We start from the raw sequence: 57,671 nt of genomic DNA, 5'->3' as shown, positions 1-57,671 counted from the left end.
TGTGATGAATGGGTGATGTTTCTGTCGTTACCTCATCGGGAGAAATAAAATCTAAACCGACTGATTTTACTTTTAATTCAACTAGTTCTTCAGCTAATTCTTCGGAAAGATAAAATGCTTCTTTCTCATAAGCTTCTGTATTCCATTTATTAGATAGATTAGAATGGAAAATGACAATATCGTCTTTTTTTATGTCGGCATTATGCAATACTTCTTTAGGGAGTTTTCTCTCTTGAACATGAGTGACATCGATGAGAACTGCTTCACCTACAAACTGATCAAGGGGCAATTGATCAATCGTTGTTGCACCAGAAATAAAATGCGCAGGAGCGTCGCAATGTGTACCGACATGAACGACCGAATGGAAATCTGTAACTTGATATCCCGTTTCTTCAACGCTTGTAATGGTTTCTAGTTGGATTGTTGGTGTTCCGGGAAATTGAGACATATTATTTTCAAACGTTTGTGATAGATCAATTACTTTCATTTTAAATACCTCCAATATATGTTTTTCAAATAATAAAAAGCCCATCTTTCATGATCAAGAAAGATGGGCTTTACATACTAGTTGCGTTTTATCTTCCAAAATGTAATGCATTTTGCAGGAATTAGCACCTATTCAGTTCTTATAAACTGAGGTTGCTGGGCTTCAAAGGGCCGGTCCCTCTGCCTCTCTTGATAAAGGTTTATTTAGTTTTGAAATTCGGAATATTCATGATATTTAAATTGTAATTCATTTCCTTTTTTCACGCAATACAAATTAGGTGTTCACCCAAATAAAGTTGCTCGCATATTGTAGCTTATGTAAGTAGACTGTTGCGAAGGAGTGAGTGCAGTGACAGGGAATGTGTTAAATTATTATGCTGGTGGTAATACAGCTAGAGGATTTCATAATTTATACGAAGAGAATTTAAAAGGGCTAGATAGGTTGTTTATTTTAAAGGGTGGTCCAGGAACGGGAAAATCTTCTTTAATTAAGGCAATAGGTCGTGAATGGGTTGAAAAAGGATATGATATTGAGCTTTTGCATTGTTCTTCTGATAATAAGTCGGTTGATGGGGTGATTATTCCAAAATTAAAAGTAGGAATTGTTGATGGAACATCACCGCATGTTATTGAGCCGAAAATGCCAGGAGTTATTGAAGAGTATATAAATTTAGGAGTTGCTTGGGACTCAGGTAAATTAAGAAAGCAGAAGGTAGAAATTGAACGGTTTGTATCAGAAGCGAGCAAGGCTTTCAAATCTGCTTACGGATGTTTTAAAGAGGCATTAGTTATACATGATGAGTGGGAGAAAATATATATTAATAACATTGATTTTAATAAAGCAAATGAACTAACAGATCAGCTAATTCAGAAATTATTTGCAGATAAAAAGGGGCAACAATCGATTGTGAAACATCGTTTTTTAGGAGCTGCTACACCGAAAGGAGCAGTTGATTTTGTTCCTAATTTAACAGAAGGATTGCCACATCGTTATTTTATAAAAGGACGCCCGGGCTCTGGAAAATCAACAATGCTCAAAAAGTTATCGAAGGCAGCAGAAGAAAAAGGTTTTGACGTTGAAGTATATCATTGCGGATTTGACCCGAATAGTCTTGATATGGTTATTGTAAGAGAATTAGGATTTGCAATTTTTGATAGTACCGCACCACATGAATATTTTCCAAGTCGCGTGGGTGATGAGATTATAGATATGTATGCTCTTATTGTTAAACCGGGGACGGATGAGAAGTATGCTACAGAAATTCGTGACGTTTCCATTCAATATAAAGCAAAAATGAATGAGGCGATGTCTTTCTTAGCAAAAGCAAAATCAGTTCGTGATAAATTAGAACGAATTTATATTGCTGCCATGGATTTTTCAAAAGTGGATGCATATAAAGAGGAAATTCAAAAAGAGTTTGAACGAATTACCGCTACTGTAATTGAAAAGAAAAAATAGTCTTTGTTAAACTGTCAGAAAAATTCTGGCAGTTATTTTAGTGTGTAGTAAAATTAATAGTATATTTGTCGAATTTCCAAGGAAATAATCAAAAAATGGGGATGGTATGAAATGAGAGAAAAAATTGAATTAGAGTTAGAAAGAATTGAAGAAGAGAATGATGTGAAAATTTTATTTGCAGTGGAATCGGGGAGTCGTGCTTGGGGATTTCCATCGAAAGATAGCGATTATGATGTTAGGTTTGTTTATATACATCCGGTAGAATGGTATTTATCAATTCATGATAAACGTGATGTAATTGAATATCCAATTAGTGATGACTTAGATATAAGTGGCTGGGATATTAAAAAGGCATTACAACTGTTTGCGAAGTCAAATCCAGCTTTACTTGAGTGGATTCGATCACCAATTTTTTATTCGAAAAACTCTAACTTTCCAGAGCAGCTTCAGCAAATGAGTGAAAAGAATTTTGATCCAAAAGCAACGATATATCATTACTTACATATGGCTTCAAAAAATTATCGTGAATTTTTGCAAGGCGAGAATGTAAAGTTGAAAAAGTACTTTTATGTATTACGTCCTATTTTAGCTTGTCAGTGGCTAGAAGAGAAAGGGACATTACCTCCAGTAGAATTTAATCGATTGATTACAGAACTATCTATAGAACGTAGTGTATTGAATGAGATTGAGAAGTTGTTAATAAAGAAAAAAGCGGGTACGGAATTAGATGTTGGATTGAAAATTCAAGTGTTAAATCAATTTTTAGAAGAACAAATTGATTATTATCAGCAATACGTGAAAGGGATTGAAAAGGGATTAGGGATTGATATTGAGAGTTTGAATACACTATTTAGAAATATGTTGTTTGAAGTAAATAAAAAAGAGCACAAGTAAATTTGTGCTCTTTTTTTATCCCGCTATTTGTGGGAGCCTTACTGCCCGTAAACGCCTGATTGGTGTGGACTAATAATCAGCTGGGGATGCACCTCAACACTGATTAAAGTTTCACTTTATTTTGTAGGAATAAAGAAAACAGATATAGCTGCGATAAGACCTGCAAAAGAGAATAAGTAAAAATTCCATGCTAAGTCATATTGCATTGTCATAATAATACCGACAAGAATAGGTCCAGCAATTGCACCAACTCGGCCAAGTCCAAGTCCCCAGCCTAAGGAGGTAGCTCGTATATGTGATGGGAAGTATTGTGTTACATAAGCATTTAATATTTGAGTAATACCAACTGATCCAATTCCAGCAAGACCAATTAAAAGATAAATGATTGTAACAGATGGTTTAATTGTTAGTAGTCCAATACATATGGCTGCCATAAGATAGGAGATGCTAATAACAATTTTTGCTCCTATACGATCGGCAATCGCCCCGGCAAATAATGCGCCGATAGCTGCAGTAATATTTAGCATAAGTAGAAATGATAAACTAGATCCAAGAGGATATCCTGCCTGACGCATCATCTGTGGTAACCAAGTATTTAAACCGTATATTAAAAACATTCCCATTATATAAGTGATCCAAAAAAGTAGCGTTGCTTTTATGTATTCTTTTGAGAATAACGTAAGAAATCCATTTTTCTTTTGTATATTAGATGGTGCTTCAGAAATTTCATCTTTTACATGGAATTCAATTTGAAAGCGATTAAGAATTTTGTTCACTTCTTCTTGTCGATTCCGCGATAATAAAAATTGAATGGACTCAGGTAAATAAAGAATAATGAAAGGAATGAGGAGTAGCGGAATCATTCCGATGCCAAACATAATTCTCCATCCGAAATCTTCTAACATAAACATGGATAAAATAGCACCTAACACGATACCTAAAGGATAGCCGGTAAACATAAGAGCATAAATAAAAGATTGCCGTTTTTTTGATGAATATTCAACAGTAAGTGCGGAAGCCGTTGGGATAACACCGCCTAATCCGATTCCTCCGATAAATCGAGATAGCCCAAATAATTCAGGAGAAGGAGCAATTGCAGCTAAGCCCATTGTGATAGAAAAAAGAGCTAAACAGCATATAAGTGTCCACTTTCGTCCAATTAAATCTGTAATGGTTCCGATTAGAATAGCGCCAATAAACATCCCAAATAGAGCATAGCTGGCAATTGTTCCAGCTTGAGCTGGTGATAGTGCCCAGCTGTTGTCTTCTAAAAGCTTTGGCAGAACGGCACCGTAAATACCTAAATCATATCCGTCAGCTAGAATGGCGAGCCAACAAATAAAAACAACAAGTTTTGTAATAGAGCTTGAAAAGATAGTTTCTGTAGATTCTAGATGAGGTGGAGCAGAAGGTTGCATAGTATTCACCCCTTTTATTTGTAGATGAATATATTATTTTATTTACTGTTAATATTCCCCTTCTTATGTCGAAATTTATATGAAAAGGTGTCATGAAAAACAAAGAAGTTCAACAGGATTCTTGTTGAACTTCTTTGTTTTTTTATTCGTTATCAACTCGTTTTAATGGTTGATCTGCTGGCCCTTCCATAACATCGCCATCAATTGAAAAACGAGAACCGTGGCAAGGACAATCCCAAGTACAATCACCGTTATTCCATTCAACTTCACAGCCGAGGTGTGTACAAGTCGTATCGACGATATGTAGTTTTCCTTCTTTATCTTTATAAGCACCTGCTCGTTTACCGTTGACATGTACAACGGATCCTTCGCCAACTTCAAGATCCTCTGGTTTACGTAATGCAGTTTCAAGTTTCCCTTCAATTAAATGTTTAGCAACATCAATGTTTTGAGAAAGGAATGTTTTTATATCTGGATTTGCATGAAAGCGTGATGGTGCAAACAGCTCTTTATATGGGCTGTGGACTTTTAGAATGGAATCCTTCAGTAAATGAGCTGCAGCAGTTCCTGTTGTCATTCCCCATTTGCGATATCCAGTTGCAACAAATATATTTGGATTGCTTTCGTTAATATGTCCGATATAAGGGAGCTTGTCTAGCGTAATCAAATCTTGCGCTGACCATCTATAGGGAACTTCATCTACTCCAAAAGTTGCTTCAGCAAAAGAATAGAGTGCTTCATAATGAAGCATCGTATTTATTCCCTGTCCCGTTTTATGGCTCTCTCCGCCAATCAAAATCAACTTTTCTCCATTGTTTGTTATATAGCGTAAGGAGCGTTTTGGATCATCAATACTTAAATACATGCCACCTGGATAATCTGTTTTTGCTTTTATTGCAAGAGCATAGGAGCGTTCTGCGTACATTCGCGTAAAGAAAAAGCTATTCGCATCATAAAAAGGAAAGTGAGAACAAGAGACGACATATTCACAAGTGATGCGATGCCCCTCTTTTGTAATTACTTGTGGATAATCTCCTTTTTCCACATCCATAGCTGTTGTTTGTTCATAGACCTTTCCTCCCATCTCCACAAACTTTTCTAAAAGTGTTTTCAAATAAAGGAGGGGGTGGAATTGCGCTTGATTTTTCATTACAAGTGCAGATTGTACTGGAATAGGAATCGATAGAGATTGAACATAGTCACAAGGTATATTTAATTTTTGATAAGCTTCATATTCTTTCGATAAATTTCTTAAACCGTTATCAGTAGTTGTATACAAGTATGAATCTTCATTTGAAAAATTACAGTCGATTTTATATGTTTGCACAGTGTCATTTATGAATTGTAGAGCATGATTATTTGATTCATAGTAAAGCCTGGCTTTTTCCACACCGAAATGATTTATTAATTCGTCGTAAATAAGATCATGTTGTGCTGTTACTTTTGCTGTTGTATGCCCAGTTGTTCCATTTAAAATAAGACCAGAATCAATTAAAACAACGTCGATGCCTTCTTTTGCAAGTAAATAGGCAGTAGTAATACCCGTAATACCAGCACCGATAACAGCAACTTTCGTCTTTATATTTTCGGATAAACGAGGAAAAGTAGGGAACGGAGTAGATTCAATCCAATAAGATAAGGGCAGTTGTGGAAATGTATCATTTGTCATTGTGGAAACCTCCTAATTTTAGAACAATTTTCCTTTTAATATTTCCATATTATATGAAATTCATGTGCGTTATTTTAGAAGGAGTCTATTTTTATTAAAAGAGGGATTAAATTATTTTAATATAATTAATTTGATAGGGCATTATGAAGAAGTAGCATGTATATAAAACTAAATTTAAGTGATTCCATTTATTGATTACATAGAGGATTCTTGAATGAGATAGAGTCCATGGTATTTAAGTATATGTATATATATAGTGGATAAATCCGTATGAAATCTATACTTTTTTTTTAGTGAAATAAAGTATGATTATAAAAATATAACCAACTTTTATTACTAGGTCATAAAAGTTGTTGACAATATAGAAATTCTATTGTTATGATTCATCATGTGGAAAGGTTGATAGAGAGTAAAAAGAGAAATGTTTTTCATTGATAATAAAAGCGAAAAATAAGTGACGATAGAGTGAGTATATTTTCCTTATAATAAATGCTTTTTGGATCACCTAGTAAAATCAATCTGGAAGCAAGAATTAATATATGCAAGTTGCGCAGGGCGCGGCATAAGAAAGGGGCAAAAGGATGAAGGAGCTTCATACGTTTGGGTGGTATGCAGCACGTGTATCACCACATTTGCCAAAAAAAGCATTTAAACCAGTTCCTACTCGTTTATTTGGTGGACTGGCTTATTTACTTGTGGCATTAGCGGGGTTAATAGCGATTGGTGTATTTGAATTGAATGTGTGGGCAAATCTAGGAATTGCGATTGTTCTCGGACTATGTTTTGCTTCACTTGGGTTTTTAGGGCATGAAATTTTACATGGGACAGTTGTAAGAAAGGCATGGCTTCGTGATTTCTTAGGCGCGATTGCATTTATGCCATTATCAACAGGACCAAAACTTTGGAGAAAGTGGCATAATGCAACTCATCATGTTCATACACAGCATGAAGAGAATGATCCAGATGCATGGCCGACACTTGAGAAGCTTAAAAAAAGTAAGTTTTTAAGTTGGGTATATCGTATGCCTCTTCATGTACGTTCATTCTTTAGTTTCCTGTCACTAACAATTCAATTTACATTGCATTCAACTCGAATGTTCTTTCATTTTATAAAAGAATTTAAGTCATCGAATCAAAAATCTGTATGGCTTCAACTTCTTTTGCCTTGGACAGTTTGGATTAGTTTATTATTTATTATGGGACCTGGAAAATGGTTATTTGCATATGTGATTCCGTTGTTAATTGCTAACTTTATTGTAATGGCATATATCGCAACAAATCACCGCTTAAATCCAATTGTTCCAGTAAATGATCCGTTAGCAAACTGTTTATCAGTAACAGTGCCGCGCTGGGTAGACGTTTTACATTTCAATTTCTCGTATCATACAGAACATCATCTGTTCCCTGCTATGAGCTCTAAATACTATCCGTTAGTAAAAGAGAAGATTAAAGAAATGTGGCCGGAACGCTATCACGAAATGCCGATGACAAAAGCATTGGCAGCACTTTGGAATACACCACGTGTGTATTATCACGGAAGTGAATTAGTTGATCCGCATAGAGAACATTTCTACGGTTCTTTAGGAAATGGATTAGACCCTCATAATATTTCATATCGTGAGGAACATATAGAAGAAAAAGAGAGTATTAAAAAAGTAAATCAGTAAAAGTTGATATATTTTGCAGTGAAAAAGCAAGCCATCTCAGGCTTGCTTTTTTTTATAAAGAAACTTCTTTTTTATTCTTTGTATGGACTTGGATAGAGTTTGTCTCTTTGCGCTGTAATCGTTTTTCTAAAAGGTTAACAAAATAAGTAAATAGGAGAACGAGTACGAGATAATATAAACCAACGATTACATATGTATCTAATTGTTGGAAGTTACTTGCGGCAATTGATAAACCCGATCCCCATAATTCGGACAGTCCTACGTAAGCAACAAGTGAGGAATCTTTCAATCCAATAATAAATTGATTACCTAGAGGAGGAAGAGATAGACGAAATGCTTGTGGTAATATAATTCGGCGCATCGCCAAAGGGTAAGGCATGCCTAAAGAGCGAGCAGCTTCTAATTGTCCACGGTCAACGGATTGAATGGATCCACGGAAAATTTCGGTAATATATGCACCGTTATGAATTGCTAAAGCAATTGCTCCTGCCCAAAAAGGGGTGAACACAACAACAGATGTAATACCAAAATAGAGAATTGCGATTTGAACAATTAAAGGTGTACCACGAATAATGGCGATGTAGACATGAGCGATACTATTTAGAACTTTATTGTTAGAGATTCGAAAGAAAGCGAATAGTAATCCAATTAATGAGCCGAGTACTAGGGAAGTTAATGTTAATTGTAATGTGACAATAGTAGCTTTTAAGAGTGTGGGGTAGGTAGAGATAAAAATTTCAAACATGCGTTTCACCTCATAGTGTATAGATTTTAGTAGGGAATGAAATACCCCACATAAAAAGTGGGGCATGATTTATGGAATCTTTGAATAGTTAACTTACTTCGTTTTTGCCTCTTCTCCAAGAATATTACGACCAAACCATTTTTTACTAATCTTTTCGTACGTACCATCTTTAATGATTTCATCTAAAGCTTTATTTACTTTTTTAACCATTTCTTTATCATCTTTGCGAATAGCAATTCCCATTTCATCAAGATTTAATGGTTTTCCAGCTTCTTTTATATTTGATTTACCTTCTTTAATCATTCGAAGACCAACCATTTGATCAGTGATTACTGCGTCCACACGCCCAGGCTCTAAGTCCATAAGAGCGGTAATATCACTATCGTATTCTGTAATTTGATCTGTATGTTTTGAAACAAGAGTTTTAAAGGTACTAGCTTTTACAACACCAATTTTCTTTCCTTTCAAATCTTCTGGAGAAGAGATAGACGTATTCTTTTTAGCTACGAAAATCTGGGCACCAGAGCGATAATATGGGTTTGAGAAACTAACAGCTTTTAATCGTTCTTCTGTAATGGCCATACTTCCTAATATCGCATCATATTTTTTTGATTGTAGACCTTGAATTAGCGTTTCCCACGGATTTGTAATAGGAGCGGGTTTCATTCCCATCTTTTTCGCGAGCGCCTCACCTATTTCTACATCAAATCCGGCAAGTTTTCCGTCATTTTCTTTATAGTTAAAAGGTTTGTATAATCCACTCATCGCATAACGAAATTCCTTTTCACCATTTGATGAAGTAGTCGAGCTTTCCTTACTACAGGCTCCTAGTATGAAGGATGTACATAGTGTAATACTCGCAACAATGGTTAATAGTTTTCTTTTCATAAAACCCCTCCTATATATTGATCATACGGATGGTTTTAAGTATGTTATCGAGATATTTTATTTGGACAATTAGTTGTGCACCGTATGAATGTATTTCTTTACGTTTGAAATAGAAGTTACATTATAAAACGTTACGTAAAAATTGTTTTGCTCGTTCATGTGATGGAGCTGAAAAGAATTGCGCTGGTGGAGCATCCTCTACAATTTTTCCGTCATCCATAAAGATGACGCGATCAGCTACATCTCTTGCGAAATTCATTTCATGAGTAACAATAACCATTGTCATTCCTTCTTCAGCAAGTTCTTTCATAACTTGCAATACTTCTCCAACGAGTTCAGGGTCTAAGGCTGAGGTAGGTTCATCAAATAGCATAATTTTAGGATTCATAGCAAGAGCTCGTGCAATCGCAACGCGTTGTTTTTGACCACCTGAAAGTAGGTGAGGAGTTACATCCGCCTTATCTTGTAGGCCGACTTTTTGTAGGAGTTGATTCCCAACGTCCTTCGCGTCTGCTGTTTCCAATTTTTTTACGTGAATAGGTGCTTCTATGATGTTTTCTAGTGAGGTCATATGAGGAAAGAGGTTAAAGTGTTGAAAAACCATACCGACATTTTCACGGACTTTGTTTAAATTTGAATGCTTTGGATCAATTCGTTCACCTTGTAAGTGAATTTCACCTTCATCGTACATTTCTAAAAAGTTAAGACAACGAAGTAATGTACTTTTGCCGGAACCACTGGCACCGATTAAAACAACAACTTCTTTTTCTTTTACTTCTAAATCAATTCCTTTTAAAACATCAAGTGAGCCAAATGATTTTACTAGATTTCGAACTTGAATCATACAAAACCCCCAGTCAAAAATATATTTTACAAATGTTGCCCCTTATTTCTGTTATTAGTCATAAATTGTCAGAATCCTTTATTTTTTTCAGGGGGATTTAATATTCAAAGAAATAATGATTTTTAAAATCCCTATATCTTTCTATAACGAAAATATGGATAATAATATATAGGTAGTACTTATATTGCTTATAAGAAGGGGGAAAGAAGAGATGGGAAAAGAAAGAAAAACATTTTCCTTTGGCTTGCGTATACAGCTTATGTTATTTACTACAATTTTAGCTTTCATTACATATTCAACAAGTTTAATTTTCATTTACGTTATATATGATTATTTTCAAAGTTATGTAAGTCAAACTGTTTATAATATTATCGTTATGTTATTAGGTGTAGTATGGTCTGGAATTTTAGCGTATGGGGCAGCAATATTTTTAATTAAACCACTTCGAAAGTTGGAAGAAGCAGCAAGGAAAGCGGCTGAAGGTGATATTCGTGAAGATGTCCCATTGCCAAAGACCGATGATGAGATTAAATCTTTAAGTGTTGCATTTAATATGATGCTAGGGAACTTAAGGGGCATGGTAAAAAATATCGATACTACATTTTCGTATACAAATAATCAAGTTCAGCAAATTAGAAAACAAACAGGTGAAGCGACAAAGCAAGCACAAGGTGTGTCTGAAACCCTTGCGGAGATTTCTTCCGGTGCCGAGCAATCAGCAGCATCGATTCAAGCGATTGTTTCTACTGTTGATACAACGACTTCTATTGCAAATGAAGTAGAAGGAAAAGCAAAACAGTCTGACGAGTTGTCTTCAGAAATGGTTCAAGCTTTAGGACAAAGTACACGTGTCTTTACTTCTTTAATTCAAGGTATTCAAACATTGGCGAGAGAAAATGAAGATTCGATGGAAAATGTACAGAAATTAGAAGAGCGAATGAAACAAGTTGAACACATTGTTTCTGTTGTGAGTGAGATTGCTAGCCAAACAAATTTATTAGCACTCAACGCTTCTATTGAGGCAGCTCGTGCAGGGGAGCATGGAAGGGGCTTTGCGGTTGTAGCAGAAGAAGTACGTAAACTTGCTGATGAAAGTGATCATTCTGCAAGAAACATATCGCAGTTATTACGGAATATGCAAGATGAAGTACAGCAAGTCGCATTGAAAATGACAGAGCAGGTGAAGACAGCTAAAGAAGAGGCAAAACGCGGAGAAGCTACAGAATTAATTTTAAAAGAAATGTCATCAAGTGTTATGGAAGTAGCCGATGCAACTAAGCAAATTAGTAGTTATATGAATGAACAAGTGAATCACATTCATCAAACAGGAGCACAAACAAAGGCTGTAGCAGCAATTGCGGAAGAAACGTCAGCTGGCTCACAAGAAGTGGCACGTGTGACGTTGCAGCAGTCTAAAAATATGATAGCAATCGATCAATTATTAAAAGACTTAGAGAAGCAATCAGCGGATTTAAAACAAACAATTGAACGGTTTTCAATGTAAAAGAGAAGAACAGAATGTTGTTCTTCTCTTTTTTTAGCTAGATTTAATATCTACAGTTAAAAAGTATAAACTATGAACGTTTCCGCAACATTCTTTTCTGTCCCTTTCGGATGAAAATTATAGCGAGCTATAATATTAAAAGGGGTGTCTTTTATGAAAAAAGAAAAAAGACAACGATTAATTAAACAATTTGTAAAGGAGTATGAAATAGAGAAGCAAGAAAGATTAGTAGAATTGTTAGCAAAAAAAGATGTATTAGTAACACAAGCTACAGTTTCTCGAGATATTCGTGAGTTAAATTTAACGAAGGTACCTTCTCAAGAAGGATTAATGATATATAAATTTTTCTCAGAAGAGCATTTACAAACTGATATAAAGTTAAAGAAAAAATTACGAGAGGTTGTTGTAAAAATTGATTGTGTAGATCAATTAATGGTTATTAAAACATTACCCGGTAATGCACATGTTATTGGTGTTTTGTTTGATGAGCTAGATTGGAAAGAAAAAATAGGATGTGTATGTGGAAATGATACATGCCTTATCATTTCTCAGTCAAAATCAGATAGGGAGATTTTAGAAGAAAGGTTAAATTTAATTATTTAGATGCAAAATCCTGTTTTTAATAAAAATTAAAAACAGGATTTTTGTTTAAATACGGAAGTTAAATATTCAACATATATGCGTAAAATATGTATTTTTTTATTGGAAAATCGGGATGAAGTGTTATAAAAATACAAATTCATATGATATTAAAAAAATAACTTGTTTAATATTTCACAATGATAATGTGGATGCTTTCACAAAGATGAAGGCGCGTAGCATTTATTATGTACTTGTAAGACATCAAACATATTTAAAAGGAGGTACAACAAATGAAGCATCCGATACATGTTACTTCAGAGATTGGGGAATTACAAACAGTTTTATTAAAACGACCTGGTAAAGAAGTGGAAAACTTAACGCCAGATTATTTGCAACAATTATTATTTGACGATATTCCATACTTACCAATTATTCAAAAAGAGCATGATTATTTTGCACAAACATTACGCAATCGGGGTGTTGAAGTTCTTTATTTAGAAAAACTAGCTGCTGAGGCATTAGTAGATAAAAAACTTCGAGAAGAATTTGTTGATCGTATTTTAGAAGAAGGACAGGCTGACGTAAATGTTGCACATCAAACTTTAAAAGAATATTTACTTTCCTTTTCAAATGAAGAATTAATTCAAAAAATTATGGGTGGTGTACGGAAAAACGAGATTGAAACAAGTAAGAAGACACATTTATATGAATTAATGGAAGATCATTATCCGTTTTACTTAGACCCAATGCCTAATTTATATTTTACTCGTGATCCAGCAGCTAGCGTGGGCGATGGATTAACGATAAATAAGATGAGAGAACCGGCGCGTAGACGTGAATCATTATTCATGGAGTACATCATTAAATATCATCCAAGATTTGTAAATCACAATGTGCCAATTTGGCTAGATCGTGATTATAAGTTTCCAATTGAAGGTGGCGATGAGCTAATTTTAAATGAAGAAACAATTGCAATTGGAGTATCTGCCCGTACGTCAGCTAAAGCAATTGAACGTTTAGCTAAAAATCTTTTTAGCCGACAAAATAAAATTAAGAAAGTGTTAGCAATAGAAATTCCAAAATGCCGAGCATTTATGCATTTAGATACAGTGTTTACAATGGTTGATTATGACAAGTTTACAATTCACCCAGCCATTCAGGGGCCAAAAGGAAATATGAATATTTATATTTTAGAAAAAGGTCCAGATGTGGAAACTCTTAAAATTACACATCGTACTTCTTTAATGGAAGCATTAAAAGAGGTATTAGGTTTAAGTGAATTAGTTCTTATTCCTTGTGGAGGAGGAGATGCAATTGCTTCTGCTCGTGAACAATGGAATGACGGTTCTAATACATTAGCAATTGCGCCAGGTGTAGTTGTTACATATGATCGCAACTATGTATCCAATACGTTATTAAGGGAACATGGTATAGAAGTCATTGAGGTGCTAAGTTCGGAATTATCTCGTGGTCGTGGGGGTCCACGTTGCATGAGTATGCCAATTGTTCGTAAAGATATTTAGTATAAATAACGGAGAAAGTAGGGATGAAGTATGTTAATGACTAGAACAAATTTAAAAGGAAGAAGTTTTCTAGCTGAAAAAGATTTTACACAAGAGGAATTATTATATTTTCTAGATTTAGCAGCAGAATTAAAAGAGAAAAAGAAAAACGGTGTCCCACATCATTATTTAGAAGGTAAAAATGTAGCGCTATTATTTGAAAAAACCTCTACTCGTACGCGATGTGCATTTACAGTAGCATGTACAGATTTGGGGGCGAACCCTGAATATTTAGGGAAAGGTGATATTCAGCTTGGGAAAAAAGAATCCGTAGAGGATACAGCAAAAGTGTTAGGACGCATGTTTGACGGAATTGAGTTTCGTGGATTTAATCATGAAACCGTAGAATCTTTAGCACAAAATTCTGGTGTGCCGGTTTGGAATGGATTAACAGATATGTGGCATCCAACACAAACACTTGCAGATTTATTAACAATTAGAGAACATGTAGGGAAATTAAAAAATGTGAAGCTCGTTTACGTTGGAGATGGACGAAATAATGTTGCTAATAGCTTACTAGTTGGTGGAGCGATCGTTGGAATGGATGTACGTATTTGTACACCGGAATCTTTATGGCCAGAGCAAGAAGTAATTGATTTAGCAAAAAAATATAATGAACAGGTAATGATAACAAGTAATGTGGAAGAAGCTGTTGCGAATGCAGATGTAATTTATACAGATGTATGGGTGTCTATGGGGGAAGAAGAAAAATTTGCTGAACGTGTTGAGTTATTGAAACCTTATCAAGTAAATATGAAAATGATTAAAGAAACAGGGAATGAAAACGTGATTTTCTTACATTGTTTACCCGCATTCCATGATGTGGAAACGATGTATGGTGAGGAAGTTTATGAGAAATATGGGCTGAGAGAAATGGAGGTAACTGACGAAGTATTCCGCAGTAAACATTCAAAAGTATTTGATCAGGCTGAAAATAGAATGCATACAATTAAAGCGGTTATGGCAGCTACTTTAGGAAACATGGAGTAAAGAAGAAAGGGAGTCTTCCTTTCTTCTTTCTCCTCCTTTAGACACTATCATTCACTATTGCTTTCGTATTGTTATTGCAATTAAAGAGAGGTGAGTGGAATGGGTGAAGATAAGAAATTAGGGTTGTTTACATTAACGGCGCTTGTAGTGGGGTCTATGATTGGCGGTGGAGCATTTAATTTAGCAAGTGATATGGCAAAAGATGCTGGTGCTGGAGCCATTGTTATTGGTTGGGTTATAACAGGAATTGGGATGATTGCGCTTGGATTATCTTTTCAAAATCTAACTGTAAAGCGGCCAGATTTAGATGGTGGTATTTTTAGTTATGCAAAAGCAGGATTTGGTAATTTTATGGGGTTTAATAGTGCGTGGGGATATTGGCTATCTGCCTGGCTTGGTAATGTAGCTTACGGCACATTATTGTTTTCTTCATTAGGTTATTTCTTCCCAATCTTTGAAGGCGGTCAAAATGTAGCATCCATTATTGGTGCAAGCGTATTATTATGGTGTGTTCACATGTTAATTTTACGTGGAGTTCAATCAGCAGCACTTGTGAATTTAGTAACTACAATCGCAAAATTAGTACCTGTATTTGTATTTATTGTCATAGGAATCTTCGCATTTCATATTGATACGTTCCTAGATGGATTTTGGGGACAAACTGGTTCTTTTTCATGGGGAGCAGTTGGCAGCCAAGTTAAAAGTACAATGCTTGTAACTTTATGGGTGTTCATTGGGGTAGAAGGGGCTGTTGTTTTATCTAGTCGAGCAAAAAATAGAAGTGATGTAGGGAAAGCAACTGTTATTGGCTTAATTGGTACACTCATCATTTACATTTTAATTACATTACTGTCTCTTGGACTTATGCAGCAAGCAGATATTGCTAATTTAAAAAATCCGTCTATGGCTTATTTATTTGAAAGTGTTGTTGGAAAATGGGGTGCTATCTTTATTAATTTAGGTTTAGTTATCTCTGTATTAGGTGCTTGGTTAGGTTGGACTTTACTCGCATCTGAAATTCCGTATTTGGCGGCTAAAGACGGAGTATTTCCAAAATGGTTTGCAAAAGAAAATAAAAATAAAGCTCCAATAAATTCATTATGGATAACAAATGGCTTAATTCAAATGTTCTTATTAACATTCGTCGTTTCCGATCAGGCGTATAACTTTGCATTCTCGTTAGCATCTTCAGCTATTTTAATCCCATATGCTTTTTCAGCATTTTATCAACTGAAGCATAGCTTAAAGTCTGAAGAAGCGGATCGGAATAAAAATATAATAATTGGTTTGATAGCAAGTATGTACGGTGTGTGGTTAGTTTATGCAGCTGGTTTAGAGTATTTATTATTAACAATGACTTTATATGCGCCAGGTATTTTTATTTTTTACAATGTTCAAAGGCAAAAGAGTTCGAAGCAAATATTTACTCGAGTGGAATTAGCATCATCGGTAGCAATTGGTGCTTTAGCATTCTTTGCGATTTATGGATTAATTACAGGCAGTATTACTTTATAAAACGTTGTGAAATCGAAATCAACTGGAGGGCTGAAATATGGTACGAAGAAAAATTGTAGTTGCACTAGGGGGAAATGCGATACAGTCTGGAAAAGCTACTGCAGGGGCACAGCAAGAAGCGTTAGAAAAAACAGCGGAACAACTTGTGAAAATAATGGAAAATGATGTAGATATAGTAATTGCGCATGGAAATGGCCCACAAGTGGGGAATATTTTATTACAGCAAAAAGCTGCAGAAACGGAAAAGACACCTGCAATGCCATTAGATACTTGTGGTGCAATGAGCCAAGGGATGATTGGATATTGGATGGAAAATGCGATTGAAAAGGCATTGAAAAAGCGGAATATAAAAAAAGACGTAGCGACGGTTATAACACGCGTTGTCGTGGATGAAAAAGATGAGGCATTTAAAAATCCAACTAAACCAATTGGTCCTTTTTATACAGAAGAAGAGGCCAGAAGATTAATGGAAGAAACAAAAGCAGTGTTTAAAGAGGATGCTGGCAGAGGGTGGAGACGTGTTGTTCCATCACCGAAGCCTGTAAGCATTCATGAACATAAAGTAATTAATTCTTTAGTTGAGGATGGAAATATAGTGATAGCTGTTGGTGGTGGTGGAATTCCAGTAATTGATTCCGAAGAAGGGTTAAAAGGAACTGAAGCGGTTATCGATAAAGATTTCGCTGCGCAGAAATTAGCTGAATTAGTAGATGCCGATACGCTTGTAATTTTAACTGCAGTTGATCATGTGTATGTAAATTATAATCAACTGAATCAAAAGAAATTAGAGCATGTCACAGTGAATCAATTAGAAGAATACATGGAAGAACAACAATTTGCTGCGGGAAGTATGCTTCCAAAAATTGAAGCTGCTATTAATTTTGTTAATACAAATCCAAAAAGAAAAACAATTATTACGTCTTTAGAAAAAGTATATGAAGCACTAGAAGAAAAAGCTGGTACTATTATTTCTAAACAGAATGTATGCATGTATGTTTAAATAATTATGTACGCTATTTATTAGTAAAAAAAGAATGGAGTTAGTAACTTCATTCTTTTTATGTATTAATATTTTTTGTACTCATTGTTCATAAAGTTTTCATGATGAAATCTGAATATATAAGTTAGTTATGATAAAATTTAATTTGAATACGCTTTCTTGATTTTTCGCTCCAACATACAGCAAGAGAGAGGGAATTTTATGAATAGACGGAACGTAGTTAAAGATTTAAAGCAATTTGAATTATTTGCTCATTTAACAGAAAAGAAATTGAAAGGTTTGACGGAGTTTGTCTATTGGCGAACTTATAAAAAGGGTCAATTTTTATTTTTAGAAGGGGATTCAAGAGAAAGAATTTACTTCATGTTAGATGGTTTTGTAAAGTTAGAGCGGGTAAATCAAAGTGGGAATTTATTATATGATGACTATGTAAAGCGGTATTCTATTTTTCCTTATGGTGGTATGTTTACAGACAGAGGATATAACTATACGGCAGAAGCCATGACAGATGTAGAGGTATATTATATTCCGACAGTAATTTTTGAAGATATGGTGAAATCTAGTAGGACGCAATTAATGTACGTTGTTCAGCAATTATCATCAATATTAAAACTAAACGAAAATCGAGTGCAAAACATTACAATTCCTAATGCACAAGATCGAGTCATTCAAACATTAAATTATTTAATGCAAGATTTAGGAGAACAGAGTGGCGAAACGATTGTAATTTCCTGCCCACTTACAACAATTGAAATATCGAAAATATCTGGTACGTCTCGAGAGACGGTTAGCGGCGTATTAAAACAATTAAAAAATGATAGTATTGTTACAATTCTGGATAAAAAAATTACAATACATAATCCAACATATTTTGAGGAAATCTCTATGTGAAAATTGCATATGGATTTTCTAATTCATACTGTATATTAATAAAGTTCTTTATATATTTATAAGGAACTTTTTTACGTTATCCTCTATAAAAAGATTGTATAGCATGGTAATAATAGCTAAAATCGATAATAAAAAAGTAAGGGGAAGGAGAGAAAGAATGGTCCGAATTGAGTATGATCGATTAGTAGCTATTTGTTACAGTATAGGGGTTTTGTTACTATTAAAAATTCCAAACGATAATGAATTAATTGGGGAAAAACTATTCAATTTCTATAATGTTCCGGCATATACATATATTTATATGGATTATAAAGTCTCAAATATAGTAATCGTTTCTTTCATACTACATGTAATTGCATTTATATTATTTGTAAAATGGTTAGTAAAAAAGAAAAGTACATTTAGACCAATGAATAAGATAAAAGTAGTAGGCATTAGTATTTTGATTTTAATGATGCCGTTTATGCTAAATAACATCCTCCAGACATTGAATAAAACATGGTACTACGCAGGAAAAACAGGGGTAGAGGCGATAGAATATAAAAAAGAAGATAGTCAATGTAGAATGGAGAAAAATGGGGGGGATATTGAACAAAAGTGCATTGTTACTTTAAAAAATTATCGTAATCATTCACAAGCATTAAAAATTGTTTTATATGATAATGCAACAGAGACTTCCAAAAGTTATCCAGTACCGAAACCAGTCTATTTACAAAAACATGAGACAAAGCAATTCGAATTTCAAATTCCTGTTGCTTATAATAGCGGTATTGAGAAAGATAAAGTACCAAATATAAAATTATATTCATTGCATAAAAATGATGAGAAATACAATTAATCCGTAATTGAAAGTTTATGAGTAGGAGCAATAATTTGAAAAGATATAGAAAATCAACTTGAATCATCCAACATGCTGCGAGGTAACGGCATATTGGATGATTTTTTATTTTATCCCCTTTTTTACGTATGAAAGGGTGGGATACTTTGTTGAAAACGAAAAACATTGTAAGGATCATATATGGTTTTCACTTTACGTAATCTGTGAAAGTTAGAGCCATAATAACTAGTTTGCCAATTTTTAATGTCGATATCGGGCCAATTGACATAATCACCTAGTGTATAAGGATCTAAGCTTTCTCTTAAATCTTTAACCCAGCGTATATTTCGATTTTCTTCATCATCGCATTTCCAAGAGGTAATGTATTCTTGCGCAATAATTGCTTTGCGATGGAAATAAGCTGTTTCAGTAGGCGAAATATTTTCCACAGCACCTACGAGCGATTGGTGCCAAATACTCGCATCTTTATTTGGTGCATGAGAAAGAAAATATTGCATAATCTGAATGCCTTTAAGAGGGATAGGTTTATATACGTAGGAACCGGAGCGCTTGAAGTTTTCGGGGATGTTACCACTGTTAAAAAATTCAACAGCCTTTATATAAGGAACTTCATCTATAAAGAGAGAGGGGGTACCGGTTTCAAGAAGTGGTGATAATAAGGAATGGAGTTCAGAGGGAGAGCCAACAAACTCACCTTGCGCTTCAATTTTATTTTGCTGCTTTGCGAATAATTCAATTGATGAAGTGAGACGTTCATCTATATAAGGCGCCCAGTTTTGCCAAGCTTGAAATGCAGCGATAAAATCTTCCCATTCCCATGTGATGGAGAAGATTGATACATTTTTTATAGGATGTACTCGAAAAGTTAAAGAAGTAACAATTCCGAAGTTTCCACCACCACCGCCGCGGCACGCCCAAAACAAGTTAGGGTTTTCTTGTTCGTTTGCACGAATGATTTTTGCGCCCAATTTACCGCATGCTTGTACCATTTCAAATTCTACTAATTGATCACATGTTAATCCAAATAAGCGTGAAAGCATACCGATACCACCACCAAGTGTTAATCCAACAATTCCAACACTTGCACTTGTACCAGCCGGTATTGTAACACCATAATTCCAAAGTTCTTTATAAACCGTACCAAGATTTGCACCAGCTTCAATTGTTGCTGTTAATTTATTTGTATTAACAGTAATGCGATGCATTTCACTCACATCAATAATAAGCCCTCTATTTAAAAGAGAAAAATTTTCATAGCTATGACGTCCGCTTCTTAAGCGAAATGGTATATGACGTTCACGTGCCCATTTTAAGGCATTACACACATCATTTTTATTTTGGCAAAAAATAATAATACAAGGGAGTTTTGGAATACTTAAATTTAAATTCATTCGGGCTACGTCATAGTCAGGATCTGAGGGAACAACGATACGACCTGTTAATTTTGTTTGTTTCAATTTATCACTCCTTTCTAAAATAAGCAGTGCTTTTTATTAATATATGAAAAGCGTATGTAACGTGCGTGGACAAGAGCAGGTAAGAATGAGATTTACCTTTGTGAGAAATAAATAAAGTGAAACTTTAATCAGTGGGAGTTTTGTTCCTCCCCCACTGATTATTAGTCTTCACCAATCGGACTTTAACGGGCAGCCCGATCCCCACCGAACTTCTTTGCTTTCGCTGAATTTTGAGGTGGGGTTCTTACTGCCCAGCCAATAGCGGGATAAAGCATAAGAATAAGGAATCTACATAGAGTTCAATGAAAACAGTTGCAAACTATTCATATTTTGTTATGATAGTGTTACGAAAACGTTTGCATAAAATTTCCGATGGGATGCAAAAGGAGAGAATGACTATGAATAAGACATGGTGGAAAGAAGCAGTTGCTTATCAAATTTATCCACGAAGCTTTATGGATTCAAATGGTGATGGTATTGGAGATTTACAAGGTATTATTGCAAAGCTGGATTATTTAAAAGATTTAGGTATAGATGTAATTTGGATTTGTCCAATGTATAAGTCGCCTAATGATGATAATGGTTATGATATTAGTGATTATCAAGATATTATGGATGAGTTTGGTACAATGGCAGATTTTGATGCTTTATTAGATGAAGTTCATAAGCGTGACATGAAGCTTATTATTGATTTAGTTATTAATCATACGAGTGATGAACATCCATGGTTTATTGAATCTCGTTCATCTAAAGACAATCCGAAGCGTGATTGGTACATTTGGCATGATGGTAAAGATGGTGCGGAACCAAACAACTGGGAAAGTATTTTTAATGGTTCGGCATGGGAATATGATGAAGTAACAGAACAATATTATTTACATTTATTCTCACGTAAACAACCAGATTTAAACTGGGAGAATAAAGAAGTTCGTGAAGTGTTATACAATACAGTTAATTGGTGGCTTGATAAGGGAATTGATGGTTTCCGTGTTGATGCAATTAGCCATATTAAAAAAGAAGATGGCTTCAACGATATGCCAAATCCAAAAGAATTAAAGTATGTACCATCTTTTGATAAACATATGAATGTGGATGGTATTCAACCTTTATTAGAAGAGTTAAAAGAAAATACATTTTCTAAGTACGATATTATGACTGTTGGTGAAGCGAATGGCGTTAAGATTGAAGATGCTGAGCTTTGGGTTGGAGAAGAGCAAGGTAAATTCAATATGGTATTCCAGTTTGAACATTTAAGCTTATGGGATGCAGAAAAGAAGAAAGATCTTGATGTTGTAGGATTGAAAAAGGTATTAACGAAATGGCAAAAAGGATTAGAGAATAAAGGATGGAATGCTTTATATATCGAGAATCACGATAAGCCACGTATCGTTTCAACGTGGGGAGATGATAAACAATATTGGCGTGAAAGTGCAACAGCTCTAGGATCGATGTATTTCTTTATGCACGGTACACCGTTTATTTATCAAGGACAAGAAATTGGTATGACAAATGTTCAGTTACCAAATATTGAAGATTACGATGATGTAGCAATTAAAAATTTATATCGAGAGAAAATTGCAGAAGGCGTATCACATCAAGATATGATGGAAATTATATGGGCTTCTTGCCGTGATAATTCACGTACACCTATGCAGTGGAACGATGAGATGAATGCTGGTTTCACAACAAGTGCACCTTGGTTTGGCATGAATCCAAATTACAAAGAAATTAATGTTGAAAAGCAAAAAAATGACGAAAAGTCTATTTTCAATTTCTATAAGACAATGATTGCCTTGAAAAAAGAGCACGATGTATTGAATTATGGTACGTACGATTTACTTTTAGAGGACGATCCACAAATTTATGCATATACACGTACGTTACAGGATGAAAAAGTCATTGTAATTAGTAATATCTCAAAAGAGGAAGCTGTGTATAATGAGCCTTTATTCGCACTAGAACGCAAACGTTTGCTTTTAAATAACTATGAAGTTGCGGAACATGAACAATTAACTACAATCACGTTAAAACCTTATGAAACAAGGGTTTATCGCATTTCATAATAAAAAAGGATGCTCCTTGAGCATCTTTTTTTATGAAAAAAAATAAATTTCTATTGCAATGTGAAAACGCTTTTATTAAAATAGATTTATGAAAACGGTTGCGTAACAAAAAAAGATAAAGCAATATGAGGAATCGTTTTCATAAGAGAAACAGAAATTATAATTTAAATCATTATGTTGTTATAAATAAAGGGGAGGAAGAACAGATGAAAATTACGTCTTTTGATTTTTGGCAAAAGTTCGGGAAAGCATTATTAGTTGTTGTAGCTGTAATGCCAGCAGCTGGTTTAATGATTTCCATCGGTAAGCTAATTGGAATGTCTGCTGGGGATATTAACGCAGTTCATACTATTGCTCGTGTAATGGAAGACATCGGTTGGGCAATTATTACAAATTTACACATTTTATTTGCAGTAGCAATTGGGGGATCTTGGGCGAAGGATCGCGCAGGTGGTGCATTTGCAGCACTATTAGCATTCGTCTTAACAAATCGAATTACAGGAGCAATATTTGGCGTAAACGCTCAAATGTTAGCGGATTCAAAAGCGACAGTTTCTTCAGTATTAGCAGGAGATTTAGTTGTAAAAGATTACTTTACTTCTGTACTTGGTGCACCAGCATTAAACATGGGAGTTTTCGTAGGGATTATCACTGGGTTCTTAGGAGCTACTTTATATAACAAATACTATAACTATAATAAACTGCCACAGGCATTAGCATTCTTTAATGGAAAACGATTCGTACCATTCGTTGTAATTGTTTGGTCTACAGTCACTGCGATTGTATTATCACTTTTATGGCCATTTATCCAAAGTGGATTAAATGAATTTGGTCGCTGGATTGCAGCATCTAAAGATAGTGCGCCAGTTGTTGCGCCATTTGTATATGGAACGTTAGAACGTTTATTATTACCATTCGGATTACATCATATGTTAACGATTCCGATGAATTACACAGAGCTAGGCGGAACATATACGATGTTAACTGGCTCAAAAGTTGGACAAATTGTAGCAGGACAAGATCCATTATGGCTTGCATGGATTACAGACTTAAATAATTTATTAGCAAGTGGAGATACGAAAGCATATAACGATTTATTAAATAACGTTGTACCAGCTCGTTTCAAAGCTGGACAAGTTATCGGCTCAACAGCAGCGTTAATGGGGATTGCTTTTGCGATGTTCCGTAATGTTGATAAAGAAAAACGTGCAAAATATAAACCAATGTTCTTATCAGCAGCATTAGCAGTATTTTTAACAGGTGTAACAGAACCAATTGAATTCATGTTCATGTTTATTGCACCAGTACTATATGTTGTATATGCTATTACAACAGGACTTGCATTTGCATTAGCAGATTTAATCAACTTACGTGTTCACGCATTTGGATTTATTGAGTTAATTACTCGTACACCGATGATGGTTAATGCAGGACTAACAAGAGATTTAATCAATTTCGTTATCGTTTCATTAGTATTCTTCGGTCTTAACTTTACATTATTCAATTTCTTAATTAAAAAGTTCAATTTACCAACACCAGGACGTGCAGGTAACTATATTGATAATGAAGATGAGTCATCAGAAGGAACAGGAAATGTACAAGATGGTTCATTAGCAACAAAAGTTATTGATTTATTAGGTGGAAAAGAAAATATTGCTGACGTAGATGCTTGTATGACGCGTTTACGTGTAACAGTAAAAGATTTAGATGTTGTTGCACCAGAAGCGCAGTGGAAACAAAATGGTGCTTTAGGACTAATCGTAAAAGATAAAGGTGTACAAGCAGTATATGGTCCGAAAGCTGACGTATTAAAGTCAGACATTCAAGATATGTTAGGTGCGTAATAATATGAAATTGCTAACTTTAAACTGTCACTCTTGGCAAGAAGAGAATCAAATGGAAAAGATAAAATATCTTGCTAAAGTCATTCAAGAAGAAGAATACGATGTCATCGCATTGCAAGAAGTCAGTCAGTCGATACAAGCTGAAAATGTATGCGGTAACAAGAAAAAAGATAATTTTGGACTTTTACTATTAGAAGAGTTAAAAGCGTTACATGTAAAAGATTACAATATTACTTGGGATTTCTCTCATATTGGTTATGATGTGTACGAAGAAGGATTAGCGATTATAACAAAGCATACTATTATAAAAGAAGATACGTTCTTTATATCAGAAAATAAAGATACAACGTATTGGAAAACACGTAAAATTGTAAGTGCAACAATTGCTTATAATGGTAAGGATATAACGTTTTATTCTTGCCATCTAGGTTGGTGGAATGATGAAGAAGAATCATTCCAAGGTCAAGTCGATCGTTTGATGGAGCGTGTAGATAGCAATGAGCTTTCCTTCTTAATGGGGGATTTTAATAATAATGCTCGTTTGCAGGGTGAAGGTTATGAATATTTGATGCAAAAAGGTTTGTACGACACATACGAACTAGCGATAGAGAAGGATGAAGGAACAACTGTCCAAGGCGAGATTGCTGGTTGGGATGAGAATAAACATAATTTGCGAATCGATTTAATAGTGTGTAACCAAAGTAAAAGAGTTCGTTCTTCAAAAGTTATTTTTAATGGTACAAACCGAAATGTAATTTCAGATCATTTCGGTGTAGAGGTTCAATTAGATATATAATAGAAGAAATCCTCACAGGTAATAAAAGCTGTGAGGATTTTTTTTAGGAATACAAGTATTTCCAAGAGAAAATACTTGTATTTTTTATGACATTTCCTATATATTTGTTATTATTGAATGTAAAACTAATTTGGTCATTTTGTATGCATACTTTTTTTACTTCGTTATATAATGAAGTAAGTGAAATATTTAATGGAAAAAATAGTGTGTTTTCGTTTAATCCACGATGTAGAAAGTGATATAATTGCAAAATGTATGTATCATTTTCTAAAGAAGGAAAAATATATAATTAGGTGATAACTTCTATGAAACAAATTTGGCGTATTTATAAGACAGATTTACGGAATGTAGCTAAACATTGGGCTGCAATTGTTATTGTTTTAGGGTTAATGATTTTACCATCGTTATATGCATGGTTTAACATTAAAGCTTCTTGGGATCCATATGGAAATACAAAAGAAGTTCCCATTGCAGTTTCTAACCAAGATGCAGGCTCTAATTTAAGAGGGAAAGATATCAATATCGGGGACGAGATTGTAGATTCTCTTAAGAAAAACAAAAATCTTGGCTGGAAATTTGTAGATGAAAAACAAGCAATTTACGGAGTTGAACGCGGGGATTACTATGCAAGTATTACAATTCCAAAAGACTTCTCTGAAAAGATTGCAACTGTTCTGGATGAAAATCCACAGAAACCAGAACTTGATTACTATGTAAATGAAAAGGTAAATGCGATTGCACCGAAAATTACAGCAAAAGGTGCATCAGGTATTACAGAAGAAATTAGTAAAAACTTTGTTAAAACAGCGAATGGTGAGATTTTTAAAATTTTCAATGACCTTGGAATCGATTTAGAAACAAACTTACCAAGCATCGAGAAAGTAAAAGATCTTGTATTTAAGTTAGAAGCGCAGTTCCCAGAAATGAATACACTTATGGATAAGGCGTTAGATGATGCGACTCGAGCAGAGGATATTGTGAAAGTGGCGCAAAAAGATTTACCTGTTGTTGAGAGTGTCATAAATGATGGACAGGAAGCATTGGTGAATTTAGATAAGTTCTTTGCAAGACAAGATCAAACATTAAAAAATGCTCCAGGGAAGATAAGAAATGATTTAGTAGTAGCACAAGGTGTTATGGATAGTGCAGCTGCATTTACCGACTTTTTAATGAATCCAGGTGTAGAATTAAATATTCCTGACTTGTCTGGAATGAATGGATTACCTGAATTCCCAGCGAGACCGGATCTTTCTAAGTTGAATAGTGATGGTTATAAGAGTATAGCGCAAAGTATTAATCAAACAGTAAATAATGTTTTAAGTTCATCACGTGCAGGAACAGCTTATGGGAAAAGTGTTTTAAATGGCTTACAAAATGGCCAATTTGACCCTGAACAAGCAAAGAAAGATTTAAATGCGGTATCAGATCGATTGCAAACTGGTACAGATGGTATTTCATATCTTATTAATTTCTTTACTGAACTTCAAAACTCAGCGACGACTGATTTTGGAATTAGCTTTTTCAAAGGGCGAGTGGATCACTTAACTAATGTTAAAAAAGGTATGGAAAATGCAAATAATGGTATTAAAGATATTGTAAATGTTATCGGTACAGGACAAGAAGTAAAGAAAGATGTTACAGATGTAGCGAATCAAAAATTAGATGCAGCAAATTCATTGATTGATCAAGCGGAAAAAGATTACAATGAAACATTTGTAGCAGATTATAAAAAAGCAGTTAGCACAGTAGATCAAGCTAAAGTTGATGCAAATGCAGCATATGACAATGCAAAAGCAGATTACGATAAAGCAAAAAATGGCCTTGAAGGTGCAAAAGCAGATTTACAAAAAGCGAAAGAAGATGTACAAAATAGAGGTGTTAACGGTTTAGATTCAACGAAAGTAGCTTTAAATAGTTTAAATGGTCAATTCCAATCTGGAATCGGTTTAATTGATGATATGATTCCTGTTCTAGAAAGCACAAATAAGGTTTTAGCTGATGTAAATAGTGATAAAAACCTTAATAATGGAATTGCAAAGTTAAATAAAGCGAAAAGTAGTCTGCAAAAAGGTGTAGATGCAACGAATAAGGGAATTACACTTCTTAACAATGGACAGAAACCTACAAAAGATGTAATTGAAAGTATTAACAACGCTGCGAAGGGCGGGTCAACTCAATTAACAGATGTATTATCTACGTACGATTCAGAAATTGTACCTAATTTCAATACAGCAATTGCTCGTACAAAAGAGATGTCGAAAAATACAACTCAAATTTTAAACGATGCAGACAAAAAGCTTCCAGATGTGAAGAAATTACTAGAAGATTCATCAAAAGGCTTAGTAGACGGTAGAAAGAAATTAGCAGACATTAAAGCCGAAATGCCGGAGACTGAGAAAAAGATTAAAGAATTAGCAGATAAAATTCGTGATTTTGAATCTGAAGAAGATTTAAAAGACATCATACGCCTATTGAAAAATGATGTTGAAAAGCAAAGTGATTACTTTGCAAATCCAGTAAATTTAAAAGAGAATAAATTATTTGCGATGCCGAACTACGGTTCAGCGATGTCACCATTCTATACAGTGCTTGCATTATGGGTAGGCGCATTATTAATGGTTTCATTATTAACAGTAGAAGTACATGAAGAGGGCGCAAATTATAAGAGCCATGAAGTTTACTTCGGACGTTTATTAACATTCTTAACGATAGGTCTTTCACAAGCGTTTATCGTATCAATGGGAGATATATTCTTACTCGGTACGTACGTAGTCGATAAATTCTGGTTTGTGTTATTTAGTTTATTTATTGGTGGAGTCTTCGTTTGTATCGTATACTCACTCGTTTCTATTTTCGGAAACGTTGGGAAATCGATGGCGATCATTTTACTTGTACTGCAAGTAGCAGGGTCGGGCGGAACATTCCCAATTCAAATGACACCGGCGTTCTTCCAAGCACTTTATCCGTTCTTACCATTCACGTATGCAATTAGTGCAATTCGTGAAACAGTGGGTGGAATGCTTTGGGATATCGTAACGAGAGATTTACTTGTACTAAGTGCTTTCGTAGTAGTTATGATTGTTGCTGCATTATTACTGAAAACACCAATTAATAAATCAAGTGAAAAATTCGTTGAGAATGCAAAAGGAAGTAAAATCATTCACTAAAAAAAGGTTCCTACCTCCGGTAGGAACCTTTTTGTTTAATCAAATTTTAATTTCTTTAATGCTTCTGCGAACGGGTTATTTAATGGTTCTTCTTCTTTGTTCTGTTGTTTCATATATTTTTGAACGTCACGCTTATCAGCTTTGTTTCCAGATTCTTTTTTACGTCGCTCCTGGAATGTCGATAATTTTTCGCGATAGCCACATTTACATGCAAAGATTTGACCTTCACCCTCACCACGTAGTTCTAGTTTCTTCTTACATTGTGGACAACGAGCGTTTGTTGTACGAGATACATTTTTACGATGACCACATTCACGGTCTTGGCAAACGAGCATTTTTCCTTTTTTGCCGTTTACTTCTAGCATTGGTTTACCACAGTCTGGACAAGACTTCGTTGAAATGTTGTCATGTTTATATTTTTTATCACTTGATTTAATTTCAGAAACAATTTCTTTCGTATAGTTCTTCATTTCAGAAATGAAGACTTCTTTTTTCAGTTTACCCTTTGCGATAGCCTCAAGTTTTTGTTCCCATTCACCAGTTAGTGTAGGAGATTTTAACTCTTCTGGTACTAAATCAAGTAACTGACGGCCTTTTGATGTAATGTGAATATCTTTACCACGCTTTTCAAGTAAAAATGAATTGAAGAGTTTGTCGATAATATCTGCACGTGTCGCTACAGTGCCTAATCCACCAGTCGATTTTAACGTATCAGCAAGTTGTTTATTTTGCGTATCCATATATTTTGTAGGATTCTCCATTGCTGAAAGTAAAGTCGCTTCATTAAATCGTGCAGGAGGCTTTGTTTGACCTGATGTTTGCATAATTAACTTTACAGCTAATGTATCACCTTTTTCAATGTGAGGTAGAAGCTGCTCTTTTACGTCATCAGTTACATCATCGTCTTCAAAGCGATTTTCGTATACTTCTTTCCAACCAGCGTGTAAAACCGTTTTTCCGCGTGCAATGAACGTTTCATTACCAACTTTTGTGCGTAACGTTAGTTGCTCGTATTCGAATGCAGGGAATAAAACAGCTAAGAAACGTTTCACAACTAAATCATAAATTTTACGCTCTTTATCTGTAAAGGATGAGAAGTTAACGTATCCTTCTGTTGGAATAATTGCGTGATGATCGCTTACTTTACTATCATCAACAAATGATTTATTAGGCTTAATTGGCTTTTGTAGTACTTTATGTGCTAACGGACGATATTCCCCGACACCGCACGCTTTTAGACGTTCTGGAAGTGTTCCAACGATATCAGATGAAATGTAGCGTGAATCTGTACGAGGATACGTTAACACTTTATGTTGTTCATATAATTTCTGCATAATGTTTAATGTTTCTTTAGCAGAGTAACCAAACTTTTTATTTGCATCACGTTGTAATTCAGTTAAATCGTAAAGACCAGGAGAGAATGACTTCTTCTGTTTTTTATCAATTTCCACAACAGTGGCATTTTGTTTATCTAGATTTTTTACAATACCATCAATTTTTTCTTTATTAAAACTACGGCTATTACCGTTTGCATCTTGCCAAGTTAGTTTTAACTTATCAGTTGTTTGAGCTTCGATACCGTAGTAAGTTTGAGCTTTGAAGTTTTTTATTTCATCTTCACGACTAGCGATCATAGCAACAGTAGGCGTTTGTACACGACCGCAATTTAGTTGAGCGTTAAAGCGAGTTGTTAAAGCTCGAGTCGCGTTAAGGCCGATATACCAGTCAGCTTCTGAACGTGCAACTGCTGAAGCGTATAAATTGTCATATGCCTTACCTGGTTTTAAATTTGCAAAACCATCTTTAATTGCTTTATCGGTTACAGAAGAAATCCATAAACGTTTAATTGGTTTATTCAACTTAACTTTATCGATAATCCAGCGTGCGACTAATTCGCCTTCACGACCTGCGTCTGTAGCGACAATAATTTCATTTACATCTTTTCTAAGTAGCTGGCTTTTCACAGCATTAAACTGTTTACCAGTTTGTTTAATAACCGTTAATTTCAAACGCTCCGGTAGCATCGGTAAGTCTTCTAAATTCCACTTTTTATATTTCACATCATAGCTTTCTGGATCTGCTAATGTAACGAGATGACCTAAAGCCCAAGTTACAATATATTTACTACCTTCAAGATAACCGTTTCCTTTTTTATCACACTTCAGTACACGAGCAATATCTCGCGCAACGGAAGGTTTTTCAGCGATTACAACGCTTTTTGACATATTAAAAACATCCTTTCAAATTTCCATAAGTTAAATATAGCATACATTTTCTTGAGATTCAGTTTCGCTCGAGGTTTGAGCTGTTTTAGTGGAATGAACAAAACTCCCACTGATTAAAGTTTCACTTTATACGGAAAAGTAAAGAACTTGTTATTTTACTAGAATAAGAGTAGACTTTGAAGTAGATGAATAAGAAACACATGGGAGTTTGTGGATGCAAACTGAGAGTATGACTAATCCGTCATTGACCATTTGAACCTGTTGGATAATGCCAGCGTAGGGAGAGTGTAAAAGCACATGTTCAGGCACTTTGCATACGCGCAAAGTGCCTTTTTGTGTATCTCCCATCATTATAGTTAGGAGATGAAAAGGATGAATATGAAAGAAATTAGTAAAGTAGTGGATTTAGTGAGGGAATCTAATCCGCTCGTTCATAATATTACAAATGTTGTTGTAACAAACTTTACAGCGAACGGTTTGTTAGCACTAGGGGCATCGCCTGTAATGGCGTATGCAAAAGAAGAAGTAGCAGAAATGGCTAGCATTGCGGGAGCGTTAGTATTAAATATGGGAACACTTCGTCCCGAGGAAGTAGAAGCGATGTTACTTGCTGGTAAGTCGGCTAATACGAATGATGTACCAGTATTGTTTGATCCTGTTGGCGCAGGAGCAACATCGTATCGAACAGAAGTTGCGAGACATATTCCAGCTGAAATAGATCTAGCGATAATTCGTGGGAATGCAGCTGAAGTAGCTAACGTTATTAATGAGAGATGGGAAATTAAAGGGGTAGATGCTGGTACTGGAAATGGCAATGTTGTAAATATTGCAAAACAGGCAGCAGAGGAATTGAATACAGTTGCGGTCATTACTGGAAAAGAAGATGTCGTTACAGATGGAGAGCGAACGATTCTTATTCGAAACGGTCACTCTATTTTAACAAAGGTTACTGGAACGGGTTGTTTACTAACTTCTGTAATAGGAGCATTTATTGCGGTAGAAAAAGATTATGTAAAGGCAGCAGTAGCAGCAGTAACATTTTATGGTGTAGCTGCGGAACTAGCAGCTGCTAAGACGGTAGAAAAAGGGCCTGGTAGTTTCCAAATTGAATTTTTAAATCAATTAGCGAATACAACTTCCGGTGATATTGAGAAGTATGGGAAGATTGAGGAGTTAGAGTAAGGGGGTGAAACACATGATGCGCATTGAAACCAAGAAAATGTCTAACCTATTACAAGTGTATTTTATTATGGGAAGCAATAATTGCATGAAGGATCCGTTAGCTATATTGAAAGAAGCGTTAGACGGTGGAGTGACACTTTTTCAATTTCGTGAAAAGGGAGAAGGGACTTTAACTGGAGAGGATAGAGTGCGTTTTGCAAAGAAATTGCAGGCGCTTTGCAAGGAATATGGTGTTCCTTTCATTGTAAATGATGATGTAGAATTGGCCGTTGAATTAGATGCAGATGGTGTTCATGTAGGACAAGATGATGAAGGGATTACATCTGTTCGTGAAAAGATGGGAGATAAAATTATCGGTGTATCTACACATACAATTGAAGAAGCAAAATGGGCGATTGAAAACGGAGCTGATTATTTAGGAGTTGGCCCTATTTTCCCAACGAGTACGAAAAAAGATACGAAAGCTGTTCAAGGAACGAAAGGTTTAGCTCATTTTAGAGAACAAGGAATTACAGTGCCGATTGTTGGTATCGGTGGGATTACAATTGAAAATACTGCTGCCGTTATAGAAGCGGGTGCGGATGGTGTTTCAGTTATTTCTGCAATTAGTCTAGCGGATTCTGCGTATGAAAGTACGAAGCGATTAGCTGGGGAAGTAAATAAGTGTTTGTAGATAAAAGACCACGTAGTATGAAAATACTACGTGGTCTTTTGTCGTATAAAACAAAATATGCCGCCTAAACTAGTATGTATAAACATATATTGTTTCGGAGGCGAAGGCATGATTGTATTTCAGGATATTATAGCTGCTTATGAGAAAATGAAGGGCATTGTACATATGACCCCATTAGATTATTCAAGTACATTTAGTGAGTTATCACAGAATGAAGTGTATTTAAAGCTGGAGAATTTACAAAAGACAGGCTCTTTTAAAGTACGTGGTTCTTATAATAAAATGGTTTCTCTTGAGAAAGGTGATTTAGAAAATGGTGTTGTTGCGGCATCTGCTGGAAATCATGCGCAAGGAGTCGCTTATTCTAGTAATATGCTTAGTATTCCTTGTACGATTGTGATGCCAAAAGGTGCTCCGTTAAGTAAGGTGCTTGCGACAAAAAAGTACGGTGCACATGTAGAATTACAAGGTGATGTATTTGATGATGCATTAGCTTATGCACTAGATTTAAAAGAGAAGACAGGAGCGAAATTTGTACATCCATTTGATGATGAAGCAGTAATTGCTGGTCAAGGTACAGTCGGTCTGGAAATATTACAACAGCTGGAAGATGTAGAGGCTGTTATTTGTCCTATTGGAGGTGGAGGACTAATTGCAGGAGTTGCGATGGCAATTAAAGAACAAAAGCCATCAGTGAAAATATATGGGGTGCAGACACTTGCTTGTCCGGGAATGAAACAGTCACTTGAGGAAAAGAAGGTAATAACAGTAGAGTCGACGCCAACTATGGCGGATGGAATCGCGGTTAAAAGGCCAGGTGATTTGACTTTTGAACTTGTACAACGTTATGTGGATGATGTGTTTTGTGTAGATGAAATGGAAATTGCACGAACGATGTTAATGCTTCTTGAACGGAACAAATTGTTGGTTGAAGGGTCTGGTGCGAGCTCATTAGCTTCTTTGCTTTATCACAAAGTCCCAATAAAAGAAAAAAAGGTCGTATCCGTACTAAGTGGTGGAAATGTCGATGTAAACTTTATTTCGCGTATTATTGAGCATGGAATGGTTGAAGCAGGACGCTTCATTCACATCGCGACAATGATTAAAGATAAGCCAGGCTATTTGCATCATTTGCTCGAGATTGTAACAAATTTTGAAGCGAATGTATTAAATATACATTTAGAACGGATTGGTACAAAGGTATTTCCAGGATATGCGCAATTGCACTTGTCATTAGAAACGAAAGATAGAAATCATATTGAAGAAATATTGAGTGGTTTAAAAAAGAAAGGGTATGTTGTAGAAGTTATTGATTGAAAAAATTAAACAAACGTTTAATTAAAAAAGCACAAACCCTTTTAAATTATAGGTTTGTGCTTTTTATTTAAAACATAATTGAAATTAAGAGCATTCCAATTCCGATAGAAGTAAAGGTTGCGATTAAGCCGGGAATCATGAAGCTATGATTTAAAACGTATTTACCGATACCTGTTGTACCAGTGCGGTCGAAGTTAATGGCAGCAACAATTGTTCCGTAGTTTGGAATGAAGAAGTATCCGTTTACTGCAGGGAACATAGCAATCAGTAATGCTGGCGGAATACCAAGAGATAGTCCAAGTGGCATTAAGGCACGAACTGTTGCTGCTTGGCTGTACAGTAAAATAGATAGAATGAATAATGCGATAGCAAATAGCCATGGTGCACTTGTAACTAAGTGCTGAATTGATCCTTGAATCATATTTAAGTTTCCGTTAAAGAAAGTATCTCCCATCCAAGCGATACCGAAAATAGCAACAACCGCTGTTGCTCCAGCTTTAAAGACGTTACCAGACACAATGCTTTCTACATTTGGTTTACAGAAAATAATAATAAGAGCTGCGATGGTTAACATAACCATTTCAATTGTGTTTGGCATGGAAAGACGAACTAACTTCCCGTCAACCATCCATCCCGGACGAAGTGCTTCAAATGAACCAAGAAGTACGACAAGGAAAGTTCCTACTAGGAAAAGAATAACTGATAATTTAGCGCCTTTTACACCTACAAATTCTTTTTTCTTTTCAAGCTTAGGAATCATACCTTCTTTTAATCGTTTTAAGTATTCAGGGTCTTCATTTAGTTCTTTCCCCATTTTACTAGCAACGAATGCAGCTACCATACAAGCGATGAAAGTAGAAGGGATACTTACTTTTAAAATATCTAATAAGGTAATTTTATAGTCAGCTAACATTGCTAAAAGGGCAACTGTAGCAGCTGAAATGGGACTAGCTGTAATTGCTTGTTGAGAAGCGATTACGGCAATTGACATTGGTCGTTCTGGTCTAATTCCTGATTCACGAGAGACTTCTGCGATAACAGGAAGTACAGAATAGGCAACGTGACCAGTGCCAGCACATAGTGTGAACAAATAAGTAACAATTGGAGCGAAAAATGTAATGCGCTTTGGATTTTTTCGTAAAGCTTTCTCAGCTAGATGAACAAGATAGTCCATTCCTCCAGCGGCTTGCAAAGCACCAGCGGCAGTAATTACTGCTAAAATCATAAGCATTACATCGATAGGAGGAGCGGTTGGTTGTAAGTGGAAGACAAAAACGAGTATTGCCATACCAACTCCACCCATTACTCCTAAGCCAACTCCGCCTAGGCGTGCACCAATAAAAATGCAGAGTAATAAGGTAAGAAATTGTAGCCAAAACATGATAAATTACCTCCGAAATTCATAAGTTAAGATATATTCGGATAATTTAATTTAAATGAAAATTAGTGAAATATCCGAAGGGACCTTTGATTTATATACGTTTTTTATTATATAACATAAAAAAAGTAACATTCACGTATTTTGTTAAATTATTTCGAAAAAATAATACATTGGAATTTTATATTTATATCTCTAAATAAGTAGACATTTTAATTTAAATGTTGTAACCTTGGAAAGAGAATAATTTAATTCTCATAGAACTCCCATATCGTTCAACTCGTTCAGCGAGAAAGGCAAACTGATGGAAACATGAGGGCGCAAAACTATAGGGGCTAAGGTCGAAAGGCTATGCTAGCCAGTTACCGGACGGATAGGGTTGGTCTTGACCAATGCTTTTTACATTGGTCTTTTTTTATTCTCGAACATATTGAGAATCATTTCAAACAAAATATTTATATATTTTGTTTTTTTGTTTTAAGTGATTAAGGAAGGTGAATATTGATGAAAAAGTATTGGCATAAGTTATCGTTTCTTCAAAAGAACGTCTTATTAACTGTATTAGTTATTTTGACGCTTGTTGGAAGTATGGGCGCGTTAAGTTTCAATTTGTTTCAAAATAGTATGATGTCTTTATTTGAAAGGCAGTCTATTGAAACAGGAGAGATAGTAGTACATGACTTGGATACAGAATTAGTTAAAGATATGGCGAAAGATCCTACAACCGAAAGAGTGAAAAAAGAAAAGTTAACAGAGCAATTAGATGAAGTGACAAAAGGTTTAAAAAGTGTGGGACAAACGTATGTTACAGGAGCAAAGCCGAATGAAAAACGAGAATTACAACTCGTTGGTTTGACTACAGAGCTAACAAATGCAGTGCCTGTAAAGCCGGGAGATTATTATGAACAACCGACTCATTGGATGGATGCATATGATAAAGTGATGGACACAAAAAAGGCCCAAATGACAGAAGTATATGAAGATGAATTAGGCTCGTGGGTGACAATATTAGAACCAATTAAAGATGGAGAAAACAATATTGTTGCAATTGTTGCGGCTGATTTAGATGCTTCTATCGTTCCTAGTACAAAGAAGAATTTTATGATACAAGGTTTACTATTTATTATTATTTCATTAGCAATCGCGACTATTGCTCAATTCTTTATCGTACGTAACTCGTTAGCTCCATTAAAAGATTTACGAGAGGGATTACGTAAGATTGGTGAAGGTGACTTAAGTATTAAATTAAAAGAAAGACCAGATGATATTGGAATTATTAATGTTTATTTCAATGATACGATTGAGAAATTTAAAGGGATTATAGATAAAGTTAGGCAGACCGCTGAGCAAGTTTCTTCTTCTTCACATGAATTGTCGGCAAGCACAGAGGAAAATAGCATGGCAGTTCAAGAGATTGCAAGTTCTATTGAAGGTTTAAGAGTAGGGGCACAGTCTCAAGAAACTTCAGTCCAACAATGCTTAGGAATTGTGCATGGAATGGAAGATAAGGTAGAAGAGATAACTGGAGCTGCGAAACAAGTTGCGGTTGCCTCAGAAGGTATGGAGCAACATTCAATTGAAGGTAATGAAGTGATTGGACAAATTATTAATCAAATGAGTTTAATCCAAAATGCAGTGAAAGATTTATCTTCTATTATTTATTCGTTAGAAACAAGATCAAAAGAAATTAGTGATATTGTAACTGTAATTACAGGTATTTCAAATCAAACAAATTTATTAGCTTTAAATGCTTCTATTGAAGCTTCTCGTGCTGGAGCAGCTGGAAGAGGATTTGCAGTTGTTGCTGATGAAGTACGTAAATTAGCAGAACAAACTGAAACGTCAGCGAAAGATATAGCAAAATTAATTAGTGAAACACAAGCTGAAACAGAAGAGGCTGTAGTTTCAATGCAAAAAGGTTCAAAAGAAGTAGAATCTGGAATTACACTAGTTCAAAGTAGTGGTGCTTTCTTTGAAAAAATCTCGAAATCAGCACAATCTGTTAAAAATCAAGTGAAAGCTGTTTCTGGCAATTCGAGTGATATTTTACAAAATAGCCAGAATATCGTTCAAGTCGTAAATGAATTATCACATATTGCAAATACTTATGCGAATAGTAGTAGTAATGTTGAAGAAAGCATGAAGGAGCAAGAAATATCAGTACAAGATATTGCAGAATTAGCGACTTCTTTAAGTTGGCTTTCTCAGGAATTGCAAGAGCTAATTGGTGAGTTTAAAAGCGAATAAGGAAAAGTGAAACTTTAATCAAGGGGGCAGCCCCCTTTGATTATGAGTTGAACAAATCTGCCCGTTAATACGAGATAATAAAGGTGTGAATTTTCACACCTTTATTATATTTGGGAGAGGAATTTACATAAATATGAAATTAGCGATTTCTTATAATGAGATGTTAAAAGAATTTTTAGGAAAAGTAGAAGGAAGTATTAAAATACCTAAAGATGTGCAAGAAACAGAACTTAGGATAAAAAGGAAAACGGAACTGTTTCCAAATTTGACTCACATTGTAGATTTAATAGGAGCGACCGCGACGTGGTTATATCATATTTCTAAAGAAAAACATATTGTCGTGCTTTATCATGTAAGAGGAAGGTTATTTCCGATTACTATTGAAGTTTCTAATTTTCTCTCCTATGAAAGTTTGAATTTACAGATTGAAGAGCAACTGGAACAAATTAAAGAAATGAATAAGGAAGAAATAGAAGAGTTTCAAAACGGTAATACATTATATGAAATGTCACCTATTATTATTGGTGAAACGTATTATGAGCTACAAGACAAGAATACGTTACAATTTGTATTCAATAAAAATATGCAAAGTGTAGAAATGATATTTAATAGTGTTAATTGGAAAGAGACAACGATTACTCGTTATGCACAACAAATACAAGGTGTTTTAATTTATAAATCACAAAATGCGAATAAATATATAAAACATTTTAATGTTGTTACAGAGGCCGAGATGGCACTTTATAGTCAAGTGAATGATACGACAGCAGTATATCCTGAGAAAAGTATCGTCGATATGTTCTATAATACTGTTACTCAATTTCCAAATCGTATAGCTTTATCTTCAAGGGAAGGTACTTTAACTTATGAGGAGCTAAATAAAAAAAGTAATCAAATAGCTCATATGTTAATGAAAAACGGCGTCCAATTAGGAGACTATGTTGGAATATTTATGAAACGTAGCATAGACACAGTAGTAAGTATGGTAGCTATATTAAAAGCTGGTGCAGCGTATGTTCCGATTGATCCAGATTATCCGGAAAGTAGAATACAGTACATTATTCAAGATAGCCAAGCGAAAGTTATATTGATGAAAGAGACGCCTATAACATGTGATGGGGTTCAAACAGTTTCAATGTATGATAGTGAAACTTATGAAGATATAGATGTAAAGTTGTCTATTCATTGTGATGATGTAGCTTATATGATTTATACATCTGGTTCAACAGGGAATCCAAAGGGAACGATGTTAGCACATAGAGGCGTTGTTAATCTGTACACTTGGATGCAAAAGCAATATGAATTGACAGAAGAGGATGTATTTGCCCAATTTCCTTCCTTTAGTTTCGATGCTTCTGTATGGGAGTCATTTGCTTCTTTATTCTGCGGAGGAAACTTGTATGTATTATTAGAGGAAGAGCGATTGTCTGTAGAAGCATTTGCAAATGCAATCTATAAAGTGAAAGCAACTTCGATCTTGGCATTAGCGACAATTTTTGTTCGACAAGTAGCAACTTATTTAGCAGAAGAAGGTATATATAAGCTAGCTTCCCTGAAAAGAATTGCGATTGGCGGTGAAATGTTGCCTGTAGAGGTTATTAAATTGTGGAGAGAAAGAATAAGTACAAATGTTGAAATTCATAATGTATACGGACCGACAGAATGTACTGTAGTGACGACAACCTATAAAATACCTAATCAGTTAAATGAGGATGTTGCGAGTATTCCCATTGGTAAACCATGTGCTAATTATCAAGTTATGATTTTGGATGAGAATATGAATCTTTGTCCAATTGGTGTACCTGGTGAATTATATATAGATTCAGTAGGATTAGCAAAAGGGTATTTTAATAAGCCTAATAAAACAATTGAAGCTTTTATTCCGAACCCCTTTAATCCTATAGTTAATATATATAAAACAGGTGATATCGTTAAGTTGCTAGAGGATGGAAATATAGAGTTTTTACATCGGAAAGATGATCAAGTAAAAATTAGAGGACATCGTATTGAACTAGGAGAAATCCAAAGTAAAATTTCTCAAAATCATAATATAAAAGAAAATGCTGTTTTTGCTAAGAAGAGCAAGGAAGGTAGCCAATATTTAATCGCATTCTATACAACTTTGAACAAAAAGGAAATACCAGAATTAGTTTATCAGTTACAAGAGCAGTTACCGGATTATATGGTACCATCTAAATTAATTTATATTAATGAACTACCACTTACACCAAATAAAAAGGTTGATGTTAAAAAGTTAGCTCAATTAGAAGAAAAGTACGAGCCGGTTCGTCTACAGGAATATGTCGCGCCTTCTATTAAAGCGGAGAAACAGATAGCGAAAGCTTGGGCAGAGGTATTAGGAATTTCAAAAATTGGAGTGCATGATGATTTCTTTACAATTGGTGGACATTCGTTGAAAGTATTGAGAGTCTTAACATTGTTAAAAGAAGATTTTTCATATTTAACAATTCAAGATTTCTTTAAAGAAAGAACGATATATGGATTAGCTAGAATTGAGAGAGAAGTAAAAGTAGAGACAGAAGAAGTATTTCGTGAATATAAGGTGATTCACGAACCGAATACTATTACTTATTCGAATGTTTTAGAAGACACTAACATCTCAAATGTCTTTTTAACTGGAGCTACTGGTTATTTGGGGTCGCACATATTATATGAATTATTGAGAGATACATCTGCTACCATTTATTGTTTAGTAAGACCGACAAAAGATGTGCAACAAAGAATTATCGATACATTAACAAGCTACTTTAATGATATATGTGAAGAGTGGTTACAGCGTATACAGGCTGTACCTGGTGATTTGGGAGAAGAGTATCTTGGGATGAGCGAAGAGGAATTTATTTTAATTAGTTCTAAGGTCGATACGGTAATTCATTGCGGTGCAGATGTAAGACATTTTGGAGATGTAAAACAATTTAAAAATGTGAACGTCCAAGGTACGAGCCGTATGCTAGCGTTAGCCGAGAATGGTGCTACATTCCACTTTATCTCTACAATTGGTATTCCGATAGAATTAGCGGTAGAGCAATGGGATACATATATGGAAACAGGTGATTTCAATTATAATGTAGAGTTAGAGAATGTGTATTCCGATAGTAAACTACAGGCGGAAAATCTTGTTCGTGAAGCTTTGAAGAGCGGTATACGAGGGAATATTTATCGTGCAGGTAACCTAGCATGTCATTCAGAAACGGGTTCGTTCCAACAAAACATTGAAGGAAATGCATTTTATCGTCTTATTAAAACGATGCTTCTAATTGGAAAGGCACCAAATGTGAAGTGGAAAGTTGATTTTACACCAATTGACTTTGCCAGTAAGTCGATTGTATCGTATTTACAAGATCCAAAAATTGTAGGAGAGACGTTACATATTTGTCATCCATATCAAGTTGAATTTGAACATTTTATAAAGCTAATTGAGGGATGTGGATACAATCTTGAAATGGTTCCACTTTCGGAATATGTAAATATCGGGCTTGAATTAGCAAAAGGAAATGAAGAAATAGCAGAGTTAATTGCTTCTCAAGTTGCAGGAGATGGAGCACAGCAATCTGAAATTGTCATGGGTACTCGTAGAACAAATGAATGGATTAAGAAAAAAGAGCTGATAGTGCCAGCGATTAATAAAGAATTTATTCAGCTGTTATTAGCTCATGGTGAAAAAGTTGGATATTTTCCAAAAGTAATGAAATGATTATGTACGCTTTTGTTTGTTCAATAAAATAAATCATGCTACAATGAGAACGAATTAAGAACCGGGGAGCCAATTGGCTGAGAGGATGTAAGTATACATCGACCCTCAACCTGATCTGGATAATGCCAGCGTAGGGAGTTACTTTAAAGTGATGTAGCATAAGTTATTATAGAATAACTTGTATACAAGGCTTTCCTACATGGTAGGAAAGCCTTTTCTTTTTTTTGAAACATATTTTATAAGGGGGATTTTATTATGTCACAACAAGTTACAATGTCATTTTCAGTAGTACCGCAAGCAAAAACAAAAGATGTATATTCTGTTGTTGATAAAGCAATTGAAGTTGTACAACAATCGGGAGTTCGTTATGAAGTAGGAGCAATGGAAACAACGTTGGAAGGAGAATTAGATGTACTTCTTGATGTCGTGAAACGTGCGCAGCAAGCTTGCGTCGATGCTGGAGCTGAAGAAGTGATTACTTCTATTAAAATCCATTATCGTCCAAGCACTGGTGTAACGATAGATGAAAAGGTTTGGAAGTACCGTGATGAATATGCAAAACCAGAAGCAATCTAAACTTATTACAACAATTTGGCTTATCCTTCTCATTGCGATATGGGAAGGATCTGTTTCATTATTTAAAATCGAACCGTGGATTTTACCAAAGCCTTCTGCCATTGTTCAAGAATTAATTGGAATGAAGGATTTACTATTACCAAATACGATGCAAACACTGCAGGAAGTTATAATCGGACTATTTTTTGCGATTTTACTTGGGACGAGTATTGCAATTATTATGGACGTGATACCTTTATTTCGTATTTTAATAAATCCGTTGCTCGTTATTTCGCAAACGATTCCAATCGTTGTACTTGCACCGTTATTTATTATTTGGTTTGGATATGGGATGTTGCCGAAAGTAATGGTCGTCATACTCGTTTGTTTCTTCCCAATTGCGCTTAGTATTTTAGAAGGTTTTCAAACTGTAGATAAAAATATGTTGAAATTGTTGCAAACAATGAAAGCAACGAAATGGCAAGTTTACCAGAAAGTAAAGTTTCCGGCAGTGCTCCCATACTTTTTCTCGGGTTTAAAAATTGCAGTTACATATAGCGTGATGGGGGCAATTATCGGAGAATGGCTCGGTGCAAGTGAAGGGTTAGGGGTTATGCTTACGAGAGCTACAAAATCCTTTTTAACTGCTCGAGTATTTGGTGTTGCAGCAATTATCGTCATGGTGACATTATGCCTGTATTTTATCGTGGAGTTTATGGCAAGAATAACAGCACCATGGATATATAGAAAGGACGGCAGAAAATGAAAAAAGGTTTAAAAATTATGTTAGCTGCTTTATTAGCAGTAAGTGTGGCTGGGTGTAATCCGGCGAAGAAAGAAGAAAGTGCAAGTAAAGATAAAAAAGTAAAAGTTGTTTTAGATTGGTTTCCAAATACGAATCATACTGGCTTATATGTAGCGAAAACGAAAGACTATTACAAAAAACAAGGGCTTGATGTAGAAATTATCCAGCCTGGTGATAATGTCACAGCAGAGCAGATGATTGCTTCTGGGAAAGCAGATTTTGCGATAAGCGCACAGGAAAATGTAACATTAGCTCGTGTTGAAGGAATCCCAGTTGTTTCTGTTGGTGCAATTATTCAGCATAATACCTCTGCTTTTGCATCACTAAAAAAAGATAATATGACGTCACCGAAAGACTTTGAAGGTAAACGTTATGGTGGCTGGGGAGGACCAGCAGAAGAAGCGACGTTAAAAACAATTATGGAGAAACATCAAGCTGATTTTAATAAAGTCGAAAAAATTATCTTAGGACAAACAGACTTCTTCAAATCAATCGGTCGTGATGCGGACTTTGAATGGATTTATTATGGATGGGATGGCATTGAAGCGAAGCGTCAAGGAAAAGAGTTAAATACGATTATGGTGAAAGACTTAGATCCAGCGCTTGATTTCTATAGTCCTGTTATTATTACGAGTGAAAAACATACGAAGCAAGATAAAGACTTCGTGAAAAAGTTTATGACTGCAACGACAGAAGGTTATAATTTTGCAATTAAAGAGCCGAAAGAAGCTGCTAATATTTTAATTAAAGCTGTTCCAGATGTGAATAAGGAATTAGTACAAGAAAGTCAAAAGTGGTTAAGTACGAAGTATCAAGATGATGCAAAAGCGTGGGGAGTACAGAAGGAAGAAGTTTGGACGAATTACATGAATTTCTTATACGACAACAAAGTTATTAAAAAGAAAATTGATGTAAAAGATGCTTTTACAAATGAATTCCTTCCAAGTGAAAAATGAGCGGATTACAAATAAAAGATATTGTGAAATCTTTCGATGGAAAGAATGTATTAGCAAATATTAGTGCCTCTATACAGGAGGGAGAGTTTGTCTCTTTTGTCGGTCCAAGTGGTTGTGGGAAAAGCACATTGTTAAATATGATTGCGAGTGTTGAAGAGCCAACGAGTGGAGAGGTATTTTATAATGAGGAACATGTGAGAAAACAAGATGTTGTAAGCTATATGCCACAACAAGATTTATTATTACCGTGGCGATCGGCTTTACAAAATATTGTTCTTCCATTAGAAATTGAGGGGAAATCTAAAAAACAAAGGTTAACAGAAGGAATGGAAGCATTAAAGCAGTTTGAGTTAGATGAATATGCGGATCATTATCCTGATGCATTATCTGGTGGTATGCGCCAAAGAATTAGCTTTCTTCGTACATACTTATGTGAGAAGCCAATTATGCTACTTGATGAGCCTTTTGGAAAATTAGATGCATTTACAAAAATGGAAGTACACAGTTGGCTTTTAAATTCTTGGCATCAAGAAAAGCAAACAATTGTTATGGTTACACACGACTTAGATGAAGCAATTTTACTTTCTGATCGCGTATTTATTTTATCTCAAAGACCAGCATCAATAGTTGGTGAAGTGCAAGTGAAATTACCTCGTCCTCGAACGATGGATATGTTAACATCATTGGAGTTAAAGAAGGATAAGGAAGAAATTTTAAGTGTATTAGCTCCTTATATGAAAAAATAGAAAAAGTCTTTTAACAGTTTTAATCGTTTCACATGAGCTTCTTTCTATGAAACGTGGATAACGAAAGTATGGAATATCGAAGAATGGAACGTTTAAAAATAATCACAAAGAAAAGGCCGTAGCTTATATAAGCTACGGCCTTTTCTTTGTGATTAACATGATTTTCGAGAACTCTTACATGAGAATTGTATGAAGAAGCACTCTTATGGTGCGCTTATAAGCGTGCTTTTTCTGCGATTATGTTTATATTTATAATAATATTAGACGCCTTTCCCTAATAGGCAACTATCTTTTTGTATATATAGATAGCTTGAAATGGAATGAAAATTATTCCTATATATAAAGAATAAGGTGATTAGTATGGGAAGACAATAGAAATTAAAGGAAATTCATGTAAAATTCAGATGAACTTCACGCAAACTTCATATTGAAAACTAAATATAATTATAATCGGTTATTGTAATTTTGATTTATGATTTTTCGCAAAATTAAAAGTTTGAATTTAGGAAAGATTATTCAAACCTAAATTCAAACTTTAATGAAACAATTAAAGAATGTTACGTCTAGTTTTCGCTAATAACGGCATTTAAAAGTTCGGCAGGGTTACCTGTTCCTGCACCTCCTATTGTAATGGATCCACCAGGAGGAATTTCACCGTTCCATCCGGCATTTGTAATTACATAATGATTGTTTGTTTTACTACTAATTTTAGAATCCCAAACTTGTGTTAAATTGCCGTTATAATCAAATTCTAACTTCCAGTTTTTAATAGGGCTTGTGCCGTTATTTTTAATTACAATTGAGAAGTTATAGCCACTTCCCCAATTTGAAGTAACTGAAAATGTAGCCTTATCATTACCATCAGGAGGTGTTGTGTTAGCATCATCAGTTTTTACAATAATAGAATTAGGTTGTGATTTATTCCCGGTAGCGTCCTTTGCTAGTATTGAAAAAGTGTATTCCGTATTAGGTTTCAAATTTTTAATTGTAATGCTATTTGATGTTGTACTCCATTTTTCTTCCCCAGCAGTAACTTCATACTCAGTAACTCCTACATTATCAGTAGATGCAGTCCAGCTTAATTGGACTGAGCTTGAGGTTTTATTAGTAACCACAATGTTTTTTACGTTCGTTGGTGATTCAGTATCTTTTTGACTGATAGGTCCACCAAGTAATTCGGTTACTAACGTATCAAGCAATTTTGGACCACTACAGCTATATTTTGGACTTGTGCGACAGTCACCACTAAGTTCCCAAAACATTGCCCCACTTAAACCTTTCGTTTTTATATAATCTGTTTTATATTTCATAGATTCATTGTCATCGTAGCTAATAAATGTGCCTGTAGTAGCATTGTATAAATAAGGTACTTTAGCTGTATCATTCCAATAGCGTACAAAACCATTTTTGTTTACGTAATTCGCTGCTAAATCACCGTAATCATAAACACCCGTATCACCAGTAGAATAATCATCCCAAGTACCTTTAGATGCTAGTTTGCCATCACTACCTGGTTTACATGGTTGATATTGCCCATTATTATCTTTTCCACAACTTTTCCAACCACGTCCGTAAAATGGTACGCCTAATACGAGTTTATCAGCTGGTACACCTTCATTTTTATAAACGTCAATAGCTCCATCTACGTAAAATTTCGTATCAGCTGCTGGATCATTCGGATCTTTATATAATGCGGCATTATGGTTAGAAGTTGCTTCCCAACCGCCGTGGAAATCATATGTCATAATATTAATCCAATCGAGTATTTGAGAGATTTTCTTTAACTCTGTATGATCGGCATAACGTTGACTTGCCCCTGAAGCAATTGTTAATAAATATTGTTTTCCATCTTCAGTACCGGCTTTATTTAAAGCATTTCGGACATCTTGAAGAAGGAGCGTGAAATTTTGTTTATCTTCAGGACGGTAACTACCACCAGGAATCGTTTCAACACCTGGATATTCCCAGTCTAAATCGACGCCGTCAAATCCGTATGCACGTAGGAAATCGACTGTTGATTCTGCGAATACTTTTCTAGTTTTTTCATCAGCTGCCATATCAGAAAATCGATTAGACCAAGTCCAGCCTCCGACGGAAATAATGGTTTTTAAATGAGGGTATTTAGCTTTTAGTCGTTTTAATTCTCCGAAGTTGCCACAACGGGCATATTTATCACAATCTTCCCAAGTTGTACCTGATCCTGGATAAGATTTTGTGACATCAGCCCAGGGCTCACCTAATACGAGAGTACCATTAGGAACTTCTTTATTTTGCAACGGTACACCAGATTCTTTACAGTTCCATGTTTGTTTATTTGGATTATCGGGATGTGTAGAAGGATTTCCATGTTTTCCATTCCAGCAAATATCAGCAAACGCATAGTTTAAATGAGTGAGCTTTGATGCATCGATGTCTGCAACTTGATAATTACGTCCGTAGATGCCCCACGAAGGAAAGTACCCAATAATTTTTTGGTTTTGCGTTGGTGAATTTGCTGATGCGAGATTTGGAGTAATAAAATTTGCGAGAAAAAGAGGTAAGAAGAGTAGTAGAGATAGCAATAGTAATGTGAATTTTTTTGACCTCATAGTCATTTCCCCTTTCAAGGTAAAAGATATATTTAAAGGCATTTGCCGATAAATCAAAGTGAATCTAGACGTATGAAACGTCTAGATAAAAATGATCAGACATCACGAAGTCTATACAAGGGAGCTGGGGTGATTAAATCGTAACAAATGTAAGATTTAGTGTAAACGCTTTATTGTATGAAGAAAGACTTTCTCAATACAAAAAGGCTTTAATACAAACTGCATATGAAAATGAAAGACCGGTGAGGAAGAAAATAGCTTATTATAAATAAATTTGAGAAAAAATTGTATGAAGTCAACTTGTAATGGGGTGGTAAGATGGTGAAATTTCATATAAAATAATAGTAAAAATATGTAAGAAAGAGGATAGTGTGGATGTGTTGTTGAACATTGCTGAAGAAAAGGTTCGACAAGCAATCTGGAATGGTGATCTGGATTATATTTCGGGAAAAGGAAAACCACTACAATTAGAAGATCTTTTAATGGTACCTCTAGAGTTAAGGATGAGCTATAAAATTTAAAAAATGCGGGAATGATTCCAGCAGAAATGGACTTACAAAAGATATATTAAAAATAGAAGATTTAATTGCTTGCTGTTATGATGAAGTAGAGAGGAAAAAATTACAAGAAGGGTTAACAGCAAAAACGTTGTGTTTTCAACAGGTAATGGAAAAGAGAAAGATAGTTCAGCATTTCGTAAATTAAGTTAAGAGGGATAAGATGAATACATTTGAAACGATAGAAGAATTAGCAACATATATTGAAGAACAGCAATTAGTACTTCTATTTATTAAAACAGAAAATTGTGGTGTTTGTGATGTCATGTTAAGGAAAGTAAATTACGTATTAGAGAATTATGATTACGTAGAGAAAATAGAGATATTACTACAAGACATGCAAGAAGTTGCGGGGCGATATGCAGTATTTACAGGGCCGACAATTTTGTTATTTCATAATGGAAAAGAGATCCTTCGTGAATCGCGCTTTATTTCACTTGAAAATTTAGAGAGAACCATTCAATTATTCGAGAATTAGGGAGGTTTTTATATGGAATTTATTATTGTCATACTATTATTTGTTGTCATTGGAATAATTGTAATAGCTGTTCGATCAAACAAAAAGAAAGTAAACCTTACGAAACAAAATAACATACATAATTCGTCTAATAACTCATCACCGCTTTTTTTCTTTGCTGGATCTGATAATAATGACAGCTCACATGATAGCAGTTCACATGACTGTGGAGGGTCTTTTGGAGGAGATAGTGGAGGTAGTTGCGGTGGTGGCGGTGATTAATAAGAATACGCCTTATATAGGCGTATTTCTTTTTTAAACAAACGTTTGATTAGTTGGCTTACATACGCACACTAACAGTTAAATAAACGTTTGTTTAATATTTTTAACATGATAAGGAGAATGGAAATGGGAAGGGAACCGAAAGTGAAAAATAAAGGGAAAGTAGCATTGTTTTTATTAGTTGCTGGAGGTGTATTTCTTGTTAAACTTGGATTTAAATTTGGAACAATACATATGATCCGAACTTGGTTTGAAAGTACGTTTTCGTAAATAAGGAATATAGCCTCTTGCGAAAGAGGTTTTTCATTTGTTATCATTAGACTGAACGGTCGGTTTAAAGAGGTGTGAGTATGAGAAAAAGCGCAGAAGAGATAAAGAAGGAAATTGCATACAAAGCAGAAAATCTGTTTTCACAAAAAGGCTATGCAGCCACATCTATGGAAGATATTTGTGAAATTACAGAGCGAAGTAAAGGGAGTATTTATTACCATTTTAAAAGTAAAGAAGAATTATTTTTATTTGTAGTAAAACAGCATACGTATGATTGGCTTGAAAAATGGAATGAAAAAGAGAAGTTGTATAGTACTAGTATTGAAAAATTATATGGTCTCGCAGAATATTATGTAGAGGATATACAACAACCTATTTCGAGTGCAATAGAGGAATTTTCTATGAGCCAAGTTGTGAGCAAAGAGGTTTTAGATGAATTATTAGCTTTAACTAGAGAATCATATGTTATGTTTGAGAGATTAATCGAAACAGGTATACAGTCTGGAGAGTTTCGTGAAGAAAATGCGCGCGATTTGATGTATATTGTACATGGCTTATTATCAGGGCTTGGAGTGCTTTACTATGAGCTAGATTATAACGAGTTAAAGCGAGTTTATAAAAAGGCAATAGATGTATTGTTAAAAGGGATGGCAGCTGAATAATAAGTCAGCGGCTTTTCTTTTAAAACGAATTAGACCGAATGGTCGGTTTATAAAAGGAGGAGCGGAAATGAAAGCTTTATTTAAAAATCGAGCATTTATGCTCGTTATGGCATCCGATATTTTACAACAATTTGCGATTTGGATCAGAAATATGGCCCTATTGTATTTCATAATGGAGCGGACGAATAATGATCCAGTTTCAGTGTCACTATTATCGGTCATGGAATATGCACCTATTTTTATTTTTTCTTTCATTGGTGGCGCGTTAGCAGATCGCTGGAACCCGAAAAGAACAATGGTTGCTGGGGATGTGTTAAGTGTACTGTCTATTATAGGGATTGTTTTATTGTTAAAGATTGATTACTGGCAGGCAATATTTTTTGCGACACTCGTTTCCGCAATTGTAGGTCAGTTTTCTCAGCCTTCATCTTCACGCATATTTAAGCGCTATGTAAAGGAAGAACAGGTAGCAAATGCGATTGCATTTAACCAAACATTACAGTCATTGTTTATGATTTTCGGACCAGTTGTAGGATCGCTTGTGTATACACGACTTGGTTTATTTACGTCACTATATAGTTTAATCATTTTATTTTTATTATCTGCTATCGCCCTTTCATTTTTACCGAAATGGATTGAACAAGAGCAAGCAGTGAAGGAATCATTAAAAAATGATATAAAAGAAGGATGGAAATACGTTCTTCATACGAAAAATTTACGTATGATTACGATCACTTTCACAATTATGGGCTTAGCTGTTGGATTAACGAATCCATTAGAGGTGTTTCTTGTAATAGAACGTCTTGGAATGGAAAAGGAAGCAGTTCAATATTTAGCAGCAGCGGATGGAATAGGTATGCTAATCGGTGGTATTGTTGCTGCGGTTTTCGCTTCAAAAGTAAATCCGAAAAAGATGTTTGTATTTGGTATGAGTATATTAGCAATCTCATTTTTAGTCGAAGGGTTGTCCACATCATTTTGGATTACTAGTTTGATGCGATTTGGAACAGGTATTTGTTTAGCTTGTGTTAATATCGTTGTCGGTACGCTTATGATTCAACTTGTACCAGAAAATATGATTGGAAGAGTGAATGGAACCATTTTACCAATGTTTATGGGGGCAATATTAATTGGAACATCACTAGCTGGAGGATTGAAGGAAATGACTTCATTAGTTATTGTATTTTGTATAGCGATGTCACTTATTTTATTAGCGATAGGGCCGGTTTTACGTATGCAACTAGATAAAGAAGATGTTGCTAATAAAGAGGAACTAACGAATTCATTCGCTTCGAAATAGCTATTGTAAGGGAGCAGAACTGCTCCCTTTTCCTATGGGAATCTTTTGACAATGAAATGTACCAACTATATACTGATGTTGTAAAAATAATTTTACAGGTTAGGAGAAACGATGTGAAAAATCAAATCTATGAATTGCGCACTGAAAATAATATTTCACAAGGTGCATTAGCTGATAAGTGTAGCGTATCAAGACAGACGATAAATGCAATTGAGAACAATAAATATGACCCAAGTTTAGCGTTAGCATTCCGCTTAGCGGAAGTATTGGGAACAACTGTTGATAAACTATTTTTGTATAAGCTGTAGGGGAAAGAGAAAATAAGTCTTTTAGTTACAGCATTAGTAGTTATAAGTATGCTAGCATTTGCACTTTACTATTGGTTAATTGAACTTCAAGTAAACTGGTATGCACTATTTATTTGTAGCATCGCATAATGTTGAAGGGGCAAATGAGGAGAAGAAAGATTTAGAAAAACATGTATGAAAAACAAGTGTAAATGTTACATATTATGTACGCATTGTATTTATTTTTTGTTTTTTTCGCATCGGTAGGTTTTAATAAATGGATAGATTTTCATGATGTACCGCTTTTACTTACGTTATGTGCCGCTAGAGTTGTAAAGCCAGCTGTAGAGTTTTTACTTGTAAAGCGTTATCGTTAAAAATAAAGAAAGATCCTCTTCTTGTGCGAAGGGGATCTTCTTTTTATAGCGTTTTAGTTTTCGGATTAGGTGGTGTAACGGGTGTATCATTTTCAGGAACTCTAGTTAATAAGAATCCACCGATAATAAACAATACGATAATACTAAGGACACCAGCGTTTGTTTTTCCTGTTAATTGGGTTGTAACACCGACTAATACTGGACCCATAATTGCGGCAAACTTGCCAAAAATATTATAAAATCCGAAGAATTCATTAGCAGATTCTTTTGGTACGAGTTTAGCAAAGTATGAACGACTTAGTGCTTGAATCCCTCCTTGAGAAGTGGCAACTAACATTGCTAAAATCCAAAAATCAAGTGTCGTTTTTAAGAAATAAGCATATGTGCAAATAATGATATAAATAATGATACCTACATATAGCATTTTTTTACCGGTAAATGTTTCGGATAGTTTTCCATACAATAAAGCGAATGGACAAGCTACAATTTGTGTTACAAATAAGATGATTAATAGATTAGTTGCACTGATACCGAGATCTGTTCCGTAAGCGGTAGACATAGTAATAATTGTATCGACCCCATCAATATAGAAAAAGTAAGCGATTAGGAACATAAATACTGTTTTATATTCTTTAATATTTTTAAAAGTACTAGCAAGGCGCTTGAAGCTCATTGCGATTGGCCTTGGATGACGTTCAATATAGTGTGTTTGCTCTACGTTTTTTAGCATTGGAATTGTAAATAACCCCCACCAAAGAGCTGTTATCGCAAAGGAAATTTGACTAGCAATGCCGACTGATAAAGAGATAGTTCCTTTTTGAGCAAGAATAATAAGAGCGATACAACCGATAAAAGGAATTGTACTCCCAATGTAGCCTAAAGCGAAACCTCTCGTAGAAATTTTGTCCATTCTATCTTCAGAGGTGACATCTACTAAAAATGCATCATAAAAAATGTTTGCTCCAGCAAAACCAACTAATGCGAGCATATAGCATCCTAGTAATAAGTACCACTGTGATGTTGGAACAACTGCTAGCATACTTGTAAATACGATGCCAAGTCCAAAGAAGAATGTGAAAAATCGTTTTTTAAACCCTTTATAATCAGCAACTGTGCCGAGAATAGGAGCAAGTATAGAAATTAATAGTGTAGCGAATGAGTTTGCATATCCCCAATAAGCTGTTGAAGTTGCACCAGATAGTCCGGCTTCTTTTGCAGCTGCTTTAAAATAAATTGGAAATAATGCAGTTGTAATGACGAGCGAATATACCGAATTCGCCCAATCATATAATATCCAGCTTTTTTCTTGTCTGGACATTTTTTTCATATAATGTTCCCCCTTAAATTGTTCTACTAACAGTGTACAAAAATAAAAATTATAAAAAGAGAAACAGTGATGGTTTTTACATAACTTTTACATATATACACAGTTCTTTACAATTGTAGTAAATCCTCTATAATGGATCCGTCTGTTTCGCCTAAGTGCAAACCGAGTAATCTTGCGATAGTCGGACCTTCATCAATAAGTCTCATATACGGGATTGTAACGCCACTTTGAATACCTTTTCCAGCAGCGATAAAAATTGTTTCATAGTTAGGCTTTGTTGGGGAGTAACCATGAGTTCCAAATGTATATTTTTTACTAGAAGTAACATCTTTTTTAGTAATTTCTTTTATAAAATCACCGGTATAATTTTCAGTGAAATAATACCCCTCTTGTGCTTCCAACATAAATAAACAATTACCATCTGCACCGGATTCTTTCGCCGCTTCATCATGAAGTATAAATTCAATGCCATTTTGTTTATTTTGAAGCAGTTCTTCAAGAAGTAGTTGTACTTCCCGAATGGTATCCGTATCGTTTTTGTCTTTCACATATACATAGGCAGAACCGTCGCAACTTTGACAGTAGGCCTTCCAGTCTACTAATTTACCTTCTTTATTTAGAGATATAAGCTCTTTTTGATGGAATAGCACATTTAATTGAACTGATTTATTTTCACTTAAAGCGCTATGATCACCAAGGGCAATGATTGTACTTTCTTCGTATATTCCACTTTCTTTTAATGCGTGAATAATTTTTCCTAGACGTTCGTCGTGCCTATGGATGGCTGCTATTGTTTCGTTAGATTCGAAGCCATGATAGTGTCTTTGTGTGTCTAAATCAGTGAAATGAACAAACATGACATTCGGCCTTTTTGTAAGGATTGTATGTACAGCAGAAGCAAGAACGAAATCATCGAGTTCAGGTTGTGATAATCCATTTCGTATATGACCGAACCGTCGATTTAAATCTAATTGGTATAGCGGGCTACCGCTAAATAATGAAACTAAAATTTGATTTTGCCACGGTCTATTTGGAAAGATTTCCGGTAAATTGTAATCAATGTTTGCTCTTCCAGTAACAGGCCAAAGAAGGGCTGCTGTCGTTAAATTTGCTTTGCGTGCTTCATCATATAATGTTGTTCCTTTTATCGATTTTCGGTACCAATGCCAATCTGGTGATTCACGTCCTGGTTGAAGTAAAGTATTGCTAACAACACCATGTTTATTAGGGTAGTTTCCAGTAACGATTGTTGAGTGGCTTGGATATGTTACAGAAGGATAAATTGGTTCTACTTTTTCTACAACCGCGCCCTTTTTTATTAGAGATTGGAAGTTAGGTAATTTTTGTAGTATAGGAAAATCTAAAGCTGATAAACAGTCGAATGATAAAATAATGACACGATTAGTTAATGCTTTATCCATAAAGTAATCCTCCTAATTATATAAAACCTATTCTTATATATTACTATTAATACCTAGTAATAAAAATATGTTTCTGAATAAAATTTATTATTTATTTTCAGAAAAATTAAACATATAATAAGTATAAGGGATTGAATGAAAGGAGGGAATACTATGGACTGGCTAGATGGATTTGGTATTTTTTACATCATTGGTGGAATCACGATTCTCCTAGTATTTGCTATTTCATATTTACTAAAGAAACGTTTTCCAGACAAACAGTTTGATATTATATTTTCACTTAGTTTAGTACTTCTTTGTTTAGCTTTCTTTCCTGTAACAATGATAGCTATTGGTGGGTGGGAAGGAATGGGATATGGATTTATTTGTTTCTTCGTTCTACTTGGTACACTTATCGGTATGGTTGCACATCAACTTGTGAAAATCGTTCGGAAGAGCTACGTATAAAACTACAAAAAATGAAAAGAATATATAAAAATAAGAAAATTAGCTATTGTTTTAAAAAAGAATTTGTATTATGATAATCAACAAATTTATTTCGTTATAACGCTGAAAAAGGACTAGTACATGTCCAACCTTTTTTGCAGAGAGAGAATCCGTTTGGCTGAAAGATTCTTAAAGGGCGATATGGAACCTACCTTTGAGTTCTGCATATGCAGCGGGAAATTCCCGTTATCAAAAAGAGAGCATATACAATTTTTGTGTATGAATCAGGGTGGTAACGCCGGCAAAGCTCGGTCCCTATTTAGGGGCGCGGGCTTTTTTGTATTTTCTAAAAGGAGGAAGACTGACTATGGCAAAAGAACAAGTGCAAGCCATTACGAAGATGGAAGAGGACTTTGCACAGTGGTATACCGATATTGTAAAAAAAGCTGAACTTGTTGACTATTCAAGTGTAAAAGGGTGTATGATTCTGCGTCCGTACGGTTATGCCTTATGGGAGAATATGCAGAAAGTGATGGATGAAAAGTTAAAAGAAACTGGTCATGAGAATGTGTATATGCCAATGTTTATCCCAGAGAGTTTATTGCAAAAAGAGAAGGATCATGTTGAAGGATTTGCTCCTGAAGTAGCATGGGTTACGCATGGCGGGGATGAAAAGTTAGCGGAAAGACTTTGTGTACGTCCTACATCTGAAACTTTATTCTGTGAGCATTTCTCAAAGATTGTTCAATCATATAATGATTTGCCAAAGTTATATAATCAGTGGTGTTCAGTAGTTCGTTGGGAAAAGACAACGAGACCATTCCTTCGTACGACTGAATTTTTATGGCAAGAAGGCCATACGATTCATGAAACGGGAGAAGAATCGCAAGCTGAAACGTTAAATATTTTAAATCTGTATGCCTCTTTCTGCGAGGAATACTTAGCGATACCAGTCATTAAAGGACAAAAAACAGAAAAAGAAAAGTTTGCGGGAGCGAAGGCAACTTATACGATTGAAAGTTTAATGCATGATGGAAAAGCACTTCAAACAGGAACATCTCATAACTTTGGAACGAATTTCTCTGAAGCATTTGATATTAAGTTTTTAGATCGTAACGGTAAGTGGCAATATGTACACCAAACTTCGTGGGGTGTATCAACGAGAATGATAGGTGGACTTATTATGGTCCATAGTGATAATAACGGACTTGTAATGCCGCCAAAAGTCGCTCCATTACAAGTTGTTATTGTACCTATTGCTCAGCATAAAGAAGGCGTGTTAGAAAAAGCAACAGAGTTACAAGGACGGATTCAGAAGGTTGCGCGTGTAAAAATAGATGCTAGCAATAAAACACCGGGCTGGAAATTTAATGAGTATGAAATGAAGGGAATTCCAATTCGATTAGAAGTGGGTCCAAAGGATATTGAAAAGAATCAAGTTGTACTTGTAAGAAGAGATACGAAAGAAAAAGAATTTATATCAATGGATCAATTAGAAGAACGCATTCCATCATTACTTGAGGAAATTCACCATTCTTTATTTAATAAAGCAAAAGTATTTCGCGATGAGAATACGTATAGTGTGGCGAATTTCGAAGAGATGAAAAAAGCAGCTGATGAAAAGCAAGGGTTTATTAAGGCGATGTGGTGTGGAGAACTAGCTTGTGAAGAGAAATTAAAAGAAGAAGTTGGAGTATCTTCACGTTGTATGCCTTTTGAGCAAGAACATTTAGCTGACGAATGTATTTGCTGTAGTAAAGAAGCAAAGCACATGGTCTATTGGGGAAAAGCATATTAATACGCTTTCTGATAGATGCCAAAAGGACTTTGGGTTGCATAATAAACTGCAATCCAAAGCCTTTTTAGTTTTATATTGGTTTCATGTATTTTTTAGATGGAAGGATGTTGGTCTTTATCTTGCATTTTTACGGCGAATAAACAATAACATACCAATTAGGAATGTTGAAAGTCCCATTAAAATAGATGCAGGATAATGCGCTGCAGTATTAGGTAATTTATCACCTTGTTTTGTCGCATTATCTTTTACGTTACCACCTTGTGAACTGCTATCACCTTTAACTCGATTGCCATCTTGAGAGCCTTTGCCATCTTGCGAACTGCTATCGTCCTTAACTCGATTGCCACCAGAACCGTTGCTACCAGAGCCACTGCCACCAGAACCGCTACCACCAGAACCGTTGCTACCAGAACCACTGCCATCAGAACCGTTGCTTCCTGGAGGTTTATTATTATCTTTTGAGTTTCCTTCTGCTAGATGATCACTGTTTTGTACAATAGCGTTTGTTGGAGAGAAGTTTTCCGTGGCTGCATTACCGATATTCAAGCCGCTAAAAAAAGATAAAGAAAGTGTTGATGCTAAAATGAAGATTTTCGTCATTGTTTTCCTCCTGAAAAATTAATATTCCATCTAAAATACATCCCTTTGTAATATTTCATAGGAGATATAGTTTTATGCAAAAAAACTATATAGATAAGATGTTCACAAATTTTTATGGCTATATTTAGATATTCAAAATAAATATTTCGGAATGATATGTTAAGATTAATAGTAAGAAGAATAAAAAGGGAGGGCTGAAGAATATAGGATTTCTTATATTCTTATAAAAAATTATGAAACAAACAACAAAACAAATAATAACAGGTACATTCCTAGCGACAGCAACATCTTTTATTTCGACGCATGCCTTTGCAGAAAGTGATAATTTAGCGACAGTAAATGCAACAAATTTAAATATACGTGAACAACCTACAACTCAAGGGAAAGTTATAGGAACAGTAAAAAAGGGAACAAATGTACAAGTTTTAAGTAAGGAAAAAGAATGGGCTAAAATTTCTCATGATGGAAAAGAGGGGTATGTCACATTACAATTTTTAGGATTTTCGAATGGAAATCCAAACGTTGAACAAAAACAACAATTAACGATTAATAATGGACAAAAAGAAGAGGGAATTGTTACGGCAACTCGTTTAAATGTACGTAATAGTCCAGCTCTAGGTAGTTCAATGATTGGCTATGTTCAAAAAAATGAAAAAGTAACGGTATTAGGAAAAGCGAACGGCTGGGCAAAGATTGAATATAAAGGAAAAGAGGGATATGTATCTTTAGAGTTTTTAAAATTTGGAGATGCAATTCAAACACCTGACACTTCTGGCCAAAAGCAACTGCAACCAACAATCAAAAATGGAGCACAAGAAGTAGGAACAATCAATGCAACAAGCTTACGAGTAAGAAGCGCAGCGAATACAAGTAGCTCGGTTTTAGGGAACCTAAAAAATGGTGAAAAAGTAACAGTACTAGGAAAAGCGAATGGTTGGGCAAAAATAAGCTATCAAGGAAAAGAAGGGTATGTATCGTTAGAGTTTGTGAAAATTGATGGCAACACAGAAGAGATAAAAAAGCCGGAACAACCCAAAACATCAGATGCAACGATTAAAAATGGAACGCAAGAAGTAGGAACGATCAATGCGACAAGTCTCCGAGTAAGAAGCGCGGCGAATACAAGTAGCTCAGTTCTAGGAAACTTAAAAAATGGTGAAAAAGTAACAGTACTAGGAAAAGCAAACGGCTGGGCGAAAATCAATTACCAAGGAAAAGAAGGGTATGTGTCGTTAGAGTTT

The 57,671-nt window shown here is 35.0% G+C and carries 46 protein-coding genes, 2 pseudogenes, 4 riboswitches and 1 other annotated feature (1 of these 53 running past the window's edge); of the genes and pseudogenes, 35 read left to right on the top strand and 13 right to left on the bottom strand.

Annotation, left to right across the window (positions count from 1 at the left end; all coding sequences use genetic code 11):
• Positions 1-487, bottom strand: the 5' portion of a protein-coding gene (locus JDS95_RS20050; protein ID WP_000862992.1) for a cyclase family protein. It extends 146 nt beyond the left edge of the window; the window shows 487 of its 633 coding nt (coding positions 1-487); it begins with the start codon at positions 485-487; its stop codon lies off the left edge, out of view.
• Between the two features lie 85 nt (positions 488-572).
• Positions 573-685, bottom strand: a riboswitch (SAM riboswitch).
• Between the two features lie 150 nt (positions 686-835).
• On the opposite strand from JDS95_RS20050, the gene JDS95_RS20045 reads away from it, so the two are divergent.
• Both JDS95_RS20045 and JDS95_RS20040 read left to right on the top strand, forming a co-directional pair.
• The gene (locus JDS95_RS20045) at positions 836-1,945 is read left to right on the top strand and encodes a PRK06851 family protein (RefSeq protein ID WP_000147480.1); all 1,110 of its coding nucleotides are present in this window, start codon (positions 836-838) and stop codon (positions 1,943-1,945) included.
• Between the two features lie 111 nt (positions 1,946-2,056).
• Positions 2,057-2,839, top strand: coding sequence for a nucleotidyltransferase domain-containing protein (locus JDS95_RS20040; RefSeq protein WP_001208227.1), 783 nt, complete (start codon positions 2,057-2,059; stop codon positions 2,837-2,839).
• A 116-nt stretch (positions 2,840-2,955) separates the two neighbouring features.
• Here the strand turns inward: JDS95_RS20040 and JDS95_RS20035 are convergent, their stop codons facing one another.
• Both JDS95_RS20035 and JDS95_RS20030 read right to left on the bottom strand, forming a co-directional pair.
• Complete coding sequence (locus tag JDS95_RS20035; RefSeq protein WP_001183101.1) at positions 2,956-4,257, bottom strand: MFS transporter; 1,302 nt, start codon at positions 4,255-4,257, stop codon at positions 2,956-2,958.
• Positions 4,258-4,399: 142 nt separating this feature from the next.
• Positions 4,400-5,926, bottom strand: a complete 1,527-nt coding sequence (locus tag JDS95_RS20030; protein WP_000180404.1) for an FAD-dependent oxidoreductase — start codon at positions 5,924-5,926, stop codon at positions 4,400-4,402.
• A gap of 581 nt (positions 5,927-6,507) precedes the next feature.
• On the opposite strand from JDS95_RS20030, the gene desB reads away from it, so the two are divergent.
• Positions 6,508-7,593, top strand: a complete 1,086-nt coding sequence (gene desB / locus JDS95_RS20025; RefSeq protein WP_000661208.1) for a Delta(10) desaturase DesB — start codon at positions 6,508-6,510, stop codon at positions 7,591-7,593.
• Between the two features lie 52 nt (positions 7,594-7,645).
• Here desB and JDS95_RS20020 read toward each other — a convergent pair whose 3' ends face one another.
• The 3 genes from JDS95_RS20020 to JDS95_RS20010 all read right to left on the bottom strand — a co-directional run bounded on the left by JDS95_RS20020 (position 7,646) and on the right by JDS95_RS20010 (position 10,070).
• A complete protein-coding gene (locus JDS95_RS20020) occupies positions 7,646-8,338 on the bottom strand; it encodes an amino acid ABC transporter permease (RefSeq protein WP_000461553.1) in 693 nt (230 codons plus the stop codon).
• A gap of 93 nt (positions 8,339-8,431) precedes the next feature.
• Positions 8,432-9,226 (bottom strand): ABC transporter substrate-binding protein, encoded by a 795-nt coding sequence (locus JDS95_RS20015; RefSeq protein WP_000823745.1) that lies wholly within the window; start codon positions 9,224-9,226, stop codon positions 8,432-8,434.
• A gap of 121 nt (positions 9,227-9,347) precedes the next feature.
• Positions 9,348-10,070: an amino acid ABC transporter ATP-binding protein gene (locus tag JDS95_RS20010; RefSeq protein WP_000616929.1), complete on the bottom strand. Its 723-nt coding sequence runs from the start codon at positions 10,068-10,070 to the stop codon at positions 9,348-9,350.
• A gap of 211 nt (positions 10,071-10,281) precedes the next feature.
• Here JDS95_RS20010 and JDS95_RS20005 point away from each other — a divergent pair, with 211 nt between their 5' ends.
• The 8 genes from JDS95_RS20005 (at position 10,282) to JDS95_RS19970 (ending at position 18,952) form a co-directional block, all read left to right on the top strand.
• The gene (locus JDS95_RS20005; RefSeq protein ID WP_000514185.1) at positions 10,282-11,574 is read left to right on the top strand and encodes a methyl-accepting chemotaxis protein; all 1,293 of its coding nucleotides are present in this window, start codon (positions 10,282-10,284) and stop codon (positions 11,572-11,574) included.
• A 153-nt stretch (positions 11,575-11,727) separates the two neighbouring features.
• Entirely contained in the window at positions 11,728-12,177 is a 450-nt protein-coding gene (gene argR, locus JDS95_RS20000; protein ID WP_000711836.1) for an arginine repressor, read from the top strand.
• Between the two features lie 269 nt (positions 12,178-12,446).
• Positions 12,447-13,679: an arginine deiminase gene (gene arcA, locus JDS95_RS19995; RefSeq protein ID WP_098058995.1), complete on the top strand. Its 1,233-nt coding sequence runs from the start codon at positions 12,447-12,449 to the stop codon at positions 13,677-13,679.
• 30 nt (positions 13,680-13,709) lie between these two features.
• Positions 13,710-14,708, top strand: a complete 999-nt coding sequence (gene argF / locus JDS95_RS19990; RefSeq protein ID WP_002175972.1) for an ornithine carbamoyltransferase — start codon at positions 13,710-13,712, stop codon at positions 14,706-14,708.
• 99 nt (positions 14,709-14,807) lie between these two features.
• Positions 14,808-16,223 (top strand): arginine-ornithine antiporter, encoded by a 1,416-nt coding sequence (arcD, locus tag JDS95_RS19985; protein ID WP_199690746.1) that lies wholly within the window; start codon positions 14,808-14,810, stop codon positions 16,221-16,223.
• A 37-nt stretch (positions 16,224-16,260) separates the two neighbouring features.
• The gene (gene arcC / locus JDS95_RS19980; RefSeq protein ID WP_000252341.1) at positions 16,261-17,223 is read left to right on the top strand and encodes a carbamate kinase; all 963 of its coding nucleotides are present in this window, start codon (positions 16,261-16,263) and stop codon (positions 17,221-17,223) included.
• Between the two features lie 201 nt (positions 17,224-17,424).
• Positions 17,425-18,114, top strand: coding sequence for a Crp/Fnr family transcriptional regulator (locus JDS95_RS19975; protein WP_001081909.1), 690 nt, complete (start codon positions 17,425-17,427; stop codon positions 18,112-18,114).
• Between the two features lie 157 nt (positions 18,115-18,271).
• On the top strand, positions 18,272-18,952 hold the full coding sequence (locus tag JDS95_RS19970) for an ABC transporter permease (protein WP_199690745.1): 681 nt from the start codon (positions 18,272-18,274) through the stop codon (positions 18,950-18,952).
• A 122-nt stretch (positions 18,953-19,074) separates the two neighbouring features.
• Here JDS95_RS19970 and JDS95_RS19965 read toward each other — a convergent pair whose 3' ends face one another.
• Complete coding sequence (locus JDS95_RS19965; RefSeq protein WP_199690744.1) at positions 19,075-20,409, bottom strand: FAD-binding oxidoreductase; 1,335 nt, start codon at positions 20,407-20,409, stop codon at positions 19,075-19,077.
• A gap of 398 nt (positions 20,410-20,807) precedes the next feature.
• On the opposite strand from JDS95_RS19965, the gene JDS95_RS19960 reads away from it, so the two are divergent.
• The 4 genes from JDS95_RS19960 (at position 20,808) to JDS95_RS19945 (ending at position 28,279) form a co-directional block, all read left to right on the top strand.
• On the top strand, positions 20,808-22,472 hold the full coding sequence (locus JDS95_RS19960; RefSeq protein ID WP_199690743.1) for a glycoside hydrolase family 13 protein: 1,665 nt from the start codon (positions 20,808-20,810) through the stop codon (positions 22,470-22,472).
• A 206-nt stretch (positions 22,473-22,678) separates the two neighbouring features.
• On the top strand, positions 22,679-24,316 hold the full coding sequence (locus JDS95_RS19955; protein WP_000705554.1) for a PTS transporter subunit IIBC: 1,638 nt from the start codon (positions 22,679-22,681) through the stop codon (positions 24,314-24,316).
• Between the two features lie 4 nt (positions 24,317-24,320).
• A complete protein-coding gene (locus JDS95_RS19950; RefSeq protein ID WP_000772006.1) occupies positions 24,321-25,112 on the top strand; it encodes an endonuclease/exonuclease/phosphatase family protein in 792 nt (263 codons plus the stop codon).
• 305 nt (positions 25,113-25,417) lie between these two features.
• Positions 25,418-28,279 carry a YhgE/Pip domain-containing protein gene (locus JDS95_RS19945; protein ID WP_016513790.1) on the top strand — a complete coding sequence of 954 codons (2,862 nt, stop codon included), beginning with the start codon at positions 25,418-25,420 and terminating at the stop codon, positions 28,277-28,279.
• A gap of 35 nt (positions 28,280-28,314) precedes the next feature.
• Here the strand turns inward: JDS95_RS19945 and topB are convergent, their stop codons facing one another.
• Positions 28,315-30,504: a DNA topoisomerase III gene (gene topB / locus JDS95_RS19940; protein ID WP_000047307.1), complete on the bottom strand. Its 2,190-nt coding sequence runs from the start codon at positions 30,502-30,504 to the stop codon at positions 28,315-28,317.
• Positions 30,505-30,694: 190 nt separating this feature from the next.
• Positions 30,695-30,804, top strand: a riboswitch (TPP riboswitch).
• A gap of 72 nt (positions 30,805-30,876) precedes the next feature.
• On the opposite strand from topB, the gene thiM reads away from it, so the two are divergent.
• The 3 genes from thiM to ilvA all read left to right on the top strand — a co-directional run bounded on the left by thiM (position 30,877) and on the right by ilvA (position 33,676).
• A complete protein-coding gene (gene thiM / locus JDS95_RS19935; RefSeq protein ID WP_199690742.1) occupies positions 30,877-31,686 on the top strand; it encodes a hydroxyethylthiazole kinase in 810 nt (269 codons plus the stop codon).
• A 13-nt stretch (positions 31,687-31,699) separates the two neighbouring features.
• Positions 31,700-32,359 (top strand): thiamine phosphate synthase, encoded by a 660-nt coding sequence (thiE, locus tag JDS95_RS19930; protein ID WP_000984529.1) that lies wholly within the window; start codon positions 31,700-31,702, stop codon positions 32,357-32,359.
• Positions 32,360-32,467: 108 nt separating this feature from the next.
• Complete coding sequence (gene ilvA / locus JDS95_RS19925; RefSeq protein WP_000634737.1) at positions 32,468-33,676, top strand: threonine ammonia-lyase; 1,209 nt, start codon at positions 32,468-32,470, stop codon at positions 33,674-33,676.
• Positions 33,677-33,743: 67 nt separating this feature from the next.
• Here the strand turns inward: ilvA and JDS95_RS19920 are convergent, their stop codons facing one another.
• Positions 33,744-35,057, bottom strand: a complete 1,314-nt coding sequence (locus JDS95_RS19920) for an anaerobic C4-dicarboxylate transporter family protein (RefSeq protein ID WP_000498719.1) — start codon at positions 35,055-35,057, stop codon at positions 33,744-33,746.
• Positions 35,058-35,339: 282 nt separating this feature from the next.
• A riboswitch (cyclic di-GMP riboswitch) is annotated at positions 35,340-35,424 on the top strand.
• A gap of 134 nt (positions 35,425-35,558) precedes the next feature.
• On the opposite strand from JDS95_RS19920, the gene JDS95_RS19915 reads away from it, so the two are divergent.
• The 6 genes from JDS95_RS19915 (at position 35,559) to JDS95_RS19890 (ending at position 44,078) form a co-directional block, all read left to right on the top strand.
• A complete protein-coding gene (locus JDS95_RS19915) occupies positions 35,559-37,301 on the top strand; it encodes a methyl-accepting chemotaxis protein (protein WP_000761072.1) in 1,743 nt (580 codons plus the stop codon).
• Positions 37,302-37,434: 133 nt separating this feature from the next.
• Positions 37,435-41,016, top strand: coding sequence for a non-ribosomal peptide synthetase family protein (locus tag JDS95_RS19910; protein WP_199690741.1), 3,582 nt, complete (start codon positions 37,435-37,437; stop codon positions 41,014-41,016).
• 52 nt (positions 41,017-41,068) lie between these two features.
• Positions 41,069-41,170, top strand: a riboswitch (TPP riboswitch).
• A 101-nt stretch (positions 41,171-41,271) separates the two neighbouring features.
• Positions 41,272-41,592 (top strand): MTH1187 family thiamine-binding protein, encoded by a 321-nt coding sequence (locus JDS95_RS19905; RefSeq protein ID WP_000082906.1) that lies wholly within the window; start codon positions 41,272-41,274, stop codon positions 41,590-41,592.
• On the top strand, positions 41,564-42,337 hold the full coding sequence (locus JDS95_RS19900) for an ABC transporter permease (RefSeq protein WP_001057166.1): 774 nt from the start codon (positions 41,564-41,566) through the stop codon (positions 42,335-42,337). Before JDS95_RS19905 ends, JDS95_RS19900 begins: the two co-directional genes overlap by 29 nt.
• Positions 42,334-43,332 (top strand): ABC transporter substrate-binding protein, encoded by a 999-nt coding sequence (locus JDS95_RS19895; RefSeq protein WP_199690740.1) that lies wholly within the window; start codon positions 42,334-42,336, stop codon positions 43,330-43,332. Before JDS95_RS19900 ends, JDS95_RS19895 begins: the two co-directional genes overlap by 4 nt.
• Positions 43,329-44,078, top strand: coding sequence for an ABC transporter ATP-binding protein (locus tag JDS95_RS19890; RefSeq protein ID WP_000016055.1), 750 nt, complete (start codon positions 43,329-43,331; stop codon positions 44,076-44,078). The genes JDS95_RS19895 and JDS95_RS19890 overlap by 4 nt, the downstream gene beginning before the upstream one ends.
• Before the next feature lie 563 nt (positions 44,079-44,641).
• On the opposite strand, the gene JDS95_RS19885 is transcribed toward JDS95_RS19890, so the two are convergent.
• Positions 44,642-46,666, bottom strand: a complete 2,025-nt coding sequence (locus JDS95_RS19885; RefSeq protein ID WP_199690739.1) for a glycosyl hydrolase family 18 protein — start codon at positions 46,664-46,666, stop codon at positions 44,642-44,644.
• A 371-nt stretch (positions 46,667-47,037) separates the two neighbouring features.
• On the opposite strand from JDS95_RS19885, the pseudogene JDS95_RS19880 reads away from it, so the two are divergent.
• The 8 genes and pseudogenes from JDS95_RS19880 to JDS95_RS19845 all read left to right on the top strand — a co-directional run bounded on the left by JDS95_RS19880 (position 47,038) and on the right by JDS95_RS19845 (position 50,858).
• Positions 47,038-47,371 (top strand): annotated as a pseudogene (locus JDS95_RS19880) (DnaJ family domain-containing protein).
• Positions 47,372-47,386: 15 nt separating this feature from the next.
• The gene (locus tag JDS95_RS19875) at positions 47,387-47,701 is read left to right on the top strand and encodes a thioredoxin family protein (protein WP_001091216.1); all 315 of its coding nucleotides are present in this window, start codon (positions 47,387-47,389) and stop codon (positions 47,699-47,701) included.
• A 12-nt stretch (positions 47,702-47,713) separates the two neighbouring features.
• Positions 47,714-47,962 (top strand): hypothetical protein, encoded by a 249-nt coding sequence (locus JDS95_RS19870; RefSeq protein ID WP_000394360.1) that lies wholly within the window; start codon positions 47,714-47,716, stop codon positions 47,960-47,962.
• Between the two features lie 126 nt (positions 47,963-48,088).
• Positions 48,089-48,232, top strand: coding sequence for a hypothetical protein (locus JDS95_RS19865; protein ID WP_000532280.1), 144 nt, complete (start codon positions 48,089-48,091; stop codon positions 48,230-48,232).
• Between the two features lie 80 nt (positions 48,233-48,312).
• Positions 48,313-48,894, top strand: coding sequence for a TetR/AcrR family transcriptional regulator (locus tag JDS95_RS19860; protein ID WP_001231936.1), 582 nt, complete (start codon positions 48,313-48,315; stop codon positions 48,892-48,894).
• Between the two features lie 67 nt (positions 48,895-48,961).
• Positions 48,962-50,194: an MFS transporter gene (locus JDS95_RS19855; protein WP_199690738.1), complete on the top strand. Its 1,233-nt coding sequence runs from the start codon at positions 48,962-48,964 to the stop codon at positions 50,192-50,194.
• Between the two features lie 56 nt (positions 50,195-50,250).
• The gene (locus tag JDS95_RS19850) at positions 50,251-50,502 is read left to right on the top strand and encodes a helix-turn-helix transcriptional regulator (RefSeq protein WP_073990719.1); all 252 of its coding nucleotides are present in this window, start codon (positions 50,251-50,253) and stop codon (positions 50,500-50,502) included.
• Positions 50,503-50,550: 48 nt separating this feature from the next.
• Positions 50,551-50,858 (top strand): annotated as a pseudogene (locus tag JDS95_RS19845) (hypothetical protein).
• A 43-nt stretch (positions 50,859-50,901) separates the two neighbouring features.
• Here the strand turns inward: JDS95_RS19845 and JDS95_RS19840 are convergent.
• Positions 50,902-52,185, bottom strand: a complete 1,284-nt coding sequence (locus JDS95_RS19840) for an MFS transporter (protein ID WP_144467489.1) — start codon at positions 52,183-52,185, stop codon at positions 50,902-50,904.
• A 107-nt stretch (positions 52,186-52,292) separates the two neighbouring features.
• Entirely contained in the window at positions 52,293-53,606 is a 1,314-nt protein-coding gene (locus JDS95_RS19835) for an alkaline phosphatase family protein (protein WP_199690737.1), read from the bottom strand.
• 153 nt (positions 53,607-53,759) lie between these two features.
• On the opposite strand from JDS95_RS19835, the gene JDS95_RS19830 reads away from it, so the two are divergent.
• Together JDS95_RS19830 and proS are read left to right on the top strand one after the other, a co-directional pair.
• Positions 53,760-54,053, top strand: coding sequence for a YesK-like family protein (locus JDS95_RS19830; protein ID WP_000383863.1), 294 nt, complete (start codon positions 53,760-53,762; stop codon positions 54,051-54,053).
• Positions 54,054-54,146: 93 nt separating this feature from the next.
• Positions 54,147-54,352, top strand: a binding site (T-box leader).
• A 47-nt stretch (positions 54,353-54,399) separates the two neighbouring features.
• Positions 54,400-55,830, top strand: coding sequence for a proline--tRNA ligase (proS, locus tag JDS95_RS19825; RefSeq protein WP_001040990.1), 1,431 nt, complete (start codon positions 54,400-54,402; stop codon positions 55,828-55,830).
• A 114-nt stretch (positions 55,831-55,944) separates the two neighbouring features.
• Here the strand turns inward: proS and JDS95_RS19820 are convergent, their stop codons facing one another.
• Positions 55,945-56,430, bottom strand: a complete 486-nt coding sequence (locus JDS95_RS19820; protein WP_199690736.1) for an LPXTG cell wall anchor domain-containing protein — start codon at positions 56,428-56,430, stop codon at positions 55,945-55,947.
• Between the two features lie 233 nt (positions 56,431-56,663).
• On the opposite strand from JDS95_RS19820, the gene JDS95_RS19815 reads away from it, so the two are divergent.
• The coding region (locus tag JDS95_RS19815) for an SH3 domain-containing protein (protein ID WP_199690735.1) at positions 56,664-57,671 on the top strand (1,008 nt) is incomplete at its 3' end.

It is taken from the genome of Bacillus cereus group sp. N24 (genome assembly GCF_016483345.1).
GTDB lineage: Bacteria > Bacillota > Bacilli > Bacillales > Bacillaceae_G > Bacillus_A > Bacillus_A toyonensis.
The sequence above is the reverse complement of the archived record's forward strand: the minus strand, read 5'-3'. Positions and strand labels throughout refer to the sequence as shown.

Bases quoted from the DNA above. Each gene is read 5' to 3' on its own strand.
- JDS95_RS20010 (WP_000616929.1), bottom strand. From the start codon at position 10,070: ATGATTCAAGTTCGAAATCTAGTAAAATCATTTGGCTCACTTGATGTT.
- JDS95_RS19830 (WP_000383863.1), top strand. From the start codon at position 53,760: ATGGACTGGCTAGATGGATTTGGTATTTTTTACATCATTGGTGGAATC.
- JDS95_RS19945 (WP_016513790.1), top strand. From the start codon at position 25,418: ATGAAACAAATTTGGCGTATTTATAAGACAGATTTACGGAATGTAGCT.
- JDS95_RS19875 (WP_001091216.1), top strand. From the start codon at position 47,387: ATGAATACATTTGAAACGATAGAAGAATTAGCAACATATATTGAAGAA.
- JDS95_RS19960 (WP_199690743.1), top strand. From the start codon at position 20,808: ATGAATAAGACATGGTGGAAAGAAGCAGTTGCTTATCAAATTTATCCA.
- JDS95_RS19820 (WP_199690736.1), bottom strand. From the start codon at position 56,430: ATGACGAAAATCTTCATTTTAGCATCAACACTTTCTTTATCTTTTTTT.
- JDS95_RS20005 (WP_000514185.1), top strand. From the start codon at position 10,282: ATGGGAAAAGAAAGAAAAACATTTTCCTTTGGCTTGCGTATACAGCTT.
- JDS95_RS20015 (WP_000823745.1), bottom strand. From the start codon at position 9,226: ATGAAAAGAAAACTATTAACCATTGTTGCGAGTATTACACTATGTACA.
- JDS95_RS19915 (WP_000761072.1), top strand. From the start codon at position 35,559: ATGAAAAAGTATTGGCATAAGTTATCGTTTCTTCAAAAGAACGTCTTA.
- JDS95_RS19910 (WP_199690741.1), top strand. From the start codon at position 37,435: ATGAAATTAGCGATTTCTTATAATGAGATGTTAAAAGAATTTTTAGGA.
- thiE (WP_000984529.1), top strand. From the start codon at position 31,700: ATGATGCGCATTGAAACCAAGAAAATGTCTAACCTATTACAAGTGTAT.
- JDS95_RS20020 (WP_000461553.1), bottom strand. From the start codon at position 8,338: ATGTTTGAAATTTTTATCTCTACCTACCCCACACTCTTAAAAGCTACT.
- JDS95_RS20030 (WP_000180404.1), bottom strand. From the start codon at position 5,926: ATGACAAATGATACATTTCCACAACTGCCCTTATCTTATTGGATTGAA.
- JDS95_RS19860 (WP_001231936.1), top strand. From the start codon at position 48,313: ATGAGAAAAAGCGCAGAAGAGATAAAGAAGGAAATTGCATACAAAGCA.
- arcC (WP_000252341.1), top strand. From the start codon at position 16,261: ATGGTACGAAGAAAAATTGTAGTTGCACTAGGGGGAAATGCGATACAG.
- JDS95_RS19895 (WP_199690740.1), top strand. From the start codon at position 42,334: ATGAAAAAAGGTTTAAAAATTATGTTAGCTGCTTTATTAGCAGTAAGT.
- JDS95_RS19855 (WP_199690738.1), top strand. From the start codon at position 48,962: ATGAAAGCTTTATTTAAAAATCGAGCATTTATGCTCGTTATGGCATCC.
- arcA (WP_098058995.1), top strand. From the start codon at position 12,447: ATGAAGCATCCGATACATGTTACTTCAGAGATTGGGGAATTACAAACA.
- JDS95_RS20035 (WP_001183101.1), bottom strand. From the start codon at position 4,257: ATGCAACCTTCTGCTCCACCTCATCTAGAATCTACAGAAACTATCTTT.
- JDS95_RS19955 (WP_000705554.1), top strand. From the start codon at position 22,679: ATGAAAATTACGTCTTTTGATTTTTGGCAAAAGTTCGGGAAAGCATTA.
- JDS95_RS19885 (WP_199690739.1), bottom strand. From the start codon at position 46,666: ATGAGGTCAAAAAAATTCACATTACTATTGCTATCTCTACTACTCTTC.
- JDS95_RS19890 (WP_000016055.1), top strand. From the start codon at position 43,329: ATGAGCGGATTACAAATAAAAGATATTGTGAAATCTTTCGATGGAAAG.
- JDS95_RS19870 (WP_000394360.1), top strand. From the start codon at position 47,714: ATGGAATTTATTATTGTCATACTATTATTTGTTGTCATTGGAATAATT.
- proS (WP_001040990.1), top strand. From the start codon at position 54,400: ATGGCAAAAGAACAAGTGCAAGCCATTACGAAGATGGAAGAGGACTTT.
- JDS95_RS19850 (WP_073990719.1), top strand. From the start codon at position 50,251: ATGTACCAACTATATACTGATGTTGTAAAAATAATTTTACAGGTTAGG.
- argF (WP_002175972.1), top strand. From the start codon at position 13,710: ATGTTAATGACTAGAACAAATTTAAAAGGAAGAAGTTTTCTAGCTGAA.
- arcD (WP_199690746.1), top strand. From the start codon at position 14,808: ATGGGTGAAGATAAGAAATTAGGGTTGTTTACATTAACGGCGCTTGTA.
- argR (WP_000711836.1), top strand. From the start codon at position 11,728: ATGAAAAAAGAAAAAAGACAACGATTAATTAAACAATTTGTAAAGGAG.
- JDS95_RS19975 (WP_001081909.1), top strand. From the start codon at position 17,425: ATGAATAGACGGAACGTAGTTAAAGATTTAAAGCAATTTGAATTATTT.
- JDS95_RS19900 (WP_001057166.1), top strand. From the start codon at position 41,564: ATGAATATGCAAAACCAGAAGCAATCTAAACTTATTACAACAATTTGG.
- JDS95_RS19920 (WP_000498719.1), bottom strand. From the start codon at position 35,057: ATGTTTTGGCTACAATTTCTTACCTTATTACTCTGCATTTTTATTGGT.
- desB (WP_000661208.1), top strand. From the start codon at position 6,508: ATGAAGGAGCTTCATACGTTTGGGTGGTATGCAGCACGTGTATCACCA.
- JDS95_RS19970 (WP_199690745.1), top strand. From the start codon at position 18,272: ATGGTCCGAATTGAGTATGATCGATTAGTAGCTATTTGTTACAGTATA.
- JDS95_RS19840 (WP_144467489.1), bottom strand. From the start codon at position 52,185: ATGAAAAAAATGTCCAGACAAGAAAAAAGCTGGATATTATATGATTGG.
- JDS95_RS19865 (WP_000532280.1), top strand. From the start codon at position 48,089: ATGGGAAGGGAACCGAAAGTGAAAAATAAAGGGAAAGTAGCATTGTTT.
- JDS95_RS19950 (WP_000772006.1), top strand. From the start codon at position 24,321: ATGAAATTGCTAACTTTAAACTGTCACTCTTGGCAAGAAGAGAATCAA.
- ilvA (WP_000634737.1), top strand. From the start codon at position 32,468: ATGATTGTATTTCAGGATATTATAGCTGCTTATGAGAAAATGAAGGGC.
- thiM (WP_199690742.1), top strand. From the start codon at position 30,877: ATGAATATGAAAGAAATTAGTAAAGTAGTGGATTTAGTGAGGGAATCT.
- JDS95_RS20040 (WP_001208227.1), top strand. From the start codon at position 2,057: ATGAGAGAAAAAATTGAATTAGAGTTAGAAAGAATTGAAGAAGAGAAT.
- JDS95_RS19905 (WP_000082906.1), top strand. From the start codon at position 41,272: ATGTCACAACAAGTTACAATGTCATTTTCAGTAGTACCGCAAGCAAAA.
- JDS95_RS19835 (WP_199690737.1), bottom strand. From the start codon at position 53,606: ATGGATAAAGCATTAACTAATCGTGTCATTATTTTATCATTCGACTGT.
- topB (WP_000047307.1), bottom strand. From the start codon at position 30,504: ATGTCAAAAAGCGTTGTAATCGCTGAAAAACCTTCCGTTGCGCGAGAT.